Source organism: Exiguobacterium sp. SH1S1, assembly GCF_004337245.1.
Taxonomy (GTDB): domain Bacteria; phylum Bacillota; class Bacilli; order Exiguobacteriales; family Exiguobacteriaceae; genus Exiguobacterium; species Exiguobacterium aurantiacum_A.
This window is the reverse complement of sequence record NZ_SJUZ01000001.1, coordinates 975,001-1,031,680: the sequence shown is the minus strand read 5'-3', so window position 1 is coordinate 1,031,680 and position 56,680 is coordinate 975,001. Positions and strand designations below refer to the sequence as shown.

Below are 56,680 nucleotides of genomic sequence, written 5' to 3'. Positions count from 1 at the left end.
CGCGTCGAGTGAGAAGTCGAGCGACCGATAGAACAGAACCGTCTGCAAACGGTCGACGTCATGTTTTGCATAGCGGCGATATCCATTGTCGTCGCGCAGCGGTACAAGCAGACCGATCGCGTCATAATGCCTTAGTGTCCGTTGCGTCGTCCCGGCGAGCTTCGCGAGCTGCTGAATCGAATACATAAGCCTCACCTCCTTGAATTCAGCGTAAAGCGTGACGTCACGTCAAGGTCAAGCTTGTTTTTCAAATAAGGAAAAACCGTCGCGTTCGCCGACGTAGCTGAAGCCGAAGCGAAGATAATAGTCGTTCAAAAATCCGTTCGTCGCGACACAGTCGAGCCGGATCCGTTTTGCCCCGGCCATTGCCTGACGCATCAATTGAGTACCGATTTGTTTTCCTTTATGGCGCGAGTCGACGACGAGGCGATGCACGTAGACGGCTGTGTCGGCGTCGTTCCATAAGTTCTCGTCCCACGACGTCGGCGGGATCAGACTGACCGCCCCGATGATGGTGTCGTTCTCTTCATATACGTACACCGTCCCGTTCGTGACGTCATACGTCACAGTATCGGTCCGACTCGGCTTTAAATATTTTTGCCATTGCGTTTTTCCGGCTGCTTTAAACTCCATCGCTTTCGTTAGAATAAGCGTATCGATGGGAGATACATCGGCCACGGTGGCCAAACGAATCATATGAGTCGCCTCGCTTTCAATTGGTTTTCAAATCGTGTAGGGTACACGGTGAGCAAGCTATTTAAAACTTCTTTGTGTCGGCGAATGATTTTTGGTAAGATAAACTTACTGTAATCGTGCAAACGATTGCGCTAGCCGTAAGAAGAAAAAATAGCACTGATATTAGGATAAGTATATAGGATGCGCAGTAAGTTTAGAGACAAGGGAGTCTTATTGAGATATGCAACTTTTACAACGTGACCAACAGACAAAAACTTTAAAACGAAATTGGTGGAAAGAAGCCGTCGCCTATCAAATCTATCCGCGCAGTTTTTACGACGCGAACGGTGACGGGATCGGTGACATTCAAGGCATCATCGACAAACTCGATTATTTGAAAGACCTCGGCGTCGACGTCATCTGGATTTGCCCGATGTACAAGTCGCCGAACGACGACAACGGTTATGACATTAGTGACTATGAGGACATCATGGACGAGTTCGGGACGATGGCAGACTTTGACCGTCTCTTGGAAGAAGTCCATGCGCGCGGCATGAAGCTGCTCTTGGACCTCGTCGTCAACCACACGTCAGACGAGCATCCGTGGTTCATCGAATCGAAGAGCTCGAAAGACAATCCGAAGCGTGACTGGTACATTTGGCGCGACGGGAAGCCCGACGGTTCGAAGCCGAACAACTGGGAGTCGATCTTTGGCGGCTCGGCTTGGGAGTTCGACGAGACGACCGAACAGTATTTCTTGCACGTCTTCTCGAAGAAACAGCCGGACCTCAACTGGGAGAACGCTGAGATGCGCCAGACGATATACAACATGATCAACTGGTGGCTCGAGAAAGGCATCGACGGTTTCCGCGTCGACGCCATCAGCCATATCCGTAAACACCCGTCGTTCGGCGATCTTCCGAACCCGGAAGGCCTCGACTTCGTGCCGTCGTTCGAGATGCACATGAACGTCGACGGTATTCACGGCTACCTGGAAGAACTCCGTGACGAGACGTTCAACAAACACGACATCATGACGGTCGGTGAAGCGAACGGCGTCTCGCCTGACGACGCCCACCTTTGGGTCGGTGAGAAGGACGGCAAGATGAACATGGTGTTCCAATTCGAGCATATGGGTCTTTGGCGTGAAGACGCCGAGTCGAAACTCGACGTCGTCCATTTGAAGAACGTCTTGACGAAATGGCAAAAAGGCCTCGAGGCAGACGGCTGGAACGCCTTGTATGTCGAGAACCACGACCAGACACGGACCGTGTCGTCATGGGGCGACGATGAGCGTTACTGGAAAGAGAGCGCCAAGTCGATCGCGATGATGTATTTCCTCATGCAAGGGACACCGTTCATCTATCAAGGCCAAGAGATCGGGATGACGAACGTGAAGTTCGATTCGATCGACCAGTACGACGACATCGCGACACGTAACCGTTACTATATCGGACGTGAGCACGGCAAGAGCCATGAAGAGATGATGGAGATCACGTGGAACTCGTCACGTGACAACACACGGACGCCAATGCAATGGAGCGACGCCGCGAATGCCGGCTTCACGTTCGCCGAGAAACCGTGGTTCGGCATCAACCCGAACTATCCGGACATCAACGTCGACGCGCAGCTCGAGGACGAGGATTCGATCCTCAACTTCTATAAAGAGATGATCCGTCTCCGGAAAGACGACGAGACGTTCGTCTACGGCAAGTACGATATCGTCTTGCCGGAACATCCGGAGATTTACGCCTACACACGGACGCTCGGTGACACGCAATACCTCGTCATGTCGAACTTGACGGGCAAAGAAGCGATCTTCGCGACGGATATCATGCTTCGTTCAGACGACGTCGTCTTGAAGAACATGCCGCTCGACGCGCATGATGAGACGATGCTCCTCCACTTGAAGCCGTTCGAAGGACGCGTCTACAAGTTGAGCTGACTCAAAGACAGGGGAAACCCTGTCTTTTTTGTGGTGTGAGGCGCGCGCGAACCGGGAAAGAAAAAGTTAGCGATTCCGGACCGTTTAGGAGATATGGTACGATGAGACAGCGGAAAGGGGAATCACCATGGCAATTGAACCACGACGGGTCCGTGTCCGGCAGACGACGAAAGTCAGTGAGGTCGATGAACCGATCGAGCTCCATGCCGACGGTCTCTACTATGAATTAAAGACCGGCTTCATCTTGACGTTCGACCAAGAGCGTGAGGACGGCATCGTACCGACGACGTTGAAATATACGACTGGGCGGCTCGCCCTCATCTGTAAAGGACCGATCGAGATGAACCATTCCTTCATTGAAGGACGGCTGACACAAAGCCTATACAAAAATCCATATATGTCGATGACGATGGCGACGACAACGGTGCGGCTCGATGTCCGGGACGGCCGCTGCCGTTTCCATTACGAGTTGGCAATGAACGACGACTTGGCGGGCGACTATGAAGTCGACGTCGCTTGGACGTTTGAAGGAGGAGAAACGACATGAATTTTACAGAACGTGTGAAAAAAATTGAAGAGATGTTGAACGAGGATTGGTTCGAGATGCTCGAGACGAACGAGGAAGAGTATGAGGAATGGCGAGGCCGCCTCGAAGACCATGCCGAACAAGTCATCGGTCATTATGACAATGAGACCGGCGTCGATATGGACGCGGTCGACAAGTTGCTCCAATTGAACGACGAGTTCCCGCTCCTGTACGGAGAAGACACGGTCCGGCTCTATATCGCGTTGATCGAGGCGCGATCGGAAGATAAATCGGTGTACGACCGCTATATCGACTACTTGGCGGCAATCGGTGACGCTGAGCATGAGGAATTCTTGCGGTTCCACACACTCGTCGAAGCCGGTCGCTTAGACGAAGCGAAACAACTCGCACCCGTGATGCCAAAACGATTAGGACTCGAAGACTAAGGCCGCATTGCGGTCTTTTCTATACATATAATTAGGGGGGAAATGCTATGTTACGGCTCGTGAAGACGTCAGTCGAACAGCAAGACCAAGTTCTTGCCCTGTTAAGCGAATGGAAAGAGGACGGAAGCAACATCGTCCCGACGACGATTAATAAAGATACAAGCGATTTTGACGCCTACGTCAAACGACTACTTGACGCAGAAGACCGTGAAAAGATTGAGGACGGTTGGGTGCCGAGCACGACGTATTGGTTGACGGACGGGGACGAGTTGCTCGGGGCGGCGAATATTCGCCATGAGTTAAACGCCCACCTGTTGAACTTCGGGGGACATATCGGCTACGGCATCAAGCCGAGTGCGCGCGGACGCGGTTTGGCGACAGAACAGCTACGTCTCGCGCTCGAGAAAGCGAAGGAACTCGGGATTGAGCGGGCGCTCATCACGTGTGACCGAGAGAACGTCGCCTCTCGCCAAGTCATTTTGAACAACGGGGGTGTCGCCGACACACCGTATACCGAAGAAGATGGAACCGTCGTCGAGCGATTTTGGATTGAACTGAAAGGGTGACATGGGATGGCGAACTGGATTGTCGTGTATTTAGTGCTCATCAATTTCTTTGGGATTTATTTGTTTCCACGCGACCGGGTACCGTCTAAAAAATGGTTCTCATTTTCGAGCGGGATCGCCATCACGTATTTTTTCATGTATTTATTGCCATCGCTCAACAAGCGCCAAGATACGCTTCAAGTCAACTGGCTCGACCTTGCCTTGCCGTCAGAGATTTACGTCGTCAGTCTGCTCGGTTTCACCGTCTTCTACGGGACGATGCGGTTCGTGCGGACACCGTACTTTCAAGACGAGACGATTGACCGAAACGTGTCGTATTGGCTTCAAGTGACGCTTCTGACGGCATACATGTCGTTCTCGGCTTACGTCGTCACGGCGACATCGGTCACGTTTGTGGCACGTAGTTTTTATGCGACCGCGCTCGGTGTCCATTTCCTCGCTGTCGGTCACGACTTGTACCGTCACTACGGGGAACGTTATTTGACGCAAGGCCGTTATTTTTTAAGCGGCGGGATTCTCGTTGGCGGCTTGTTCGCTCGTTTCATCGATCTCGCGACGCACGTCGAGGCGCTCCTGTTCGCGTTCGTCGCCGGGGCGATGATCCTCAATATCGTCAAGTTCGAGCTGCCGGCCGACCGCAACCTCCACTTCCGGACGTTCGTGCTCGCCGTTTTCGGCTACGGCGGCATCTTGTTGTTCTTGAAACATGTGCTCGACTTTTGATTCCAACAAGAAAATGAATGACTGTTCATTCACTTTTTGTTATACTGAACTCAAGATTGAATCCGTTTTCATAAGGGGGAGTTTTGGGGATGTCGACATTTTTAATCGTCAACTGGATTCTATTCTTGCTCGTTCTTGGCTATGGACTGTATTTGTTCGCGACGCTCGTCTATCAGCGTTATACGTTCATCAAGCTTGGGAAGAAGGCAGAATGGAGCCAAACGAATAAGGAACGGCTCGAACAAGTCATGATCAACGTGTTCGGTCAAAAGAAACTACTGAAGGATAAGAAGAGCGGGATCATCCACGTCATGATGTTCTATGGGTTCATCCTCGTCCAATTCGGGGCCATCGACTTCATCTGGAAAGGGCTCGCCGTCGGAACCCGTTTCCCGCACGTGCCGCTCGGTCCGCTCTATCCGATTTTCACATTCATGCAAGAAATCGTCATGCTCATGATTCTCGTCGCGGTCGTTTGGGGATTCTACCGCCGTTACGTCGAGAAACTTGTGCGCTTGAAGCGGAACTTTATGGCCGGCCTCGCCCTCATCTTCATCGGCGGGCTCATGGTATCGGTCTTGTTCGGCAACGGGTTCTATCTCGTCTATAAAGAAGAGCTGCCGATGTGGGGCGAACCGGTCGCGACACTGATCGGTTCAGCGTTCGCTTGGGTACCTGGGGGCGTCGCTTTCGCCTTGTTCGTCGTCTTCTGGTGGCTACACCTCATGTTCTTGCTCAGCTTCATGATTTACATCCCGCAAGGCAAGCACGCCCACTTGATCGCCGGCACGTTAAACGTCTGGCTCGGCCGGACGCACAAAGTCGGCCGTCTCGCGCCGGTCGATTTCTCGGCGATGGAAGACGCGGAAGAGTCGGACGAAGAAGTCGTCTTCGGTGTCAACAAAATCGAGGACTTCAACCAGAAGCAACTCGTCGACTTGTACGCTTGTGTCGAGTGTGGGCGCTGTACGAACGTCTGTCCGGCGACCGGTACCGGCAAGATGCTGTCGCCGATGGATCTCATCGTCAAGCTGCGTGACCATATGAACATGAAAGGGGCGGCCATCACGCGGAAATCACCGTGGGCACCGGCCCTCATGTTCCAAAACACGCAAGGTGCGGAGATCGCGGCCGCGGCCCAAAACGGGCACATGCTCGTCGCCGATGAGTTGATCGGCAACGTCATCACGGAAGAAGAGATTTGGGCGTGCACGACATGCCGAAACTGTGAAGACCAATGTCCGGTCATGAACGAGCACGTCGATAAAATCATCGACCTTCGCCGTTACCTCGTCATGATGGAAGGGAAGATGGACCCTGAGGCGCAACGTACGGTCGCGAACATCGAGCGCCAAGGCAACCCGTGGGGCATGAACCGGAAAGAGCGCGAAAACTGGCGCAAAGACCGGGAAGAGCTCGTCATCCCGACTGCCAAAGAGAAAAAGAAAGCGGGAGAAGAGTTCGAATTTCTCTTCTGGGTCGGGGCGATGGGCTCTTACGACAGCCGTAGCCAAAAAGTCGCCCAAAGCTTCGCGAGTGTCTTAAACAAGGCCGGTGTCTCGTTCGCCATCCTCGGAAACGAGGAGAAGAACTCAGGGGACACACCGCGCCGAATCGGGAACGAACTATTGTTCCAAGAACTCGCCGAAGCGAACATCAAACTGTTCGAGAAATACGGCGTCACGAAAATCGTCACAGTCGACCCGCACGCGTACAACACGTTCAAAAACGAGTATCCGGACTTCGGGCTGACTGGTGTGAAAGTGTACCATCATACCGAGCTGCTCGCCGAACTGCTCGATACGGGACGGGTCAAGCCGGACTTCGCCGTGAACGAACGCGTCGTCTACCATGACTCGTGCTATCTCGGCCGCTATAACAACGTCTATGACGCACCGCGTTTCGTCCTCGAACGAATTCCAGGTGTCGAGCTCGTCGAGGCGGCACGTAACCGCGAGAACGGCATGTGTTGTGGAGCCGGTGGCGGACTCATGTGGCAAGAAGAGAAAGTCGGGACGCGTGTCAACGTCGCTCGGACCGAGCAGTTGCTCGAGACGAAGCCGACGGTCATCGGTTCGGCATGTCCGTACTGCTTGACGATGCTCTCGGACGGTACGAAAGCGAAAGAAGTCGATGAGACGGTCGGAACGTTCGACGTCGTCGAGCTGCTCGATCGCTCACTGAAGCCGATCGAAGTACCAGAACCAATCTTACAATGAAACAAATCCGGGCTTGGTCAGCGACCAGGCCCGGATTTCGTTTACTTACATTTCGGATTTTGTGAGCAGTGAAGACGTGAGGTGAGACAGTCCTTGCGTCGTCTCGTTGATGGCTGAGATCGTCTCGACCATCTGTCCGAGGTCTTGCTTGTTGCGTTCGAATGAGAGAACGTAGTTGCCCATCTCGTCTTTCACGGTCGAGAAGCCGACTTTGACCGCGCTCAACTGGCGCATCGCCTCGTCGTTCGTCCGATGCATTTGTCCCATCTGGTCGAGCAGGGCGGCGATGTTCGTCTCGTTCTCGTGGATGAGTACGTTAATCTGACTGCTCAGTTGTTTGGCGTTCTCGGCGAGCGTCCGGACTTCGGTCGCGACGACGGCGAAGCCTTTGCCGTGCTCACCGGCCCGGGCCGCTTCGATTGAGGCGTTCAACGCGAGCAAGTTCGTTTGGTTGGCGATCTGTTCGATGCTGCGGGTCATGCTGACGATCTCTTGCGAGCCGTCTTTGAGTGCTGTGATGCGCTCGAGCGAGGCGTCGACGTATGTCGCCGATTGCGTGAACTCCGTCTCCATCTGCTCGATCTGTTTGCCGTTCGTTTGCGTCAGTTCCATCAAGTGACGGCTCATCTTCTCCGTCTGTTCGGTTTCAGACAACACTTGGTGGGCCCGGTCACTCGTCTCGGACATGGCGGCGCCGGTCCGTTCCATCGTCGTCGCGACTTCCGTGCTGACACGACCGATATCGGTCAACAAATCGGTCCGGGCCGCGTTTGCCGATTCGATTTCACCGAGTCTGGCGTCGACGTACTGCTCGGTCACGATTTGAGCGTCTAAATTCATCGCGTGAGACAACGCGAGCAACGACTCGGTCATCGCCGCCGGGTCGTGTTGATAGTGCTCGACGATTTTCGGGACGAGCAACGTGTTGAAGGCAGAATACGTCGCGAGGAACCAGACGACCGGTACCGAGAAATTATGGTGTGTCTGTCCCATGCGTTTACGCATGGCGAGAAACTTCTCATCGATCCGACCCGTCAACAAGCTGCGGAAGTAGTCGGCGAATACTTTTTTCAAACGCTCGCGCGTCGATGAAGCGTTGGCGATCTTGACCATGTCAGGCTGCAACATCAAATGGTCGAGTACGCTTTCTAACACGTCATCAAGCACGGATTCGACGAGTGGGGCCATCGCTTGAAGTCGTTCGACTTGAGTCGACGTATAGCCCATATAATGCGCGCGTCCGCTCAGGCGTTTGTCTGATGGTTGTGCGATGGTCGTTGCGTCAGGGAAAGCGATTGATGCGGTATAATCAGGTTTTTTCGGTTTACGGAAGAGTGTCATTCAAAAATCTCCTTTTTCATCATATGTAGAATAGAGGTGTCTCCTTTATATCGGCTAAGTTGTGAAAAAAGTAAGGGGTGGATGTGTAATCGCTTTATTCTTAGCGACTAAGCGAACTGGATAATTTTGAGTCATTGTTATTCAGTCGCGAAACCGGGGAAAAGATTCAAAGAAGCATTTGTGTAAGTGTTCGCTAAGAAAGAAGGGGACGCACATGAAAAACGTTATTGTTTTGTTGACCATCGTGAGTGCGCTCAGCAGCCAAATCCTCCCGCAAATTTTGTATTTGTCAGTCATGGCATTAGAAGAAGGCGCCGGGGGTTTAATCCCATTCATGATTTTTTATGTCGCGAGTATGTCGGGTCTATTGTTGTGGGTTTATGTCATCGGTCGTCTCGGGTCGAAACAGACGTTTTTGATTGCTTTATGGGTACTGGTCGGCGGACTGATCTGCTTTTTGTTGCCGTTTGAATGGGCCGTTGAGTTGAGTGCATTTTTAGTCGGCGTCGGCTCAATTGGCGTCGGGTCGATCATGACGACGATTTTGTCCCAACTGAGTGAACTGTCTGTACCAAAAGAACCGACGGAGGACAAAGGGAGTTCATTGCCGCTCGTATTGGCACTCGTTGCGTGGATCGCCGCATTCTCATACACGCTCACCCAATCTTACAACGGGGCCGTCATCTTATTCCTTGTCAGCCTCGTCCTGCCATGGTTATTCGTGAGAAAATTGCCACTCCAAAAAACGGCAACTTGGACATTGACGACGGTAAAGTTTGTGGGCGCCTTCATCGCCGTCACATTATTTACGTTAGTGAGCCGTCTTCTTAGTTTGTTAGAAGGAACGAGAGGCTACATTGAAATATTTTTGTTGATGGTCATTTTACTAGGATATGTGGGCTGGGTTCTGTTCCAAGAACGGACGAGAACATACGTCAGCGCGACTAGGACGCGACAAGTCCAATTGCTTGCGTTCGTCGTCGGCTTGTTCGGGGGATGGACATTGATCGGTGCCGTATTCGTCAGTCTCGCCCTATATTCGTTTCAAGTACTCCTCTTCTATGTATTTGTCCCATTTTTGGCAGGGGTTATCGGTTGGGTATTGATTAGTCGCGTTTTCGAGTTGGCTCGCCGTCCTTATCTCGTCCTGTTCGTCTCATCTCTGGTGTTTTTCTTAGGTTTCATCGAACCGCTCGTGTTCATTCCCGTCCTGTTCGTGAGCGGTTACGTTCAAACGATGTACTCAAGTGCCGGGCACGTCTACTTATATGAATACTATGGAGACAACAAAGAGTTTGCTTCGTTACTGCTTCAACTATGGAAACGATTTGGCATGGTCGTCGCCTATTCCGCTTTGATGGTCGGAATATTAAGCTATGGTCTCTACGTTGGACAGACAGTCAATGCCGAGCTGTCGTTTCAAATTCCTCGCGGCTGGATGATGGGGGTACTCGATCTGACTTGGTTGTTTAACGTTGGATTGATTACAATCTATTGGCAACGCGTCAATAAAAATCAAGCGTAACCGAAATAATTTCCTCTAGCTTTTTTATATCGGTTTTGTTTATAATGAGGAGTGATGTTTAACTAGTGACGGAAAAGGAGTGTCCTTTAATGAATAAATCGTTGATCGATTTTGTTTACGAAATTCTTCAAAAGACTGGGGAGCAACCAGTTTCATTTGATGAAATCCGCGAGCAGATCAGACAAAACTATACGTTCACAAGTGAAGAGGAAGAGCTCGAGAAAATCGCGCAACTCTACACGGACATGAACATCGACGGACTATTCGTCAACTTGGGAGCTAACCGTTGGGCGCTTCGTGTTTGGTATCCGTTCGATAAGTCAGACGAAGATCTCGTCATCGAGGCACGCCAACGCGGCGAGCTCGACGAGTTTGAGGAAGATCTCGATGAGACGGACGAAGGCATCGTCGACATCGAAGACGACCTTGACGTCTTTGCTAAAGGTGAAGATTTCGATGCATCTGAATTTGATGCGGATGATGAAACTGAAAAAGTACCAGACCTTGACGAGTTCAAGGACGACGACTTAGACGACGACCTCGACCTTGAAGACGAGGACGACTTATAAGAGACCGCAAAAAGCCGGGCATTTGTCCCGGCTAGGCGTGTCTCTTTTTCTTTTTTGGCACACGTAACCAAGAAAAAAATAATAACTTGACGACTGCATCGTCTCTGACGTAAATTAGTCATGGGCTAGTTTAGCACGTACGATGCAGCAAAAGTGTCCCCCATGTCAGTGGGGGCACTTTTGCTTTTTTTGTTTTTCGTTTCCCGATGTGGGCATTCAAGAGAGGAGAATGATGATGACAAAGTATATTTTCGTAACAGGTGGGGTAGTATCTTCACTCGGTAAAGGGATCACAGCCGCTTCACTCGCACGTCTGCTTAAAAACCGAGGTTTGAACGTAACGATTCAAAAGTTTGACCCATATATCAATATCGACCCAGGGACGATGAGCCCATACCAGCACGGTGAGGTGTTCGTCACGGACGACGGCGCCGAGACCGATCTTGACCTCGGACATTACGAGCGTTTCATCGACATCAACTTGTCGCAAAACGCGAACGTGACGTCGGGGCGCATCTACTCGACGGTATTGAAAAAAGAACGTCGCGGTGACTATAACGGGGGGACGGTCCAAGTCATCCCGCATATCACGAACGAGATTAAAGACCGCGTCTTCCGTGCCGGCCGCGAGACGAACGCGGACGTCGTCATCACAGAGATTGGTGGAACAGTCGGGGACATCGAGTCGCTTCCGTTCATTGAGGCCATTCGACAAGTGAAGAACGACATCGGCAAAGAAAACGTCATGTATGTTCACTGTACGCTCGTCCCATACCTTCGCGCAGCTGGCGAGATGAAGACGAAACCGACACAACACAGCGTCAAAGAGCTCCGCAGTTACGGAATCCAGCCGGACATCATCGTGCTCCGTACCGAGTATGATATCCCGGAAGAGATGCGTGAAAAGATCGCCCTCTTCTGCGACACACGCAAAGAAGCGGTCATCGAGGCACAAGACGCGTCGACGTTGTATGAAGTGCCGCTCAACCTTCAAAAACAAGGCATGGACCAGCTCGTCAACGACTACTTCGGCTTCAACACGCCACCGGCTGACATGACGGCTTGGAAAAACCTTGTCCATACGGTCACGCACCTCGAGAAGAAAGTGAAGATCGCGCTCGTCGGAAAATACGTCGAACTCCGCGACGCCTATATCTCGGTCGCCGAATCGCTCAAACATGCCGGTTACGCGTTCAACGCCGACATCGACATCGACTGGGTCAACGCAGAAGAGGTGACGGCTGAAAACGTCGATGCGCTTCTCGGCGACGCCGACGGTATTCTCGTCCCGGGCGGCTTCGGCGAGCGTGGGATTGAAGGGAAGATTGAAGCGACGCGTTATGCGCGTGAGAACAACGTCCCGTTCTTCGGGATCTGTCTCGGGATGCAACTCGCGACGGTTGAGTTTGCCCGTAACGTCTTGAAGTTAGACGGCGCCCACTCGGCGGAGATCGATCCGACGACGAACTACCCGATCATCGACCTTCTTCCTGAGCAAAAAGATATCGAAGATCTCGGTGGTACGCTCCGCCTCGGCCTTTACCCTTGTAAGCTTGAGCCGGGCACGAAAGCGCACGCCGCTTACAACCAAGAGCTCGTCTATGAGCGTCATCGCCATCGCTACGAGTTCAACAACGAGTACCGTGAAGCGTTCGAAGCGGAAGGATTCAAGTTCTCGGGGACGAGCCCGGACGGCCGTCTCGTCGAGATCATCGAGATTCCAGAACACAAGTGGTTCGTCGCGTCACAGTTCCACCCAGAATTGATTTCGCGTCCTGAGCGCCCGCAGCGCTTGTTCCACGATTTCATCCAAGCAGCACTCGCAGAGTGAGGGAGAGGTCACGACCGTTTTCGGTCGTGGCCTTTTTTCTCGGGCAAAAGACTGACCGCTTCAACAGCTTAGGATGGATACATGTTCACCTAAATCCGGGTAAACTAAGAGTAGAACGGGGAGAGGGCGATGTCACATGGGGGAACGAAACATGATTTACTGGGGGTATGGGGTCGCATTAGTCGCGTTGAGCATATTGCCGTTCGTCGTCTTGCCGACACTCTTATTGCCGTATCAACTCGGATGGACCGGGGTTGTCCTGTTGGCTCTATCGATCGGTCTGTTGCGGTCGATCCGTGAAGGGTCGAGCGTCTATTTGAAGCAGATGTTGAAAGTGACATTCACGTTGTTTTTATTATTTGTCTTGATCTATTACGTCTCATTCGGTCTCATCTTATACGATACGTATGGGCTCGATCGTCTGCTCGAACGTTATGAGGCTCATGCGGTCTGGGTGTTCGCCGCCTTCAGTTTCCTGCAGCCGATCGCGTTGCCGGTCCCGGAAGCGATCAGCGTCCCGATCGGCAGTGTCGCCCTCGGTCCGTTGCGCGCGGCCATGATCGGCAGTGTCGCGACGACGCTCGGCATCCTCGTCATGTACGGGCTCGCGCGGTTCGGACGGGAGCGGGTCATGCACTTGATCGATGCGGATAAGCTCGCGACGTATGACCGTTATGTCGGCAAGTACGGTCTCGGTGTCTTGCTCGTTTTGTTCATCATCCCGATCTTACCGGACGAAGTCATTTGTTTGGCGGCCGGATTCAGCCGCGTACCGTTCGGACGTTTCGTGATGATCGCAGCCGGAGCGAAGCTCGTCACGTCGTTCGGATTAGCTTATTCGGTCACGCTCGGTGAATTGTTCGTGACCGGTACGAGCCCGTTCGCGGTCGTCTCGGTGACGGCGAGCTTGATCCTCGTCATCTTGGCGCTCGTCTGGCGCAAACGTAGAAAAGGGAATTCGAACTGACGTCTCGAATGAGTGAAGAGCATATACGGAGAGGAAGAGATTATGTATCGAGATGAGAACCTGATCATTCGACCGATCGAGGCGCGCGACTTGGGACGGTTATGGGAATTGATTTACAAAGAAGCGGCGCCCGAATGGAAACGGTGGGACGCACCGTATTTTGAACATCGCGCGCAAAGTTATGATGCGTATCAGGAGGAGGCGGACCGCCACGTCGGACGTGACGACATGTGGGTCGTCGAAGTCGATGGGACGGTATTCGGTACGGTGTCCTACTATTATGAGGACGCCGGGAAGGAATGGCTCGAAGTCGGGATCATCCTTCATCAGTCAGACCGCTGGAATCAAGGTGTCGGGACGAGGGCGCTCAAACTTTGGATCGACCATCTGTTTAACACGCTCTCGACGGTCCGGGTCGGATTGACGACGTGGTCAGGGAACGAGCGCATGGTGCGCGTCGCTGAAAAAATCGGCATGCAGCTCGAAGGTCGGATGCGGCGCGTCCGCGTCGTCCGTGGTGAGCGTTACGATTCGATTCGGATGGGCATGCTTCGGGAAGAATGGGAAGACGAACAAAAGCGCGACGTCTCAAGTTGAGGCGTCGCGCTTTTTAGACGTGAGAAACAATTGGCGGTATTGGAGCGGGGTCATCTGCTTGTACGTCTTGAACGTGGTAATATACGCCGTGCAAGAGGTAAAACAGTATTTTTCGCCGATGGCACAAATCGGCAGATTCGTACCGAGCAGGTCGGCGATCGACGCATCGATCCGTCGCCTGCGAATCCGTTCTGGCACACTTTCCCCGACTTCTTGTTTGAACAGGGCCGACAGATAGTTGTTCGACATACCGATTCGTTGGGCGATCCAAGGGAGCGATAACGCCGGTTCTTGCAGATGGTCCTCGATCAAGTGGATGATCGTCGTCACGTTCGGATTGGTCGATACGGGTGGAGACAAGAAAGCCATCATCTTCGTCAAGGAATCGACGATGACCGGGACGGCATAGATGAAGTCGAGCGTCGTCGTCAGTTCGTCGATCAAGATGAGGAGCGCACTCGTATAAGTGAGCGCGGTCTGGACGTTCGGGTTGTCGACCGGGATCATGCGGATGACGTGATAGACGAGTCCGCGATAGTAGAAGCGGACACTCCTATATTCATCCGTGACCGGAAGTTTCAAAAGGTCGAACGTCAACGTTTCAAGCAATTGCTCGGCCCGGACCGGATGGGCGCTCCGGAGCGCACTCACAATCTGTTGGTCGAGCGCATAAAAGTTATCGAGCAGCTGAAAGTCAGCAAATAAGTTTTTGTCGCGCTGCAAGTGGTTCATAAATTGGCGTTCGATTTTGTTTTCCACCGGTCAAGTCACTTCTTTCATCGTACCATCGGGAATCGTTCATTTGTCTCGTTGAGCGTTTCGCATCGTCGCCTGCTTCAGCTCGGCGATTTCTTTGGCGAGTGCTTCTTCTCGGGAACGTGTGGATGATTCGAGGTGGTGTTCGAGTTCTTTGCTTTTGTTGCGATACGTTTCAGCCGCTTGTTTTGTGCGCTGGTGATGTTGATTAAGCTGTTTGTTGTGTACATCGAGATCAAACGGCTTTTTTGTCATATATATGCCCCTTTCAAAACAAGGTCAAACAGACAGACGGAACGAATGATTGGTCTCGAGCCGCGGTCTCAATGAGGAAACGCTTCCTGTCCTTAGCTTACGAATGGGGCGAATGCTTGGAAAGTTAGGTCAACACGAAAGGAGTGGTGAAAAAGATGATAAATGTGACGGAATTGTGTCTGAAGAGACTTATTTGTGTCACATTCCGGTCTCGTCTCCGAACGCAATAAAAAATCCGCAGACTTATGTCTGCGGACAGCTTGCTTATTTGACTGCTTCGTCTTTGATTGGGAACCAGCCGGCACGTGTCGTGATGGCGTTCCAAAGTGGGGCCGGGACAGCGAGTTCGGCTTGCTTGTTCAAGTCAAGCGCCGTTTCGATTTCATCTTCACGATCCGTTTGCACTTTTTCAAGCCAGTCAGGGTCGATGATGAGTTCACGGCCGAGCGCGGCCAGGTCGATGACGTTCAAAGCGTCTTCGACTTGACCAGGGCGCTGAAGTTGTCCGACTCCGATGAGCGGGACGGCACCGTTGATGCGTTTCGCGATCCGGTCGATCGAGCGCTCCATCACGTTCTCGTTGCGCATCGAACCGATATTGAAGTTCCAAAGCGAGGCGTGGAGGTAGTCGAGTCCTTCCTCGAGCAACATGTCGATCAATACGTCCGTGTCGTCGAGCGTGATACCTGGCTCTTCGACTTCTTCTGGTGAGAAGCGATAGCCGATCAAGAAATCGTCAGCGTCTTTCGCCGCGGCTTTCACAGAACGGATGACTTCACGCGGGAACGTGAGACGCGCCTGTACGTCGCCTCCGAAGCGGTCGTCTCGGCGGTTTGAGTGCGGTGAGAAGAACTGCTGGATCAAGTACGTGTTCGCTCCGTGAATCTCGACGCCGTCAAATCCGGCTTCGATGGCACGGCGTGTCGCTTCACCGAATGCTTCGATGATTGCCTCGACTTCTTCTGTCTCGAGGGCACGCGGTGTGGCGGCACCTTCACGGACGGGTGCGACCGCACTTGCGCTCACGGGTTGTTCGTTCGGGACGAGCTCTGGAGGAGACATGCGCCCAGCGTGGAAGATTTGCAGAATGGCTTTGGCACCTTCCGCCTTCAAACTTTCAGCGAGTTGACGGAGACCGGTGATGAAGTGATCGTCGCTCGCGCCAAACGCGTTCGGGAATCCTTTACCGTCTTCTGTCACATAGGCACACGCCGTGATGGCGAGACCGACATTTTTCGCTCGCTTCCGATAGTAGGCGAGTTCGTGCTCCGAAACCTCACCTGTCGGCTCGGACGAATAATGGGTCATCGGCGCAAGGACGAGCCGGTTATGAAGCTCGACGCCGTTTTTAAATTGAAAAGATTGTAACATGCGTTTCATGAAAACTCCTCCTTCGTAGTGATACTTTGAAGTCTAGTCTTCTGAATTTCAAATTGCGAGCGTGACGCTTTCGGTCGGGCAGGTTGCGTGTCTAGTGAGCCGGTCGATGGTTGAAGAATGGAGAATAGGGTATAATACAGGAGAAAAGTTGATAACCGGTTGGAGATTACAGAGAGACCACGACATAGAGGGCGAAGCCTTGTTTTGTTGTGGTCTCTTTGTTTATACGAACCGGATTCATTATAGGAGGGAATAAGATGGAAATCAGAAACTTCTCAGCAAAAGAACGTGCCAAGCGATACGAACAATTGACGAGTGAGCGTCATGACATCCTCGTCGTCGGTGGGGGCATCACCGGTGCCGGGATTGCCCTCGACGCCGCTTCAAGGGGAATGAAGACGGCGGTTCTTGAAATGCAAGACTTCGCGGCTGGAACATCGAGCCGCTCGACGAAACTTGTCCATGGTGGCTTGCGCTATTTGAAACAGTTCGAAGTCGCACTCGTCGCCGAGGTCGGGAAAGAACGCGCCATCGTCTATGAGAACGGACCGCACGTCACGACGCCAGAGCGCATGCTTCTACCGATGCACAAAGGCGGCACGTTCGGACCGCTCTCGACAGCGCTCGGGCTGATGGTGTATGACTTGTTGGCCGGCGTCAAACGAGCGGAGCGCCGTTTGATGTTGACGCCGGAAGAGGTGATCGAGAAGTCACCGCTCGTCAAAAAAGACGGGCTCGTCGGTGGCGGTTATTACGTCGAGTATCGGACGGACGATGCGCGCATGACGATCGAAGTCGCGAAAGAAGCGGCGAACCATGGCGCACTCCTCTTAAACTACTCGAAAGTGACCGGTCTCATTTACGAGCAAGGCAAAGTCGTCGGCGTGAACGTCGAAGATCAAATCGACGGGGAGACGTATGAAATTTATGCGAAAAAAGTCATCAACGCGACCGGCCCATGGGTCGACGTGCTCCGTGAGCAGGACGGCTCGAATAAAGGCAAGATGCTTCGTCTGACGAAAGGTATTCATCTCGTCATCGATCAATCGAAGTTCCCGCTCAAACAAGCGACTTACTTCGATACACCAGATGGCCGAATGGTGTTCGCCATCCCGCGTGACGGCAAAGCGTACGTCGGGACGACCGACACGTTCTTCGATAAGGATAAGGCGCATCCGCGCATGACGACAGAAGACCGCGACTATATCTTGGGCGCGATCCACTATATGTTCCCGGATGTGTCGTTGACGGAAGATGACGTCGAGTCAAGCTGGGCCGGCATCCGTCCGCTCATCTATGAGGAAGGCAAAGACCCGTCCGAGATCTCACGGAAAGATGAGATTTGGCAATCGGAAAGCGGCCTGATCACAATCGCCGGTGGTAAGTTGACAGGCTACCGGAAGATGTCTGAGACGGTCGTCGATCTCGTCGCGAAGCTACTCAAACAAGAAGAGGGTATCGTCTTCCTCGCTTCACGGACGAAACATATGCCGATGTCGGGTGGACATGTGGGCGGTTCGAACGGCTTTGACGACTTCTTGACGAAGAAGAAAGACGAGCTGAAAAACCTTGGTTTCGATGACGTGAAAGCGGAGCAGTTAGTCCGTCTCTACGGATCGAACATCGATCGCGTCGTCGAGCGGATGGATACGAACGCTTATGACCTGCCCGAGATCGTCTACGCGCAGTTGATGTACGGCATCGAAGAAGAGTCGGTCGTCCGTGCCATCGACTTCCTCGTCCGTCGGACAGGGGCGATGTTCTTCGACATCGACTTCGTCAGAGACTATAAAGACGGTGTCTTGCGCTGTATGGCCGATGTCTTCAAATGGTCGGATGCACGTCTCGCCGAGGAGCGGGAAGAAGTCGAGAAAGAGATCGACCTCGCCGTCGTCCCGGTCACGATCGACTAAACGTAAACCAAAAGGAACTTCGCTCAAGCGAGCGAAGTTCCTTTTCATATGCCTAATTCTTCATAGTACGCTGTGATCCGATCATCGATTGCGAAGACCATCTCCTCGTCGCCCGAAAAATAGAAGACAATATACGTTCCGTCCTCGCGATACACTTCCGCTTCGACGATGAGCGTTGTCGGCTGTCCGTCATACGTGACTTCAAGTTCACCGAGCGGATGCACGGTCGCCTCGTCTAAATCTGGATTGGAGACGAGTAGATGCATGCGCTCGACGTCTTCTGCTGAAATCGGTTCGTCGAAAACCTCGGAGATGAGTTTGAACGTCTCGGGCACGTCTTCAAATTCCGCATCTATTGAAGTAGCGAGCGGTATATCGTCTTCATAAACATCTTCATACGCGTCGGCGGACGGCTCTTCTCCGAACGTCCCAGCCGTGATGGCGACACCTCCGGCAAGCGTCACTAAAAAAAGTAAAAATCCGAATAAATGCTTCATGTCGTGTCTCCCATCATGTCTTGTACGTCGAGTATAACAAGAAGCGTTGCGTTTAGGAATCGTTCATATATGGTATTGGAAGATAGCGATCAATAGAAGTGAGGGATGCACATGCAACGGAACCGAGTACTCATCGTCACAGTCTGTCTCGCGGTCTTTGCCGGATGGTTGGTCATCGATTTGGACCGTCTGTTCGCGGATACATATTATGTGAAAATCCCGAAGGTGGAGACGGCGGAGCGAGATGGGACGGACTATGTGTATACGACAATCGGCTATGATGAGGAACGAAAAAAGCGTTCGCTCACATTCACGTCTGACTCACGGCTCGCAGAAGGTGATTTTTTGCAATTGTACGTGAAGGATGAAGGGACGGTGACGTCGTATGAAATCGCCGACGAACGAGACGTTCCCTTTGAATTGAAAATGGAGCAAGCGGGGGAGGCGGGGACGTGAGCCTCGTTTCCTTCTTTTAGAAAATGACGCGTCGCCAAACGAAAACGATTTTGGTATGGTTATATTATCGCACAAAGCTATAGAAGCTACGGAAAGAAGGTAACTAGATGTCACGCATGCTAATCGCAGACGACCAAGATGGAATTCGCTTGATGCTCGCCCAAGTGTTTAAAAATCTGGGTATCGAGGTCGACACGGCCCAGGACGGCTTGAGCGCTTGGGAACAGCTAGAACAAAGTACTTACGATTTGGTGCTGCTCGATATGAACATGCCGCGCATGTTCGGGCATGAAGTGTTACGGAACATGCGGAACAACGACATCGACACACCGGTCATGATCATGACCGCATTTGGGGAAAAATCGACAATCGAAGAAGTGCGCCGCCTTGGGATCACGGCTCAGTTCGAGAAGCCGTTCGATATTTACGGCATGATCGAGAAAGTGAAAGAAGTGCTCGGCATTCAGTGAATCGTCACGAAGATGACATATGTAAACGCTTGCGCGGGGCCATTTCTATATGCGAATAGCATAGGCACAAGTTTTGACGTGTGTTATAATGGGAACGAATTGCACAGGGTCACTTTTCCCACAGTGCACAACAGCGAACAGAGGAGGACATCATTATGCCATTAGTATCAATGACAGAAATGCTTAACAAAGCATTCGAAGGCAAGTATGCAGTCGGCCAATTCAACATCAACAACCTCGAGTGGACGCAAGCGATTCTTCGCGCTGCGGAAGACGAGAAATCACCAGTTATCCTCGGTGTATCAGAAGGTGCAGCAAAATACATGGGGGGCTTCACAACAGTTGTTAAAATGACTGAAGGTCTCATGCACGACTACAACATCACTGTTCCAGTTGCAATCCACCTCGACCACGGTTCTTCATTCGACAAGTGTAAAGCAGCGATCGACGCTGGTTTCACGTCTGTTATGATCGACGGTTCACACCACCCGATCGAAGAAAACATCGAAATGACGAAACAAGTCGTTGAATACGCACACGCTAAAGGCGCTTCAGTTGAAGCGGAAGTTGGCACAGTCGGCGGCGAAGAAGACGGCGTCGTTGGCGGCGTACAATACGCTGACCTCGACGAGTGTGTCCGTGTTGTTAAAGAAGCGAAAGTTGACGCTCTTGCAGCGGCACTCGGTTCTGTACACGGAGAATACGCAGGCGAGCCAAACCTCGGCTTCAAAGAGATGGAAGAAATCGCAGCAGCGACGAAAACGCCACTCGTTCTTCACGGCGGTTCAGGAATCCCTGAGCACCAAATCAAAAAAGCAATCGAGCTCGGTCACAGCAAAATCAACGTCAACACAGAGTGCCAACAAGAATGGACTCGTGCGGTACGTGAGAAGCTTAACACTGACTCGAAAGTATATGACCCACGTAAAGTCATCGGACCTGGTATCGAAGCGATCTACAACGTCGTTTCTGGTAAAATGCGTGAGTTTGGTTCAAGCAACCAAGCGTAATCTTGTCACATCAGTCGGTTCTCCTCGTGAGAACTGGCTTTTTTGTTGAAAAAAATTATAGGAAGTCATGGGCCGTCGGGACGCTCGCCGGGATGATCTTGCTTGCCGCTTCGATGCTCGGCATCGCCGCGCTGACGTAAAGGGTATAGCAATTCCGTGTCGATTTCCTCATAATAAGAGAGTAAGCGATTACAATCCGATTCGAGGAGGACATGTACATGCGTTTTTTCATTGACACGGCAAATGTGGAAGACATCAAGAAAGCCCACCAAATGGGCGTCATCGGGGGCGTGACGACGAATCCGTCGCTCGTCGCGAAAGAAGGCGTCGATTTCCATACGCGGCTCCGTGAGATTTGTGAGGTCGTCGGGGACCTTTCAGTCAGTGCGGAAGTTATTGCACTCGACGCAGAGGGTATGGTCAAAGAAGGAAAGGAACTCGCGGCGATCGCGCCGAATATTACAGTTAAGGTACCAATGACAGCAGCCGGTATGATTGCTGTCAATGAGCTTTCGAAGCTCGGCATTAAGACGAACGTGACGCTCATCTTTAACGCCAACCAAGCGCTCTTAGCAGCTCGGGCGGGTGCGTCATACGTCTCGCCGTTCATCGGTCGCCTTGATGATATCGGCCACGACGGTCTCGACCTCGTCGAGACGATTGCGAATATCTTTGCCATCCATGGCATCGATACGGAAATCATCGCCGCGTCCGTTCGCCATCCGGTCCACGTGACGAAAGCAGCTCTACTTGGTGCTAATATCGCCACGGTACCGTACAAAGTCATCGAACAGATGATGAATCATCCGCTCACTGACAAAGGGATTGAGCAGTTCTTAGCGGATTGGAATAACGCTCAATCCAAATAAGTTCGTCGTAGAAAGGTTTGATCATCGTGGAAATTCTCCATATCGTTGGACAGCAGAAACTTGAAGGAACAGTTGACATTAGTGGCGCCAAACAGAGTGCCTTGCCTTGTCTCGTCGCAGCACTTCTTACCGAAGAACCGGTGACAATCGAGAACGTCCCCGTCATCGAAGATGTCGAAGTGATGCTCAGCCTATTACAAGAACTCGGGGTGACAATCGAGCGGGACGGGGAGCGGATGACGCTTCATGCAAAAGATGCCGTCGCCATGCCGCTGCTCGGCTCAGAAACTCGGAAAGTCCGGGCCGCTGTCTACTTACTTGGTGTGTTCGCAGCTCGTTTTGGGAAAGGGGCCGTTGGATTACCAGGGGGATATGCGATTGGTCCACGACCGATCGATTTACATTTAAAAGCGCTAGAACGTCTCGGCATCAAAGTCGAGAACGAGTCGGGTCTCTATCACGTCAACGCCGACAAGTTGGCCGGCAATCGGATCTACCTCGACCTTCGCTCATTCGGGGCGACGGTGAGCGCGATGCTCGCCGCGGTCCTTGCCGAAGGGACGACCGTCATTGAAAATGCCGCGACTGATCCGGAAGTCGTCGACGTCGCGACGATGCTGACATCGATGGGTGCATACGTCATCGGTGCCGGGACCGATGAGATTCGAATTAAAGGGGTCGAACGCTTGCACGGCTGTACACATACGCTGATCCCAGACCGCCTTGAAGCCGGAACGTTTATGATTTACGGTGCGGTTGCAGGGGAAGTGACGGTTCGAAACGTTATTCCGACCCATTTAGAAGGGGTCATCCAAAAATTAGTTGATTACGGTGCTGAAGTCGAGGTCGGGGAAGAAGCGATCACGGTTCGGGCGAAAGCTTTTGAGCCGATTGATATTCGCGTCTTCCACTACTCGGGTTATCCGACCGATTTGCAACCGATCATGTCAGCCGCTTTGTTGAAAGCGAACGGGACGAGCGTCGTGACGGATAAGCTATACGTCCAACGTTTCCGTCATATCGCCGAAATGCGGCGGATGAACGCGCAAATCACGCTTGAAGATTCGTCGGCCGTCATTCGTGGCGGGACGACGCTTGCGAACGCTGAGATGGAGTCTGCCGATGCGCGGAGCGCCGCGGCACTCGTCTTGGCCGGTTTGCAGGCAACGGGAGAGTCGACGGTTCTCTATGCGGAACGTCTGAACGACTCGTACGTCGACTTCGTCGGCAAACTAAAACAACTCGGCGCCCTCGTCTGGGTCGATGAGATGTCCGAGTAACAAAGGGGAGAATTCGGGTGGAACGTAGTTTATCAATGGAATTGGTCCGGGTCACAGAAGCGGCAGCGCTGTCTTCGGCCCGCTGGATGGGGAAAGGCTTGAAAGAACAAGCGGACGACGCAGCCACAACAGCGATGCGCGAAGTGTTCGATACGATTCCGATGAAAGGGATCGTCGTCATCGGGGAAGGTGAGATGGACGAGGCACCGATGCTCTACATCGGCGAGAAAGTCGGGAACGGTTACGGCTCACGCCTCGACGTTGCCGTCGATCCGCTCGAAGGGACGAGCATCGTCGCGACGGGAACATGGGGCGCACTCGCGGTGCTCGCGGTCGCGGACGCAGGTGATCTCCTTCACGCGCCAGACATGTATATGGATAAGATTGCGGTCGGTCCAGAAGCGGCGGGACTGATCAGCCTCGACAACTCGATCGAAGAAAACATCGCGATCGTCGCCAAGGCGAAGGGCAAGAACGTCGAAGACGTCGTCGTCACGATTTTGCACCGTGACCGTCATGAAGAGATGATTCAACGAGTCCGGGCAACGGGAGCTCGTATCAAGTTGATTCCGGACGGCGATGTCGCGGCGGCCATCAACACGGCGTTCCCGAAAACCGGTGTCGATCTCTTGCTAGGCTCGGGCGGGGCGCCGGAAGGCGTCATCGCAGCCGTCGCCATGAAGTGCCTCGGTGGTGACTTCCAGGGACGGTTGTTGCCGGAAGACGCGGCCCAGGAAAAACGATGCCAAGATATGGGCATCGCTGACACGGGACGCATCCTGCTTCTTGACGATCTCGTCAAAGGCGAGGATTGTATCTTCGCGGCGACGGGTGTGACAGACGGTGAACTGCTCCGTGGTGTCCAATTCACGGGTCAGGGCGGTCAGACACACTCGGTCGTCATGCGCGCCAAATCGGGTACGGTCCGTTTCGTCGAAGGGATTCATTCATTGAAGAAAAAACCGAAAATGGTCATGAAACCTTAATTCTCTCGAGCTGCAGATTCTCTCTGCAGCTTTTTTGATGCGTTCTTTCATATTTAAAATATGAATAGAACGGGAATGAGTAAGGCAGGAGGTGGGGTCGATGATCGAAGTAGAGTCACTCGTCAAGACGTTCGGGGATGTTCCGGCCGTCGACGGAATATCGTTTTCAGTAAAACAAGGAGAAATCTTTGCGTTCCTTGGTCCGAACGGGGCCGGGAAATCGACGGCTATACAGATGTTGACGACACTCATTCGACCGACGAGCGGGTCGGCGCGCGTGAACGGGTTTGATGTCGTCAAGCGGGAGAAGGACGTCCGGTTATCCATCGGTGTCGCCCTCCAGGAGACGGGCATCGATAAAGTGTTGACCGGCCGGGAATTGCTCGTCCTTCAAGGTCGGCTGTTCAAAATGACGAAACGTGAAGCAGAAGCACGGGCCGAGGAACTGCTGTCGGTCGTCTCACTCGCGGATGCGGCTGACCGAAAGAGTGGCACGTATTCCGGCGGGATGCGGCGTCGGCTTGATTTGGCGCTCACGCTCGTCCATCGTCCGATCGTACTGTTTTTAGATGAACCGACGACCGGGCTCGACCCGGCGAGTCGAATCGAGATTTGGAAAGAGGTACGGCGTCTCAATCAAGAGTTCGGGACGACCATCTTTTTGACGACCCAATATTTAGAGGAGGCGGACGAGCTGGCCGATCGCATCGCCATCATCCATCACGGTAAGATTGTCGTCGAAGGGACAGCAGAAGAATTGAAGCAGACCGTCGGAGGCGAGTCGATTTCTCTAGTGTTTCATACCGATGCAGAAGCACGAGCCGCCGCTGAGCTGTTCGGACAAGCCGCGACCGGACCGAGCCTCGTCTTCGAACTTCGCGACTACACGTTGACCGACGTCGTCCGGAAACTCGATGAGCAGGCGTTACAGCCGGAGCGGCTCACGGTGAAACAGCCGTCACTTGACGACGTATTCTTGAAAGTGACGGGCGAATCGTACGAAGGAGGTGTGCCGAGTGTGGACTGAAACGTGGTTGTTTACAAAGCGGAGTCTAATGACGACGATCCGCAACCCATTTTCATTTATCCCGAACTTGATGATTTCTGTCTTTTTCTTGCTCGTCTATACGAGCGGGCTGTCGAGTGTGGCCGCATTGCCGCAGTTCGGCGGCGGCGACTACTTGAATTTCATCTTGCCGGTATCGATCGTCTCAGGTGCTGTCGGCGGGGCCGGGGGTGCCGGCCAAGCGTTAGTGCGTGACATCGAGAGCGGCTATTTCGCCCGGTTGCTGCTCACACCTTCGACGCGGACTGCCATCGTGCTCGGACCGATGATTGCCGGGATGTTGCAACTGTTCGTTCAAACGTTGCTTATCTTTGCCGTCGCGTTCTTACTCGGGTTATCGATTCCGGTCGGTGTGGTCGGCTTCTTGTTCACGGTTTTGCTCGCTCTCGGATTCGGACTCGCTTTTGCCGGATATTCGGTCGGGGTCGCCTTGAAGACACGGAACGCCCAAGCCGCACAGGCCGGGACACTTCTCTTCTTCCCGCTCATCTTCTTGTCGACGACGTTCGTCCCGAAAGAGTTGATCGAGGCGGAATGGCTCAAAGTGGCGGCGACGTTCAATCCGACGACGTATATCTTTGAAGGGATGCGGGCCGTGTTGACCCAACCGACGATTGACTGGGGCGCTTTGTCGGCCGGCCTTGCCGTGGCTGGAGGGATGAGTGTCATCATGGTCGTCTTCGCGGCGACAAACGCGCGGGGTGCCTTGAAACAAAAATGATGAACGACGAGTACGCTTTCGAAGTGATTGTTCAAAAACAGAAAAGGGGGGAGACGATGGATCAACTCAAAACGATGGTGCAAATCATCTTGACAGGGATCGGGGCTTACTTCTCGATCATTTTCATATTACGTGTATCAGGAAAACGGACGCTCTCGAAAATGAACGCATTCGATTTTATCGTGACCGTTGCGCTCGGTTCGATCTTAGCGACGACGCTCACGAGCCGACAGACACCGCTACTGAATGGGCTCGTCGCTTTTGCCACGCTCGTCGCGTTGCAATACGTCATGGCGAAGCTGGCCAATCGGTCAAAACGAGTGAACGAGCTGATCAAATCGACACCGACGATGCTATATTATCGGGGGAGTTACTTAGAAGCGGAGATGCGTAAAGAACGCGTGCTCGAGATCGAAGTGCTCCAAGCCATCCGCTCGAGCGGGACCGCTCACGATAAAGTCGAGGCGGTCGTCCTTGAGACAGACGGGACGTTCTCGGTGTTGACGAGCACGGAAGCCGTTTTGCAAAATGTTCGTAAATAAAAAACGACTCGGTTCCGCTGAACCGAGTCGTTTGAGGTTTTATTGAATTAGAGGTACGTTCCAGCACCGACGTAACGTGGTGCCCAGTAACCTGATGTGAAGCTCGCGTATTTAACGCCGCCTGTTTCTGAGTTGATCATTTGTGTCTTGCTGATTGCCATACCGACGTGTTGGATCGTGCCGCCGTTATGTGAGAAGAATACGAGGTCGCCTGCTTGAATCGCTGACTTCGACAATTTTTTCGAGCTTGAGTATTGTGAGCGTGAATCACGTGGGATTGACTTGTTGATCGCTTTCTTGTAAACATGTCCTGTGTAACCAGAGCAGTCAAATCCAGCTGTTGTCGTTCCGCCGTAACGGTACGGTGTGCCAAGGTATTTCTTCGACTCGGCGACAAGTTTCGTACGAGCGCTTGAAGAAGAAGTCGTTGTCACTTTAGTAGCCGTTGCTGTGTTTGCTTTCAAGTACGTGTAAGTCGATGACGCTGAGATGTAACGGTGAGTCCCTTTGTAGTTGATCTTGTAGAACGAGCCAACTTTACCGAGGTATGTATAGCGTTGACCTTTATTCATCTTCGTAACGACTGACGAGCTGAGTGATGCTGATGTCCGAATGTTCAAGCCGTTGACTTTCGAGTAAGCGAATGTTCCAGTAGCTGCTTCTGCTTGTTCACCTGTTGTGAATGCAAGACCCGAGAAAGCGATAGTGGCGGCGACGATGATAGATGCGAAACGCTTTAACATAGTATAATTCCCTCCGTTTTTTAAAATAAAACCCTGTGAGTGTATATGATCGATGTGTGTTTACGATAGTTGAGCAAAAGTCGAGTTTGTTACCCGGTTTCCTCTGCAAATAAACTATATCATGCGTAAGACCGATGGCATTTTTCAATCACAAGTCAAAAATAGTTTTCTTGTAACATATTTGAAACAATATGGAGGCATAGAGACCTTTTTGTTACATAAGGAAGAGTACCGGACGTTAACTTTTAAAAATCAAGGGAATAGACTGATATGTAGCCGTTTATATAAAGTGACGGCATGATTGAATTGTGATTAGATGAATAAGAACTTTACAATTACTTTTCAAATATAGAATCACAAGAAAGACAGGTGACGTTTATGACGCAAAGTACAGAACCAGCTAAAAACTATACGCTTCGTGAACTCGAGACGAAGACGTTGAAAGAATTGTATGAAATCGCAAAAGAAGTGAATGTGCCTCAATATCGGGAAGCACGGAAACGTGAACTCATGTTCCGAATCTTAAAATCGCAAGCCGAATCGAAGGACCTTTATTTCCTCGAAGGTGTCCTTGAGATCATCCCTCCGAACCCGCAGTCACAAAATGAAGGTGGCTTCGGTTTCCTCCGACCAATCAACTACTCCCAATCGTCCGAAGACATCTATATCGCCGCTTCACAGATCCGCCGCTTTAGTTTGCGGAACGGGGATCTCGTCACCGGGAAAGTCCGGAAACCGAAAGAAAATGAACGTTTCCAAGGGCTCTTGAGCGTCGAGGCGGTCAACGGGGAAACGACCGATTCGACCCGGAACCGCGACTATTTCCCTGCGCTCACGCCGATCTATCCGGAAAAGCAAATGGTGCTCGAGACGGAGCCGAACCATCTATCGGTCCGTGTCATGGATATGATCGCACCGGTCGGCTTCGGGCAACGTGGTTTGATCGTCGCCCCACCGAAAGCCGGGAAGACATCTCTATTGAAAGAAGTCGCCAATTCCATCACGACGAACCATCCGAACGTTGAACTGATCATCCTATTGATCGACGAACGTCCGGAAGAAGTGACGGACATCCAACGTTCGGTGCCGGGTGCAGACGTCGCCTATTCGACGTTTGACGAGACACCGGAGAATCACACTCGCATCTCGGAGCTCGTGCTAGAGCGGGCGATGCGCCTCGTCGAACATAAGAAAGACGTCGTCATCTTGCTCGACTCGATCACTCGGTTGACGCGTGCCTATAACCTGTCCGTCCCACCGAGCGGTCGTACGCTCTCGGGCGGGATCGACCCGGCAGCGTTCCACAAACCGAAGAAATTCTTCGGGGCGGCCCGGAACATCGAGGACGGCGGCAGTTTGACGATTCTCGGGACAGCGCTCATCGATACCGGTTCGCGGATGGATGACGTCATCTATGAAGAGTTCAAAGGGACGGGCAACATGGAGCTCCATCTCGACCGGAAGCTCGCGGAACGCCGTATCTTCCCGGCCATCGATATCCGTCGTTCGGGTACGCGGAAAGAAGAACTCCTCCTCGGCAAGGACGAGCTCGACTCGCTTTGGACGATTCGTCGCACGATGAACGAGTCGCCGGACTTCGTCGATCAGTTCTTGCGTCGTGTGCGTGAGACGCAAACAAATCTCGACTTTTTTGCGGCGCTCGAGGCCGATAAGAAAAAGAGTCGCCGCCCGGTGAAAAAAACGAAAACGGACTTGTAAATCCGTGAACCGGGTGCTATTATATTCTAGTGAACTTTCTCTAGGTTGAAAGAATACTTAGGGCAGAAGGAGTTGAAAAGCAATGAAACAAGGAATCCACCCAGAATACCGTAAAGTCGTATTCATGGACTCAACGACTGAGTTTAAATTCATCAGTGGTTCGACTCGTTACTCTAACGAAACGATCACGATGGAAGATGGTAACGAATACCCACTCATCCGTGTCGATGTATCTTCTGATTCGCACCCGTTCTACACAGGTCGCCAGAAATTCGCATCTGCGGACGGTCGTATCGAGCGCTTCAACAAGAAGTACCAACGTTAATCGTCAAGTTGTATGCACACCGCCTAGGGATTGCCCTTGGCGGTTTTTTGTTGTCCAAGCGAGGGTAAAGAGACGGAAGACTGACATGAGGGGGCTTCCATGGAGTATATATTGATTAGCATCAGCTTGTTGGTTGGCGTCGGGATCGTCTCGCAATGGTTGGCGTGGCGCTACCAAATTCCGGCGATTATCATCATGACGGTTGCCGGCGTGTTGGCCGGTCCGATCTTTGGTTTGTTTGAACCGCGAGAGTTGCTCGGTAATTTGTACAGCCCGATCATCTCGTTTGCGGTCGCGATCATATTATTTGAAGGTAGTTTAGGGCTTCATTTAAGCGAGATCAACCAATTCCGGCGTTCGATCGTCCGCATCGTGACAGCGGGTGTGACGTTGTCGTTCGTTGGGGCTTCGCTGTTGATTCAATACGTCGGCGGTCTCCATTGGGTCGTCGCTTGGACGATGGGAGCGCTATTCGTCGTCACCGGCCCGACGGTCGTCATCCCGTTGCTCAGGCAAGCCCATCTGAAAGATCGGGTCGGTGCCATCTTAAAGTGGGAAGGGATCATTGTCGACCCGGTCGGTGCGTTGCTCGGCCTGTTCGTGATTCGAATCGGCTACATCGTCTATGAAGGCATGGACTTGTGGGTACAATTGCTCTTTGCGGGAGCTTGTCTCGTCGGTATCGGTCTCGGTTACGTGTTCGGTCACGTCTTGATGGGCTGGTTCGTAGGTGAGAAGATTCCGCGGTACTTACGCGCTTCGGTGACGCTTACGGCCGTCTTGATCTTATTCTCTTTGAGCGAGTTTATGATGCATGAAGTCGGTCTCCTTGCCGTGACGGCGATGGGGATGACGATGGCGAACACGAAACTTCGCGATGAACAGATCATCGAGGAACTGCAGTCGTTCAAGGAAGACATCTCGATTTTGCTGATCTCATCCGTATTCATCTTGCTGACGGCGTCGCTGTCGCGTGAAGAACTATTGAATATCTTCCAGTGGCCATTGCTGTTGACGATTGCCGGCATCTTGTTTCTCGTTCGACCACTGGCAATCTATGTATCGACGCTTGGTGTGGGGCTTCCGCTCAAGGAGCGTGGGTTCATCGGCTGGATCGCGCCACGCGGCATCGTCGCGATGACGGTCGCAGGTTTTTTCGCGGAGGAAGTGGCTGGTCTCGGGATTGAGGATGCGTCACAGATGCTACCGCTCACGATCGGACTCGTCTTTACCTCGGTGACGTTGCACGGGCTGACGATTCGACCGCTCGCGCGCAAATTGAACTTGATCGATTATAAAAAAGAAGAAGAAGAAGCGGAAGAGTGAAGAGAAATCGGGACGGGATGATGCCGTGCCGATTTTTGTTAGAAGTCAACCCTTTTCCTATGACTGAAAGATGGTTATAATCGGAAAGCGATTAACGATGGAGAGGGCGAAGTAGAATGATGCATGTGACGAACCGTTACGGTTGGATAGAAGTGATTTGTGGCAGTATGTTTTCTGGGAAGTCGGAGGAATTGATCCGCCGTGTCCGTCGGGCGCACTACGGTAAGATCCCGGTCCAAGTGTTCAAGCCGGCCATCGATGACCGCTACCACGAAGAGAACGTCGTCTCCCATAGCGGCAACTCGGTCGTGGCCGTCCCGACTCGAACGAGTCAAGATGTATACGATGCGGTGCGCGAAGAGACGCAAGTCATCGCCATCGACGAGGTGCAGTTCTTTGACGAGGGGATCGTCGACGTCATCGAGCAGTTGGCGTCAGAAGACAAACGTGTCATCTGCGCCGGACTCGATATGGACTTCCGTGGCGAACCGTTCACGATGATGCCGGAGCTCTTGTCGCGTGCCGAGTTCGTCACGAAGCTGCAGGCGATCTGTCTGTCGTGCGGCGCCCCGGCGTCTCGGACGCAGCGCTTGATCAACGGAGAACCGGCTCGCTTTGAGGACCCGGTCATCTTAGTCGGTGCCGCTGAGTCGTACGAACCGCGTTGCCGCCATTGTCATGACGTCCCGAACAAACCACGCCCGATCCGTCATACAGTAGCGGATTGAGGATTTTGTCGGTTCGCTCTAAGTATTCAATTTGTCGACGAACCGAGCTAGCTCGGTTCGTTTTTTGGTATAATGAAGAGAACGATTTGGTGAACAGAAAGGACGGATCATGATGTTTGACCGTTTAAGCGTTTTAGAAGAACGATATATGCAATTGAATGAGATGCTCGCTGACCCGGAAGTGCTCAGCGACTCGAATAAACTGCGTCAATATTCAAAAGAACAGTCTCAACTCGAGGAGACGGTACAAGCGTATCGACGCTATAAAGAGACGAGTACGGCCTACAAAGAAGCAAAAGCGATGTTAGAAGACCGAACGCTCGAATCCGATATGCGCGAACTCGCGAAAGAAGAGATGGCGCTGCTCGAACCAGTTGTGAAAGCGCTCGAAGCGAAGCTGCGCGTCCTGCTCATCCCAAAAGACCCGAACGACGACAAGAACGTCATCGTCGAGATTCGCGGGGCGGCCGGTGGTGACGAGGCGGCACTGTTTGCGGTCGACTTGTATAAGATGTACACCCGATTCGCCGAGCGTCAAAACTGGAAAGCCGAGCTGATCGACGCCAACTATACGGAACTCGGCGGCTTTAAAGAAGTGACGTTTTTGATCAACGGTGCCGGTGCCTACTCGAAACTGAAATTCGAGAATGGGGCACACCGTGTGCAACGCGTCCCGTCGACGGAGTCGGGTGGACGGATACACACGTCGACAGCCACCGTCGCGGTCTTGCCGGAAGCCGAAGACGTCGAAGTGCACATCGACATGAAAGACGTCCGCGTCGACACGTTCACGTCGTCAGGGCCGGGTGGTCAATCGGTCAACACGACCCAGTCGGCCGTGCGGTTGACACACATCCCGTCAGGACTCGTCGTGTCATGCCAAGACGAGAAATCACAGCATAAAAATAAAGATCGGGCGATGAAAGTCTTGCGGGCCCGCCTGTACGACAAGATGCAGCGCGAACACCTCGAAGAACTGTCGGCGCAGCGGAAGTCGGCCGTCGGGACGGGCGACCGTTCGGAGCGGATCCGGACGTATAACTTCCCGCAAAGCCGCGTGACCGACCACCGTATCGGCCTCACGCTTCAAAAACTCGACCGGGTGCTCGCCGGGGAGCTTGAAGACATCATTGATGCGCTCGTCATGGAAGATCAGGCCGGCTTGATGGAGGGTATGGAGTGATGCGGATTGCCGCAAGGTTGAAACAAGCGGAACGCATGCTCGTTGACGCGGGTCGTGACCCGTCGACTGCCGAATGGTGGCTCATGCACGTGCTCGGCGTCGACCGGACGGGTCTGATCGTTCGGTTATCCGAAGAACTCTCGGACGACGAAACAACTGCGTTCGAGTCCGGGCTCGAGCGACTGCTTGCCGGTGAGCCGGTCCAACATTTGATTGGTCAGGCCCCGTTCTACGGTCGGTCATTCGCTGTGAACCGGGATGTACTTATCCCGCGACCGGAGACCGAAGAGTTGATCGAATGGGTCGTTGAGCACGTCGGACCGATTGAAGACGACGCGATCGTCGACGTCGGCACGGGCAGTGGCGCCATCGCCATCACGCTCAGTCTCGAGCTCGGTGTCCGCGTCCAAACGGTCGATATTTCCCGGGAAGCGATTGCGGTGGCAAAACGTAACGCGGAAGTGCTTCGTGCCGATGTGACGTTTCATGAAGGGGATTGCCTCGGTCCGGTCGCGGACGACTCGATTCGGGTGCTCGTCTCAAATCCGCCTTACATCGAAGCTGATGAACTGCTCGATGAGACGGTCGCAGGGTACGAACCGCATCTCGCATTATTCGGGGGGGCGGACGGTCTCGAGTTCTACCGGAAAATCATCGCGGACTCAACACGCGTGCTACGTGCCGATTGGCAATTGATTGCGTTTGAAATCGGGTATAATCAAGGACAAGTTGTGAAATCGTACCTGTCCGAACGTTATCCTGAAGCAGAAACGGGTATTTTAAAAGATATAAACGGTAAAGACCGAATTGTCTACGCCGTGAGGGAAGGGATTGCGCATGGAAACGAAATGGATCAAGCCAACAGAAGTTGAGGAAGGGGTTCGTCTCTTGAAGATGGGCGAGGTGATCGCGATTCCGACAGAGACGGTGTACGGCCTCGCCGGGGATGCGACGAACGATATCGCCATCCGTAAGATTTTCGAGGCGAAAGGAAGACCATCGGACAACCCGCTCATCGTCCACGTGGCTACGGTCGAACAGGCCGAACATTTCGCGCAAACCATCCCGCCGGTAGCCAAACGCTTGATGGAAGCGTTTTGGCCCGGTGCCTTGACGATCATCTTACCGTCGAACGGTCGAGCGTCGTCACTCGTGACGGCCGGGCTCGACTCGATCGGCCTCCGCATGCCGGACCATCCGGCCGCACTCGAACTCATCCGCACGTCCGGTCTCGGTCTCGCGGCGCCGAGTGCGAACCGTTCAGGACGACCGTCACCGACATCGGCACAGCACGTAGCCGATGATTTGACCGGTCGGATCGCGGGTATTATGGATGGGGGACCGACAGGCATCGGCGTCGAGTCGACTGTGATCGACTGTACGACGGAACCGGTGACGATTTTGCGTCCCGGTGGCGTGACGAAAGAAGCGATCGAGGCCGTCATCGGGCCAGTTGCGCTCGATGCGAATTTGAGCGATGAAGCGGCCGCGCCCAGATCACCAGGAATGAAGTACACCCACTATGCCCCGACTGCACCTTTGTATTTAGTCGATGGCGGACGCGATGATCTCGTCCGTGCCATCACGATGCGGCAGGCGGCGGGCAAACGGATCGGCGCGCTCGTATTTGATGAAGCAACGACCCCGGCTGACGTCACGCTTTCTCTCGGTGACACGATGGAGATAGCGGCCCAGCGACTTTACGAGGCGTTGCGCAAATTCGATGAGACAGATGTAGAAGAGATTTACGTGAATCGGATTGAACCGACGGGAGTCGCTCTTGCCGTATATAATCGCTTGTATAAAGCGGCAGGCGGGAAGATCATCCGTCTAGAGGAAGAGGCTTAAGGACATGAGGAGGATCACGCGATGTCAATGAAACGCGTATTATTCATATGTAGTGGGAACACATGCCGAAGCCCGATGGCGATGGCCCTGCTCCGCTCGAAAGTGACAGGCGACGAATTTGATATTCGTTCGGCTGGAGTTCGGACGATGCAAGGGTTTGATGCCTCAGAAAACGCTCTTCAAGTATTACGTGAACGAGGGATTGAACTCGAACACGTGACGCAGACGTTCGACGACGTACTCGGACGTTGGGCAGACATCATTTTGACGATGACGCGGGCACACCGCGAACAGATTCGGGATACGTATCCGGATTTGGCCGATCGTACGTTCACATTATATGAGTTCGTGACCGGGCTCGAACGTGACATTAACGACCCGTTCGGAGGCTCGATGAACGTCTATCGCCAAGTCCGAAACGAACTCGAACCACTCGTCAATCGACTTGTGCTAAAATTGACGAATGACGGGTCAAAGGTGACGAAACCACCGAGACGCCTACCAAAGAAGACGGGGGAATGAACACATGAAAATTGCAATCGGCGCCGACCACGGCGGATTCAACTTAAAAAAAGACATCATTGGATTACTAGAAGAGCTTGGCCACGAGTATAAAGATTTCGGGACACACTCGGCCGAGTCGATCGATTATCCAGACGTAGCCATCCCGGTCGCTGAGGCTGTCGCTGCCGGCGAGTTCGACCGCGGCATCTTGATTTGCGGCACAGGGATCGGTATCGGCATTGCGGCGAACAAAGTTAAAGGGATCCGCGCAGCACTCGTTCACGACTCGTTCAGCGCCAAGGCGACACGTCAACACAACGACTCGAACATCATGACGATGGGCGAGCGTGTCGTCGGACCGGGGCTCGCGATTGACTTGGTGGCGACGTGGCTCGATACAGATTTCGAGGGCGGACGTCACTCGAACCGTGTCGACAAAATGAGCGCTTACGAAACGAAGTGACCGTGATGAAAGCTGAACTTTCGAACCTGCTGTTGGAGCTGCACGAACGCTTTCCGCTCGATGAGGACAAGATCCTCATCATCGGCTGTTCGACGAGCGAAGTCATCGGCAAGACGATTGGGAAAGCCGGATCGATCGATGTGGCGTCGGAATTCATCGAAGCGTTTCTCGCGTTTCGTGACAAGACGGGCGTCCATCTGGCGTTTCAAGGGTGCGAGCACATTAACCGTGCCCTCACCGTCGAGCGTCGGACGCAGAAGCAGTTCGGTCTGACCGAAGTGACCGTCGTCCCGGTCCGCTCAGCGGGTGGGGCGATGGCGGAGAAAGCGTATGAGCGCCTCAACGCGCCGTGCGTCGTCGAATCGATTCAAGCGGACGCTGGGATCGACATCGGATCGACGTTGATCGGCATGCACTTGAAGCCGGTCGCGATCCCGGTCCGGTTATCGGCGAAACAGCTCGGCGAGGCGTACGTCACGTTCGCCGTCACAAGACCGAAACTAATCGGTGGCCCTCGGGCGCACTATCCAGCGAAATAACAAAGACAGCCGGTCATAGCGACCGGCTGTCTTTTGCGTTATACGTCTTCACTGAACAGATACGATACGACCATCGGGAAACGTTCGCGCCAGGCGAGTTCGTTGTGCACACCTTCTTCGATGACTTCGAAACGCAAGTGATCGACTTTGTCGCGTAGTAAGGCGTAGACGCGCTCGCTCGACTCGAGATACATCTCGTTCGTCGGCCCATCCTCTGACGGCTGTTCGACTTCTTTACGGCCGACGTCCATATATAGTCGCTCGATACCTTTCAAATCACTCGACTCGATCAACTGCTCGAGTTCGGTCTGGTTGAACCAGAACGCTGACGACAAGGAAGCGACGCGTTTGAAGATGTCCGGATAGACGGAGGCGGCATACACCGAGATGAGGCCGCCCATCGAACTGCCAATCATCCCGGTCTCGTCTGGTTTCGTCCGATACGCGTCGTCAATCATCGGCTTCAGCTCTTGGGCGATATATTCGATGTAGGCCGAGCCTTGGCCGCCTAGTGTCAATTCTCGACCATAGAGCGCTTCCCCGACGAACGGATTTTCCCAAGGGCCGTATTCGTCGAGGCGCATTTCACCCGGTGCGCTATCGATGGCGACGACGATCAAGTCGCGCTTTGAGGCGTCCAAATACTCTCCGACGCGCCAGCTCATATTGTAGCTCGCGTCCGCGTCGTCGAACGCGTTCTGTCCGTCGTGCATGTAGAGCACCGGGTAGCGCTTGTCCGTCAGCTCGTAGTCGTTAGGTGTATAAATCCGGACCGTCCGCTCGCGCTCGAACGGGGTAATCGTCACTTGTCTCGTCTCAATCATAATTATCCTCCTCTAATGTTCTTCTTCAATACCATACCCAACTTTGAGCCCGATTATGACGATACCCAAAAAAACGAGCATATGGTACGATGGGGTTGTTGATTTTTAGACATTCAGAGGGGGTTTCAACATGGTAAACACGACGAAGTTGAAAGTGCAGGATGCGGAATTGTTTGAAGCGATGCAACACGAGCTCGCCCGTCAACGGGAGAACATCGAACTAATCGCCTCGGAGAACTTTGTCTCAGAAGCGGTCATGGAAGCGCAAGGCGGGGTTCTCACGAACAAATACGCCGAAGGTTACCCAGGTCGCCGTTACTACGGTGGTTGTGAGTTCGTCGACGTGGCCGAAAACTTGGCACGCGACCGGGCGAAGGAACTGTTCGGTGCAGAACACGCCAACGTCCAGCCGCATTCGGGTGCGCAAGCGAACATGGCCGTCTACTTCACGGTGCTTGAAGCGGGCGACACGGTGCTCGGCATGAACTTGTCGCACGGTGGCCATTTGACGCACGGAAGTCCGGTCAACTTCTCGGGCGTCCAGTACAACTTCGTCGAGTACGGTGTGGACAAAGACACAGAACACATCGACTATGACGTCGTCGCAGCCCTCGCGAAAGAACATAAACCAAAACTGATCGTCGCCGGAGCGTCAGCATACCCGAGGACGATCGATTTCGCCAAGTTCCGTGAAATCGCCGACAGCGTCGACGCCTATCTCATGGTCGATATGGCCCACATCGCCGGACTCGTCGCGGCCGGACTCCATCCGAACCCAGTCGAGCACGCGCACTTCGTGACGACGACGACGCACAAGACGCTTCGCGGCCCGCGCGGCGGGATGATCCTTTGTAAAGAAGAGTTCGCCAAAGCAATCGATAAGTCAATTTTCCCTGGTATTCAAGGCGGCCCGCTCATGCACGTCATCGCCGCGAAAGCGGTGGCGTTCGGAGAGGCGCTCCAACCGGAGTTTAAAGACTATCAGGCGCAAGTCATCAAAAACGCGCAAGTGCTCGCGCAAGGTTTAGAAGAAGAAGGGCTCCGCATCGTATCGGGCGGTACGGACAACCATCTCCTCCTCGTCGACCTCCGTGGCATCGACATTACCGGTAAAGCGGCCGAGCATGCGCTCGATGCGGCCGGTATCACGGTCAACAAGAACACGATCCCGTTCGACCCGGCATCACCGTTCGTCACGAGCGGAATCCGTCTCGGGACGGCAGCGATGACGACACGCGGTTTGAAAGAAGACGACATGCGTGAAGTCGCTCGTCTGATCGGTCGTGTCCTGACAAACCATGAAGATGAAGCAGTGCTCGCCGAGGCACACGAAGACGTACGTGCCTTGACGGCGAAATTCTCGCTCTATCCTGAACGAGGCTGACGAATGGACGCACGGACACTAGCAGAACGGGAACTTGCAGAACTGCCGCTCATCGATATGACGGAATGGCTCATCCGAAAAGGAGAGCATGACCCGACGTTCCGTCTCGTTGCGAACGAGTTTGGCGTCGTGATGACCCTCCTTGACCACGGCTATTACGTCGAGGCGAGCGAACGGATTGTGCCGCTTCTCGGGATGAAAGTGCCGGCGGCGTTCCATCGGCTCGGACTCGCGCTCGAAATGAAAGCGAACGGCAAGAAGGCGGCCAAGCGCCGCTTTCGTTCGTTGTCGCCAGCCGTCATGCAGCATGCGGACCTCTCGCCATGGCGTACCGCCTTTAAATGGGACAAGAAGTGGCTCGGACTACCGGCTGTCGTCGCGTTGGCGCTTGTCGCCCTCGCATTTTGGCCTGAAGCGACTCCACCCGCCGTACCGGTGACTGAAGACGCGCCACGGGTCGAGACGGTGACCGAGGACGAGGCGCTCGCCAAACGGCTAGAAGAGCTCGAGCAAGAAGTCGCCCGTCTCGAGGAAGCGAACGAGGCGTTGCAGACGGAAGAAGCGCCGGTCGAAGAGGAAGCGCCGGCGACACCGGCACAACAAGTCATTCCGCTTGCGGATGTCGAGACGCTCGTCCAAGACAAACGTTATAAAGAGGCGGACGCCCTCCTCGAAGGCACGCCGAAAGCCGGGCAAGAACAGGCCGTCGGCTTCTATCGCCTCCTCGTCGACAACAAGCTCGGAGAAGCAGAAGTGTCAGACTATGCGGCGTACGTCGAAACGTACCCGGAATCGGGCTACAAGACAGACGTCCTGTGGATGAAGGGCATCGCTGAGAAGAAGGCCGGGGACGAAGCGTACCGGACGACGCTCGCCGAAGTCGCCGCGATGGAAGGCACATATTGGGCACCGATTGCGAAATCGGTACTAGAAGACGAATGAGGTTGCGGCCATGCCGCAACCTTTTTCTCATCAAATTCTAATCTGTTTCACCAACGTTTCTCAACCCGCTCCCGTACAGTAAAGAAAAAGAAGTAGGGGGAGAGGCACATGCAACGCAGTACAACAGGTAAAGTCGCCCGATTCATGAAAGGCGCAATCATCGGGGCGCTCGCGCTCACATTGATGGCAGCAGGAGTGGCAGGATTTTTAATTTTCACGCTGACCGGGAACGCCTGGCTCGATCAAATCGTTCAATTCGGGACTGACGTGTCGTTCCAAGCGGAGGGAATCGAATCCTCGTTTGAACGCTTCAGCGACTCGATCGAGCTTCGCGTCGAACAAGCGATTCCAGAAGCGGTTCGTCCGTTTTTCGACTGATGAATCCGGGAACAGAATAAGGATGCGTCGGGCGGACTGCTCGGCGCTTTTTTTCAAGAAAGGATGAACTATATGCCGACAATCCTCGTCGTAGAAGACGATGCTAAAATTGCCAGACTGCTTGAACTTGAACTGATGCACGCCGGCTATCAAGTCGAGGTCACCCACGACGGACGCAGCGGGCTTGAACGAGCGCTCGCCGGGGGGATCGACTTGATGCTTTTAGACGTGATGCTTCCGCAAATGAGCGGGCTCGAGGTCGTCCGTCGGGTGAAGGAAGAACAACCGTTGCTCCCGGTCTTGATGGTGACGGCGCGGGGCGACCGGTACGATAAAGTGAGCGGGCTCGACCTTGGGGCGGATGATTACATCACAAAGCCGTTCGAGATGGAGGAACTGCTTGCCCGGATCCGTGCATTTTTGCGGATGCGCCAGCACGTCCATGTCGATGCGACTGAACGTGTTTTGTCCTATGAGGGACTCACGGTCGACGTTAACCGGCATGAGGTGACGTGCGAGGGACAGAAAGTCGAGTTGACTCGTCGTGAATTCGATTTGATCGTCTATTTGCTCGAGCATCCGGAACGCGTGCTCACGCGCGACCAACTCGTCGAGCACGTCTGGGGTTTCGACTATTATGGGGACACGAACGTCGTCGACGTATACGTGCGTTACTTACGGAAGAAACTCGGAGGTTCTTGGATTCAGACTGTACGAGGCGTCGGCTACATGCTGAAGCGTGGTGAGTGAGTATGAAATTACGGACGAAAATCGCCCTCGGGATGGCCGGGTTCATGCTGTTTTTACTCATCACGTCGTTCGGGGTCGCCTGGGTCGTCTCGCGTCAGCAAATCGTCGACGCCCGCTATGACGTGCTCCGTCAAGCGCTCAGTCTGCTCGAAGAGGATGAGCGGAACCGTCAGGCCGTGCTGTCGCTGCATGAGGACAGTGTCGTTCTCGAGCGACAGAGCAATGGCGATTGGGGCATCACCGGCGGGCAGGCGGCAGACGGTTTGAGTTTTCCCATCAATTTTGGGGAGCCGGCACTGATTGATGACTGGTTCGTCATCGCCACGTCGAACGGTCTCGGTTTCGCCTTTCAAGACGCGGCGGTAAGTGAGACGCTACAGACGCTCGCGACGATCTTCCTCGTCATTTTCTTGATTGCGGTGGCGATGACGTTCGTCGGAAGTTTATGGATTGTGCGCCAAGGACTCGATCCGCTCCGGCGGCTCGAGTCGACGATGGGCCGGATCACGGAATCAGGGACCCTCGAGACGATTGACGTCGGTCCGAATCAAGATGAGGTGTCGACGCTCGCGACAGGGTTCAATCAGATGATTGCCCGTGTCGAAGGGTCGATGGAGCAACAACGCCGTTTCGTCGCGGATGTTTCACATGAACTCAAAACCCCGCTCACCGTTATTGAAGGGTACGCCAAGTTGCTCAGACGTTGGGGTCAACATGACCCCGTCGTACGCGACGAGGCGATTGATCATATTTTGACCGAGTCGAGACAGATGCGGGAGGACTTGATTGAACCGATGCTTGAACTGAGTCGCTTCGCCGCTTTAGAGGACATCGAAGTCGAACAGATCGATTTGAGCGATCTCGCGCTCCAACTTGAAGAACGGTTCGAACGGTCGCACGGAAAACACGTCCCGATCGACGCGGCAGGGAGTTGGGCTGGACATCGTGACTCGTTGCAGCGATTGATTGTCATCTTCATCGATAACAGCTTGAAGTACGCGACCGACACGAGCGTAACGATGACATCAAATCGGATTGAGGTGCGTGACCATGGGACAACTCTGACCGAGGAGGCGCGTGCGCGGTTGTTCGACCGGTTCTATCGGCTTGATGAGGCGCGCGACCGGAGCGGCAGCGGTCTCGGGCTTGCCATCGCCAAAGAAGTCGCCGACTTGAACGGTTGGAAGGTTGGGAGTTACGCGAACGCGCCGGACGGGAGCATATTCTTCGTCACCAAATGAGGAAAGTTTCTCAGGCACTCATCATTTTCTAATGAAATCCTCGTGGTGCTCTAACGTCAACGTTCTATGATGAAGGTGTAGAGAAGGAACAGCACATGGAACGAGGAGGAAACATCATGAAATTACTTGGGTGGATTTTAGGGGTCGGCCTGGCCGTACTCGCTGTCGCAGGGATCGGATTGTATGTCGCGAACGACAAGACGGATACGGTCATCATCCCACGCGCCATCGATAGTGCCAATAGTGGAACCGACGACGCGAAAGACGACGCTGCGAAGGAAGCTGCCGCTACTTCCGAATCGAACGCATCTTCAAGTGACGTGCCCGTCCGTTCGGTCGACGATGACGACTATGAACTATACGGGACGCTCGTCAGCTTGTCAGATCAGGACGTGACGATCAGCTTTAGCGGAAAAGAATCGACGTACCCACTTGCTTCCCGCCACGAGATCGATGACGACACCCCGAAAGCCGGTGACCGTGTCAAACTCGAGTTCAATCAAAACAATGAAGTGAAAGAAGTCGACCGGGAGAGCGACGACTTCGACATTTACGGTAGTTTCGTCAGCCTCTCGGATCGAGACGTCGTCATTGAGCGTGACGGGAAGCAAGTGACGTACCCACTCGCCGCTCGCTATGAAATCGATGATGAGATGCCAACAGCCGGTGATCGCGTCAAACTTGAATTGAACATGCAAGAGCAAGTCAAAGAGATCGAACGTGATGATGACCGTAGCAGCGCAGATGATCGCGATGACGCTAGCGATGATAGTGATGACGGTCGGGATGACAATCAAGATGATCAAGATGACGACCAAGATGATGACAATTGATGAACGAACGGGTGCCCGCTGGAGGCACCCGTTTTTGATTCGTAATATTTCTGCAAACATAATCGATTCGTATCTTATGATATGATGGAGAGGGAATTTATGCCAACATAACATAATACATATAACGACGATGTAGGGAGAGGGGAGACGAGTGATGAGACTGAGTTGGACTGCCCTGCTCGCCCTCTGTTGCCTCAGCGGTTGTGGTTCGAAAGAAGAGATTAACGCCCTCGCGTTACGCCCGCTCGAAGCGTACGTGACGAATCAGGATGAGCAGGAACACATTTTACCGGAAACAGAGAAGCGACTGCTCGCTTATTGTCGACAACAAACGACGGAACGGCTCCCGTCACGCCGGGGCGAGGTGGCTGAAGTGACGTTTCGCCATCCGCTGTATGCAGAGCTCGGCAGTCAGACGATTAAGTATTGGGTGAGCGGTGACGACCGTTATTTGTCTTGTGCGAACAGCCACGAACAAATCGAGCGGACGTTCCGGATTGACCCCGTCAACGAATTCGAGTCGCTCATCTCGAGTGAACTAGTCGAGACCGACGTCGGAGAGGCGGTCTCGTTTTATCCGGAACCCGATGTCGCAAAAATCGTCAACTTGTTCCGGGTGAATCAAGCGCATGAAACAATCGTCCCGGGATCGACATTCCGCTACCAGACGCCGGACAGCGGTTCGTTGTACGTGACGTATGAGGTGATGCGGAACGGCCGGACGCTCGACCGGACGATTGAACCGGGGCTGTTCGTATTCAAGAGCGGAAAGAATGACGGATACGCCTTCCTCACGAAGTTAGCGGATGGCAGGGTCGCGCTACAGATGGGTACGGAATCGTCATGGGAACGCACCGTTCTTCCAAGCGCCTTCACCGGAAAGTATGTATATACCGATTCGACAACTGATGTGTTCACGCTCGATCATTCAAAACGCCAACTGTTGAAACGAGTCGTACTTGCTGAACAGCCGATTGGAGACGTAAGCGACGCCACCTCGCTCACATTGTCTAAACAATATGATGCGGTCATCGAAGTTTGGGGCAGTGTCAGACGGCCGATGACCACGAAGCTGATGAGTTCGTCCGCTCGTTCGGTGAAGACGAAGCTCGCCACGTACGAGACGAAGGGGAAGACGTCATATCTAGATGGACCGAATACGCAAGAGCTGTTCGAACTCCTGACGCATGTGACAGGCGGAGACAAGTCAGAAGTAGCCGTCCAACACGGGATACTCTCCTTGTACGAACACTTACAAGAGCAACATTTCGAGGTTTGGGTCGAACCTGGGGATCAACGGGTCTACCTCATCGACCTGACGACGAAACAAACGTACGCAATCGACCTGATGCGGCTCGAGGAATTGTTGAATCGATCGATTCGATATAATAGCTGAACTAGATATATTACCCGCTTTATGACAAGACTATGTCATGAAGCGGTTTTTTTGTCGTTAAATTGACACTATATTTTGCTGGAAAACTATCCTATAATTTTTTTTGCGAAGGTTCAACATTACATACATGAATCCGATACATCTATAAAACACACAGCACTAACCTTCTCGTCATCAATTTTATGAAGAAAAGGGGGAACGGAGAGACACATCTCAATTCAACCATCATTGTCCGTCACCAAGTTTTGTCAGTCATCAGGAGAGGAATAGGTATTGAAATTGAAAAAGATTATTATGTCTCTAACGGTAGTGTTGTTAATTGTTAGTCTGAACATGTCAAAAACGGGAGCGCAAACGATGAACCCACTCGACGGTGTGAAGAACTATCAAGTGTATTATGGTCATCCGACCGAAACGATCATCAAAGATATGCAAAACTATGATCTCGTCATCATCGAGCCGCTTCATTATACAAAAGCTCAAGTTGAACAGATCAAGTCACGCGGTACGAAAGTACTCGGTTATATTAGTGTTATGGAAGTCGCGACGTGGAACACCGGTCTCATGTCAAAACTTCAGTCAGGTGATTTCTTCACGCGCAACGGACAACGTGTCCACTACCCGGAATGGGATTCTTACTTGACGAACATCGCTTCACCGCACTTCCAAGGGCTCTTGCTCACGGAAATCCAAAACCAAGTCATCGCTAAAGGGATCGATGGCGTGTTCATGGATACGGTCGGCGATATCGACAACGAACATTTGAACAACCCGACCGTGCTCAAGCAGCAACGTGACGGTCTCGTCAACTTCTTGAAAGAAGCGCGTGCCCGTTACGGCAACATCGCTATGGTCCAAAACTGGGGCTTTGACACACTCGAAACGTCGACAGCACCTTACGTTGATGGCATCATGTGGGAGAGCTTTAACGCCGACACGATCAAAAGCGACGCCTGGTCACAAAACATGATCAAAAAACTTCAAGCAGTCGATACGAAACATTCGGTCAAAACGCTCACGATCTCGACGCGTCAAAGTGCGGAGAGCCACAAACTTGCCGCTGACTCGAAGTTTATCCACTTCCACGAAGCAGACGCTTATGTGAACTGGAACGCAGGTCTTGTGACACGGACGAAAGATACGGCACCGACTCCGGCACCTGTCGTGGTAGCACCAACGACAGAGACGTCAACAGCAACAAAACCGGAAGCGACGAAGCCAGCGACGGAAACATCGACTGCACCAAAACCGGTAGCAACGAAACCAGCGACGGAAACATCGACTGCACCAAAGCCGGTAGCAACGAAACCAGCGACGGAAACATCGACTGCGCCAAAGCCGGAAGCGACGAAACCAGCGACGGAAACATCGACTGCGCCAAAACCGGTAGCAACAAAACCGGCGACAGAGACGTCGACTGCGTCAAAACCGGTAGCAACAAAACCGGCGACAGAGACGTCGACTGCGTCAAAACCGACAACAGCGCCGACGAAGCCTACTGCATCGACGAGCACGACAACGAAGCCAGTCGAGCAAAAAGATTCGAAGCAAGCTGAGCCGAAGCAGAAAACAGAAAAAGAACTGAAAAAAGACAAAAAGAAAGCGAAGAAGCACGCGAAAAAACATGCTGCTAAGCATGCCAAGTTCGTGGAGCACGAAAAAGCCAAAGGCAACATGTGTGCAAAAGCCAAGCACAAGACAGCCGGCTTTTTAAACTTCTTCAAATTCTAATCTAGAAGGTAGATCAACCCCAAGGTGTCAAACTGGCCCTTGGGGTTTCGTCTGACCTCTTCAAAAACGGAAGTTGACCCTACCTTTCTAAGAGAAGTTGGGGTACAATGCTCGAGAGAGATTTAGAGAGGAGTGAAGCAAAATGGGAAAAGTACACGTTTATGATCACCCATTGATTCAGCACAAGATGACGATTATGCGCAAAGTAGAGACGGGGACGAAGCAGTTCCGCGAACTCGTAGAAGAGGTTTCTTCACTCATGGCATATGAAATTACACGCGACCTTCCGCTTACTGATGTGGAGATTGAGACACCGGTCTCGGTATCGACACAAAAGATGATTGCCGGCAAGAAATTGGGAATCGTCCCAATTTTACGGGCAGGCCTCGGCATGGTGGATGGCTTCCTCAAAATGATGCCGAACGTCAAAGTCGGTCACATCGGTCTTTACCGTGACCCGGAGACGCTCGAGCCGCACGAATACTATCTCAAGTTGCCGACAGATATTACCGAGCGTGACTTCATCGTCGTCGACCCGATGCTTGCGACCGGCGGATCTGCAGCTGATGCGATTGCAGCCCTTAAAAAACACGGCGCGAAGTCGATCAAGCTTGCTTGTCTCTGCGCAGCGCCAGAAGGCGTCGAACGCGTTCAAGCCGAGCACCCAGACGTTGAAATCTATCTCGCCGCACTCGACGAGAAGTTGAACGAACATGGCTACATCGTGCCAGGACTCGGTGACGCAGGTGACCGTTTGTTCGGAACAAAATAAGCAAAACGAAAGGAGGCTCCAGTCGGATCCTCCTTTTTTGTGCACTCAATCTGTCAAAACCAATCCATAATAGTTGAGAAAACCGAAGCAACAACCGATAGTGAAGACAGAAGCGAATGTCATCTGTTGAAATGAGGAAGAGAACGACCATGAGGCCAAAACTGTCACTTTTGCAAGCCTATCTGTTGATTGCGTTATTAGCGCTGTTTTTGACGAGTCTATGGAGCTACAGCGCCTTCCAAAACATCGAACGGCAGAACGAGCGTATCGTCGAAGAGGCGATTCCGATCGCGAACGCGGCGTCTGAACTGTTCGCGCTCCTGCTCGATCAAGAGTTATCGGTCCGTGGCTATACATATAATCAAGATATGTTGTCGCTCCGACAATATAATGAGACGAAGTATGCTCTTGCTGAGACGATTCAAGTCATCCACGAGCTTGACCATCGCCATCCGATAATGCAGGAAATCATTCAAGGAGAGGCGCTTCCGCTCATCAATGAGATGGAGATGTTTTATGAGTCACAGCTTGCCCTCGTCGATGCGGGCAAAATTGTGGAAGCGAATGCGCGGCGCTATAGTGGGATTGATTACATCAATCAATTTCGAGACGTTGACGCCGACATCCGGGAGGACATCGACAAAATCATTCAAGAGGCGTCACAGCGAAGTGTCAGTGCCTCGAATTCGGCGACGTGGGTGATCGTCATCGTCGTCGCGATCGCCATCCTCTTGTTGCTCGCATTCGTGCACACGTTCCGGCTCGAGCGCAGCAAGCAGGCGCTGATCCATCGGTCGCTTCATGACGCTTTGACCGGCGTTTGGAATCGTCGTGCCTTCGATGAAAAGCTCGAGCGACTTTGGGATGAGACGGAAGAATCAAGTACGGATGTCGCGCTCCTCCTGCTCGACATCGATGCGTTCAAACTGTATAACGATACGTACGGTCATTTGGCGGGGGACGCCTGTCTCGAACGGGTCGCAAAAGCCGTGGATAAAGCAGTCGGGGAAGATGGCATGGTCGCCCGCTACGGCGGCGAGGAGTTCGCGGTATTACTTCGGCCGCACCATGCCCGTCAGTCAAAAGAAGTCGCTGAACGGATTCGCCAAGCGGTTCTTAAGCTGAACATTTTGCATGAAGCGTATCAGCCGCTCCGCAAAGTGAGCGTCAGCATCGGTGTCGCAGAACACATCCCCGGACTAGACGTCGAGAAGTCTGATTTGATCGAAGCGGCTGACCGAGCGCTCTATCAGGCGAAGCAAAGCGGACGTAACCGCGTTTCGATGGGGAAAGCGATGTAGGTCGTTCGATTCGAGGCGCCGAAAACGACCAACGTGGTCAACAAACGGACAGACAAAATCCCGCCCTTTTCAAGGGGCGGGATTTCTGTCTTTATTCTTCGATTAAACCTTCAGAGACGAGGAAGTCGTGAGCCACTTTCTCGGGACGTTGTTTTTCGACGTCGGCGAGGTAGTTCAACTCTTGCATGATTTCGTCCGTGATTTTGCCGTTGAGCAAGTTCAACACGTCTGCGAGCTCGGGATGCTCGGTGAGCGTCTCTTCATTGACGATCGGGACGGCGTAGTAAGGCGGGAAGAACTGTTGATCGTCTTCGAGGACGACGAGTTCGAACCGCTTCAATAGGCCATCGGTTGAGAAACCATCGATTGCCTGGCTCTCGCCGTTCATGAGCGCCGTGTAACGAAGGCCGCCATCGACCGGTTTCACGTCTGCGAAGTTGAACGGATACACTTCTTTCAAGCCGAGATAGCCGTCTTCCCGGTTCGAGAATTCGATTGTCGGGCCGAAGACGAGCTCGTCACTCACCGCGGCAAGGTCAGAGACGGTCTTCAAGTTATACTTGTCGGCGTCTTCTTGTTTGACGGCGATAGCGAACGTATTGTTAAATCCAATCGGATCGAGTGTCCGGATATCGAACCGCTCTTGCATTTGCGACCGGACTTGTTCGTAGACAGCGTCCGGGTCGTTATCGACTTCTTGCTTCAAGACGTCGACGAAGAGTGTGCCTGTGTACTCGACATAGGCATCGATTTCACCGGTCCGGAGTGCGCTGAACGCGACTTGCGTACCGCCGAGGTTAAGTTGACGCTTCACCTCGAGATCGGTCTTGTCTTCGATCAAATCGGCAACCATGTTCCCGAGGATCGCTTGCTCCGTATAGTTTTTCGAACCGATGACGATCGTATCGTCTTCACGGGTGAAGGCGTAGATCGAACCGGCGAGGAGCAAGGCGAACGCTGTCGCGATCACGATGAGCGGTTTCGCCACTTTTCTAGCGGGACGGTGTTTTTTCTTCTTCATCCGTCCGTCGGCGAGGACAATCCCGTTCGGAGCGACTTTATACTCGATACGGCTGACGATGAAGTCGATCAAGAGTGCGAGTAGACCGGCCGGAATCGCACCTGCTAAAATCTGGTTGTTGTCGACTGTCTGGATACCGGCGAAGACGAGGTAACCGAGACCACCTGCTCCGACGAACGCTGAAATCGTCATGAGACCGACAGCTGTTACGGCTGAGATTCGAATCCCGGCCATGATGATCGGCAAGGCGAGCGGCAATTGGATCTTGCTTAAAATTTGGCGATCGGTGAGGCCGATCCCTTTAGCGGATTCAAGCGTGTCACCTGGAATGCTCGACAGACCCGTGTACGTGTTCTTCACGATCGGAAGCAGTGAATACAGGACGACCATGATGATGGCCGGTGTCGAACCGATCCCGATGAACGGGATGAGGAAACCGAGCAAGGCAAGACTTGGCACAGCCTGAACGACGCTCGTCAGACCGAGGATCGGTTTGGCGAGGCGTGGCATCCGGAGAATCAAAATACCGAGCGGGACACCGATCAGTACTGCGAGCGAGACGGCGAAGACGGTCAGTTGCAAGTGTTCAAGCAAGAGCGTACCGATTTGGTCGGTGTTGCCCGCGACGTAATTGAAAAAAGATTGAATCGTATTCATATTGTTTCCTCCTCTTGCATGAATTGCTCACTGAGGACGGAAAGCAAACTGCTGCGTGTGATGAGTCCGTTAAGGATAGGTCCGGTCACGACCGGCAGATAGCCTTGGTCGCTCGTGTTCATGACGTCTAAAATATCGAGGAGCGAGTCCTCGCTCGAGACGAAAGCGTAGTTCACGTTCATGACTTCCTCGAGTCGTCTCGTCTTATCTTGGATCCCGTGGACGTCTTTCAATTTGATGAGTCCTTGAAGAACGCGATCGCGGTCCGTGATCAGGAGACTGTCGACTTTGCGTGAACGCATGATTTCAATCGCTTGCAACACCGTGCGTTTGCCGCTGATCGAGACAGGGTCCGTGATCATGATATCTTTCGCTTTAATGTATTCAGGGCTGTTCCAAATTCGATTTTTACCGATGAACGCTTCGACATACTCGTCTTTCGGGTTACGGAGAATCTGTTCCGGTGTATCGAACTGAACGATTTCCCCGTCACGCATGATACAAATACGATCAGCCAGCTTGATCGCCTCATCCATATCGTGGGTGACGAATACAATCGTTTTCTTGACTTCCTCTTGCAGGTTGAACAGTTCTTCTTGGAGGTCGTTCCGTGTCACAGGATCAAGGGCGCTGAACGGCTCGTCCATCAAGATGACTTCCGGGTCGTTCATGAGGGCGCGGGCGAAGCCGATGCGCTGCTGTTGACCGCCGCTCAGTTCACTCGGATAGCGATCGATGAATTGATCCGGATCGAGGCCGACCATGCGGAGCAAGTGCTCGGTCCGGGCGTCCATATCCTGTTCGGCGTGTCCTTCGAGACCGGCGATCAATTGGATATTCTCGCGGATCGTCATATGAGGGAAGAGGCCAGTCTGTTGAATGACGTAACCCATTTGGCGTCTCAGTTCGATTGGATCCATCTTACGTGTGTCTTGACCGTTGACGATGATCGTCCCGGACGTCGGTTCGATCAAACGGTTGATCATTTTAAGCGACGTCGTCTTACCGCAGCCGGACGGGCCGATAAAGACGACGAGTTCGCCTTTGTTAATCGTCAAGTTCATTTCCTTCAGTACAGTCGTACTTTTGAAGGTCTTCTCTACATTTTTAAACTCAATCATTGACTCAACTCTTTTCAAAAATTATTTTCACATAACCTTATTTGCCCGTTGTCGAAGGATTGTAAACATTATTTTCGAAAAAAGTGTTTAACAGGTTGTAAAAGGGGGGATTATTACTTGCTGTTTAAACAGTGCGAAGAGCCGCTCATGGCAAGAGAGACGCGATTATCAGTTTTGAAGTCACAAAATAGACACAAATATAGATGACGCTTACATCTTAATTGCAGACTTCCGACAAAGGTTGGCATCGGTTCCGGCTTGATGGCGTTGGGTTTTCAGCCGATTCATGCTTAGAAATGATGATGTGAGATTCGTCACTACAAATTTGTCAGAATCGCTCGACACGGCAAAAAGATAATCGGTATACTGATACAGGATAATGAAAACGATTTCAATGCGAAATCAGCGTCCGTTTTAAAACCTTTTGTGAACGTGGGGAGGTTTACGTTGTATTTTCCAATACGCGGATGTATAACTGAACTATTCCTCATCTGATTCGGTTTGTGAAATATTATAAAGTCAACATTTTTATTTCACCGTTTCTTCACACTTCTTTAAAATTTAGTGATTTTAATTTAGTTTGTGAAGTGCGTAAAAGCCTTGATACGACTTGGTTTAAAGCGCTTTTATAATTGTGAAATCAATTGACTTCTTATGCTATTTCCATTACTCTGAACTTGTGTGACTTTTGATGGTCACGCGAGTGTGAATCGAAGAAGATGAAGTGCTGGCTGCCAGTTAGAAAGGGGGACTAGGATGACGAAAAAAGACAATCGTTACCTATCCTACGCCTCGCTCGCCTCACAAATCTCGACCGCGCTCGCCGGACCGATCGTCATCGGTTATCTCGTCGGCCAATATGGGGCGAGACGTGAATTTTGGGGCACGTTTGGTTGGAATGTGTCGGTGTTTCTCGGAATGTTTATCGGGATCACCGCGCTCGTACTCACCCTTCGAAGTTTAATGACAGGAGAGGACGAATGAAGCTAGAACAAACGGAACTACAACAAGTGCAAGCAGACAGAAAAGCACAACAAGAGTTGATGAAACGCTATACGAAGTGGTTTGTCGGATGGTTCGCCATTCTCCTCGTCGGAGCGCTCATCGTCCCTGTGTACAAACCGGTATTTCTCGGCTTGTTCCTGGGTGGGGTCGCCAGTCTGATCATTCTACATATGCAGAATCGCAGCGTCATTCGGATGTTTGACGTGATCGAACATGGGCGACGCCCGAAATCGCACGGGACTGTTTCAAGAATGGCAGTCGGTGCGTTAGCCGTGATAGTCGGTCTCTTCTATGAGGATCGAGTATCGCTGATTGCGGTGGTAACTGGTCTAATCGCCGGCCACATCATACAATTTGGCGAGTTCACACTTGCCCAGCTCAGCAGGAAAAGAGGTGAATACTAATGGGTCATGAGTTTCCCACATATTCTCTACAACTTGGAGACTATACGTTATATGGGAGCTGGACGAACGTCATTACGGTGCTAATCGCATCACTGCTCGTCTTTGCGTTCGCCGTTTGGGGAACACGACGCTTGGCCATGAAGCCGACAGGTAAGCAGAACTTGATGGAATTCTTCGCGGAATTCGTACGCGGGATCATCTCGAGTGCGATGGATTGGAAGACAGGAGGCCGCTTTATCGGGTTTGGGATGACGTTGATTTTGTTCATTCTGATTTCGAACTTGATGGGTCTGCCGTTCAACGTCATTTCCGGTCACTATCTATGGTTCAACTCACCGACGGCCGATCCTTACGTCACATTGGCGTTGTCGACACTCGTCGTTGCAATGTCACACTATTACGGCGTGAAGCTACACGGTTTCAAGCACTATTCGGCGGAATTCGTGAAGCCGGTCTGGTTCTTATTGCCGATCAAGCTTATCGAGGAGTTCGCGAACACCTTGACGCTCGGTCTGCGTCTTTACGGTAACATCTTTGCCGGTGAAATCATGATTACCATCATCTTGGGACTCGCAATTACCGCACAAGGGGCACTTAACCCGCTTGGTGCTGTGTTCGCAATCCTGCCGATGATTTTATGGCAAGGTTTCTCAATCTTTATCGGGGTTATCCAATCCTACATTTTCCTGACGCTTGCAATGGTGTACATCGGGCATAAAGCTTCAGCCGAGCATTGATTCGGATAAGCTGGCCTCGCCAAAGCGTTGAACAAAAAAACTATTTACTTACTTTTAGGAGGAACATACACAATGGAACAAATGAATCTTCTCGCAACAGCAATCGTTATCGGTCTCGGAGCACTCGCGGCTGGTATCGGTAACGGTCTCATCGTATACGGAACAGTACAAGGACAAGCACGTCAGCCAGAACTTAAAAACGAACTTCGTCAAACGATGTTCATCGGTATCGGTTTGGTTGAGGCCCTCCCGATCATCGGTGTGGCTGTCGGTTTCCTTCTCCTCAACTCTTGATTACGAGTTAACGAGAACAACAAACGAGGGAGCAAGCCTCCCTCACTTATTTAGTCAAGAGGAGGGTATGCATGGATACGATGATGATTGCAGCTGGTGCCGGTGGCGAAGGCCTCCGCATCCTGGATATGATCTTTACACTTTTCACATTCCTCGTACTCTTGGCCCTGTTGAAGAAATTTGCTTGGGGACCACTCCTTGGAATGATGAGACAGCGTGAAGAGTATGTAGCGAACGAAATCGAGCTTGCTGAAAAGAGCCGCAAAGACGCGGAGACATATGTCGTCGAACAACGTGACGCATTAAGCGCCGCACGTACAGAATCAAAAGAGATGCTTGACTCAAGCCGTCGTCAAGCAGAAGCCGAACAAGCACGCTTGGTGGAGCAGGCGCGTTTGGAAGCCGAAAAAATCAAGATCGAGGCTGGAAAAGCGATCGAGCGTGAGCGCGAGCTCGCGAAACAGTCGCTTCAAACCGAAGTCGTCACACAGGCGCTCTCGGCAGCACGCCACGTCCTTCAGTCAGACCTTAAGGGCGACGAAGTGAAACAACGTGCCCTCGTCACAGACTTCCTGTCTAAAGCGAAAGGTGCTAACTGATGAACACATCGTTAGCAAAACGCTATGCCAAAGCGCTCTTCGACTTAGCGCGGGAACAAGGCACGCTCGACCAAGTCGAAGCGGAAGTGCGTCTGCTCGATGAAGTGCTCCACGCGACGCCTGAATTGATGGACATTTTAACGAATCCAGCAGTCAGCGACAGCGAGCTTGTACAGCTTTTAACACACAGCTTTGGTGATATGACAGATATCGTGCTTAACACACTTCTCGTCATGGTCGAGAACGACCGTGCGAGCGAAGTTCGCGGGCTGCCGCGTTATGTCTTAGATTACATCAACGACTTCCGCGGCATCGCTGAAGGGTTCGTCACAAGTGCTTACCCGTTGTCGGCAGCAGAGTTGAAAGAAGTCGAACTCGTCTTCGGTCAGAAGATGAACAAGACGCTTCAATTGAAGAACGTCGTCGATGAACAGGTTATCGGTGGACTTCGTGTCCAGATCGGTTACACGACGTATGATGACACAATCGAAACTAAACTAACACGCCTTGAGCGTGAATTGTTGAATGCGTAAGAAATAGGGGTGAATTCAATGACGATCAAAGCTGAAGAAATCAGCGCCCTGCTAAAAGAGCGAATCGCTTCGTACGGTTCTGAAATCGAAGTTAGTGAGACAGGTACAGTCATTCAAGTAGGTGACGGTATCGCTCGTGCATTCGGACTCGATAACGTTATGGCAGGAGAACTCGTAGAGTTCTCAAACGGCATAATGGGCTTGGCGCAAAACTTAGAAGAAGGCAACGTCGGGATTATCATCCTCGGCGACTACAAAGGTATCAAAGAAGGCGACTCGGTTAAACGTACGGGCCGCATCATGGAAGTACCAGTCGGTGATGCGCTCCTCGGACGCGTCGTCAACCCGCTCGGACAACCAATCGACGGTCTTGGACCGATCGTGACGGACACATACAACCCGATTGAACGTAAAGCTTACGGCGTTATGGCCCGTAAGTCAGTTCACGAACCGCTCCAAACTGGGATCAAGGCGATTGACGCCCTCGTACCAATCGGTCGCGGTCAGCGTGAGCTCATCATCGGTGACCGTCAAACTGGTAAGACATCGGTCGCAATCGATGCGATCATCAACCAAAAAGAAGAAAACATGGTTTGTATCTACGTCGCAATCGGTCAGAAAGAATCAACTGTCCGTGGCGTAGTTGAGACGCTCCGTAAAAATGGTGCCCTCGATTACACAATCATCGTTTCGGCTTCGGCTTCACAGCCTGCCCCGCTTCTTTACCTCGCGCCGTTTGCAGGGGTATCGATGGGTGAGTACTTCATGGACCGCGGACAACACGTCCTCGTCGTGTATGATGATCTCTCGAAACAAGCGGCAGCTTATCGTGAGCTCTCGCTTCTTCTCCGTCGTCCTCCAGGCCGCGAAGCCTACCCAGGTGACGTCTTCTACCTCCACTCACGCCTTCTTGAGCGTGCGGCGAAGTTGAACGACGAACTCGGTGGCGGCTCGCTGACAGCTCTTCCGTTCATCGAGACACAAGCGTCGGATATCTCGGCTTACATCCCGACGAACGTTATCTCGATCACAGACGGTCAAATCTTCCTTCAGTCAGACCTCTTCTTCTCAGGGGTACGTCCCGCGATCAACGCCGGTCTCTCGGTATCGCGTGTAGGTGGTGCGGCTCAAGTGAAAGCGATGAAGAAAGTTGCCGGTACGCTCCGTCTTGACCTCGCGTCATACCGTGAGCTCGAGGCGTTCGCCCAGTTCGGGTCAGACCTCGATAAAGCGACACAAGCGAAGTTGAACCGTGGACAACGGACGGTTGAAGTCTTGAAGCAAGAATTGAACGCACCGCTCTCGGTCGACAAGCAAGTGTTCATCATCTACGCTCTCACGAAAGGTCATCTCGATGACGTCCCAGTCGAAGACATCCGTCGTTTCGAAAAAGACATGAACGCATGGCTCGACCAAAACCGTGCGGACCTTTGCCGTGAAATCCGTCAAACAGGAAACCTTCCTGCTGACGAGGCGATGGTCGATGCAATTGCGGAATTCAAAAAGACATTCTCGCCATCGGTTTAATCCGGTGACGAGCGTCTATTAAGGTGGTGAATCGAAATGGCATCATTACGTGAGATCCAGATGCGGATCACCTCGACCCAAAGCACGAAGCAAATCACGAAAGCGATGAACATGGTGTCGGCCTCGAAGTTGAACCGCGCTCAAGGGAGCAACGCCAACTTCAAGCCGTACATGACCAAGTTGCAAGAAGTCATCTCGTCGATTGCCGGCGGTACTTCAGGCGCAACACACCCGATGCTTCAAGTCCGTCCCGTCAAACGGACCGGCTACATCGTCATCACGTCGGACCGCGGACTTGCTGGTGGATACAACGCCAGCGTCCTTCGCGACGTGTACCGCGAGTTGAAAGCCAAACACGATTCGACAGACGAGTACCGTCTGTACGTGATCGGGAAGGTCGGCGTTCAGTTCTTCAAGACACGTAACATTCCGGTGTACAGTGCGATGACAGGACTTAACGACCAGCCAACATTCGTTGAAGTCGCGGAGATCGTCAAACAGACGGTCGGCGCGTTCAGTGAAGGCGAGATCGATGAATTGAAGCTCTGCTTCAACTCGTTCATCTCTGTCATCAGCCAAGAAGTGAAGATGGATCGATTGCTTCCGCTTGGGAATATCGAACAGACCGCATCTAATGTGATGTATGAATACGAACCAGAAGAAGAAACGATCTTAGCAGCGCTCCTCCCGCGATACGCGGAAGGGCTCATCTATGGCGCGCTTCTCGATGCGAAAGTATCGGAGCACGCGGCTCGGATGACGGCGATGGCGAACGCGACAGACAATGCGGATGATCTCATCCGCGGACTCAAGCTCAAGTTCAACCGCGCGCGCCAAGCGGCGATCACACAAGAAATCACAGAGATTGTCGGAGGTGCGGCTGCGCTTGAATAAGCGCACGCCCTCTAGATTGTAGGAGGCTAACACGATGAACGAATACGGCATAAAAGGCCGCGTAGTCGCAGTCATGGGCCCAGTTATCGACGTTAAGTTCGAGAACCACTTACCGAACATCTATAACGCCCTCAAAGTCACGTACGTGGCAGAGACGGCGCAAGATGTCAGTGTCGACTTGACGCTCGAGGTGGCGATTCACCTTGGGGATGACACGGTCCGTACGATTGCGATGGACTCAACGGACGGCGTTCGCCGCGGCATGGAAGTACTTGACTTAGGTTCACCGATTTCAGTACCAGTCGGAGAAGAGACGCTCGGTCGTGTCTTCAACGTACTCGGTAACCCAATCGACGATAAAGAAGTTTCACCGACTGTACGTCGGGCACCGATTCACCGTCTCGCACCTACGTTTGATGAATTGTCGACAAATGTTGAGATCTTGGAAACAGGGATCAAAGTCGTCGACCTTCTCGCACCGTACATCAAAGGTGGTAAAATCGGCCTCTTCGGTGGTGCCGGTGTAGGTAAAACTGTTCTCATCCAGGAACTCATCAACAACATCGCGCAAGAGCACAGCGGGATTTCTGTATTCGCAGGAGTCGGCGAGCGTACGCGTGAAGGAAATGACTTGTTCCACGAGATGACGGAATCAGGCGTTATCAAGCAGACGGCGATGGTATTCGGTCAGATGAACGAGCCGCCGGGCGCGCGTCTACGCGTTGCCTTGACGGGTCTCACGATGGCAGAATACTTCCGCGATGAGCAAGGACAAGACGTTCTTCTCTTCGTCGATAACATCTTCCGTTTCACACAGGCAGGTTCTG

At 52.7% G+C, this 56,680-nt stretch carries 61 protein-coding genes (2 of these 61 running past the window's edge); 50 read left to right on the top strand and 11 right to left on the bottom strand.

Features of this window, described 5'->3' with window-relative positions; genetic code table 11:
- Positions 1-186: the beginning of a MerR family transcriptional regulator gene (locus EVJ23_RS05190; RefSeq protein ID WP_131464632.1), read on the bottom strand. 579 nt of this gene lie to the left of the window's left edge; 186 of the gene's 765 nt are visible here — the first part of the coding sequence; the start codon lies at positions 184-186; the stop codon falls past the left edge of the window.
- 48 nt (positions 187-234) lie between these two features.
- Positions 235-696, bottom strand: coding sequence for a GNAT family N-acetyltransferase (locus tag EVJ23_RS05185; protein WP_236633456.1), 462 nt, complete (start codon positions 694-696; stop codon positions 235-237).
- A gap of 220 nt (positions 697-916) precedes the next feature.
- On the opposite strand from EVJ23_RS05185, the gene EVJ23_RS05180 reads away from it, so the two are divergent.
- From EVJ23_RS05180 to EVJ23_RS05155, 6 genes are all read left to right on the top strand, one after another.
- On the top strand, positions 917-2,620 hold the full coding sequence (locus tag EVJ23_RS05180; protein ID WP_131464630.1) for a glycoside hydrolase family 13 protein: 1,704 nt from the start codon (positions 917-919) through the stop codon (positions 2,618-2,620).
- 127 nt (positions 2,621-2,747) lie between these two features.
- The gene (locus EVJ23_RS05175; RefSeq protein WP_070328227.1) at positions 2,748-3,167 is read left to right on the top strand and encodes a YwiB family protein; all 420 of its coding nucleotides are present in this window, start codon (positions 2,748-2,750) and stop codon (positions 3,165-3,167) included.
- Positions 3,164-3,592, top strand: a complete 429-nt coding sequence (locus tag EVJ23_RS05170) for a hypothetical protein (protein WP_131464628.1) — start codon at positions 3,164-3,166, stop codon at positions 3,590-3,592. Before EVJ23_RS05175 ends, EVJ23_RS05170 begins: the two co-directional genes overlap by 4 nt.
- A gap of 47 nt (positions 3,593-3,639) precedes the next feature.
- Positions 3,640-4,158: a GNAT family N-acetyltransferase gene (locus EVJ23_RS05165; protein WP_070328225.1), complete on the top strand. Its 519-nt coding sequence runs from the start codon at positions 3,640-3,642 to the stop codon at positions 4,156-4,158.
- Positions 4,159-4,164: 6 nt separating this feature from the next.
- The gene (locus EVJ23_RS05160) at positions 4,165-4,881 is read left to right on the top strand and encodes a hypothetical protein (protein WP_131464626.1); all 717 of its coding nucleotides are present in this window, start codon (positions 4,165-4,167) and stop codon (positions 4,879-4,881) included.
- A gap of 89 nt (positions 4,882-4,970) precedes the next feature.
- Positions 4,971-7,100: a (Fe-S)-binding protein gene (locus EVJ23_RS05155; protein WP_131464624.1), complete on the top strand. Its 2,130-nt coding sequence runs from the start codon at positions 4,971-4,973 to the stop codon at positions 7,098-7,100.
- A 45-nt stretch (positions 7,101-7,145) separates the two neighbouring features.
- Here EVJ23_RS05155 and EVJ23_RS05150 read toward each other — a convergent pair whose 3' ends face one another.
- Complete coding sequence (locus tag EVJ23_RS05150) at positions 7,146-8,441, bottom strand: protoglobin domain-containing protein (protein ID WP_131464622.1); 1,296 nt, start codon at positions 8,439-8,441, stop codon at positions 7,146-7,148.
- Positions 8,442-8,655: 214 nt separating this feature from the next.
- Between EVJ23_RS05150 and EVJ23_RS05145 the strand changes: the two genes are divergently transcribed.
- The 5 genes from EVJ23_RS05145 (at position 8,656) to EVJ23_RS05125 (ending at position 13,930) form a co-directional block, all read left to right on the top strand.
- Entirely contained in the window at positions 8,656-9,966 is a 1,311-nt protein-coding gene (locus tag EVJ23_RS05145; protein ID WP_131464620.1) for a hypothetical protein, read from the top strand.
- Between the two features lie 89 nt (positions 9,967-10,055).
- Positions 10,056-10,535 (top strand): DNA-directed RNA polymerase subunit delta, encoded by a 480-nt coding sequence (rpoE, locus tag EVJ23_RS05140; RefSeq protein WP_070328219.1) that lies wholly within the window; start codon positions 10,056-10,058, stop codon positions 10,533-10,535.
- 235 nt (positions 10,536-10,770) lie between these two features.
- Positions 10,771-12,366 (top strand): CTP synthase, encoded by a 1,596-nt coding sequence (locus EVJ23_RS05135; protein WP_070328303.1) that lies wholly within the window; start codon positions 10,771-10,773, stop codon positions 12,364-12,366.
- Positions 12,367-12,517: 151 nt separating this feature from the next.
- Positions 12,518-13,333, top strand: a complete 816-nt coding sequence (locus EVJ23_RS05130; protein WP_236633442.1) for a TVP38/TMEM64 family protein — start codon at positions 12,518-12,520, stop codon at positions 13,331-13,333.
- A 42-nt stretch (positions 13,334-13,375) separates the two neighbouring features.
- Entirely contained in the window at positions 13,376-13,930 is a 555-nt protein-coding gene (locus EVJ23_RS05125) for a GNAT family N-acetyltransferase (RefSeq protein ID WP_131464618.1), read from the top strand.
- Here the strand turns inward: EVJ23_RS05125 and EVJ23_RS05120 are convergent.
- The 3 genes from EVJ23_RS05120 to EVJ23_RS05110 all read right to left on the bottom strand — a co-directional run bounded on the left by EVJ23_RS05120 (position 13,922) and on the right by EVJ23_RS05110 (position 16,321).
- Complete coding sequence (locus EVJ23_RS05120; RefSeq protein WP_070328216.1) at positions 13,922-14,689, bottom strand: helix-turn-helix transcriptional regulator; 768 nt, start codon at positions 14,687-14,689, stop codon at positions 13,922-13,924. The two genes, EVJ23_RS05125 and EVJ23_RS05120, sit on opposite strands and share 9 nt — an antisense overlap.
- A 39-nt stretch (positions 14,690-14,728) precedes the next feature.
- The gene (locus EVJ23_RS05115) at positions 14,729-14,941 is read right to left on the bottom strand and encodes a hypothetical protein (RefSeq protein WP_070328215.1); all 213 of its coding nucleotides are present in this window, start codon (positions 14,939-14,941) and stop codon (positions 14,729-14,731) included.
- A gap of 264 nt (positions 14,942-15,205) precedes the next feature.
- Positions 15,206-16,321: an NADH-dependent flavin oxidoreductase gene (locus EVJ23_RS05110; RefSeq protein ID WP_070328214.1), complete on the bottom strand. Its 1,116-nt coding sequence runs from the start codon at positions 16,319-16,321 to the stop codon at positions 15,206-15,208.
- A gap of 257 nt (positions 16,322-16,578) precedes the next feature.
- Here EVJ23_RS05110 and EVJ23_RS05105 point away from each other — a divergent pair, with 257 nt between their 5' ends.
- On the top strand, positions 16,579-18,234 hold the full coding sequence (locus tag EVJ23_RS05105) for a glycerol-3-phosphate dehydrogenase/oxidase (protein WP_131464616.1): 1,656 nt from the start codon (positions 16,579-16,581) through the stop codon (positions 18,232-18,234).
- Between the two features lie 44 nt (positions 18,235-18,278).
- Here the strand turns inward: EVJ23_RS05105 and EVJ23_RS05100 are convergent, their stop codons facing one another.
- Positions 18,279-18,731: a hypothetical protein gene (locus EVJ23_RS05100; protein ID WP_131464614.1), complete on the bottom strand. Its 453-nt coding sequence runs from the start codon at positions 18,729-18,731 to the stop codon at positions 18,279-18,281.
- Positions 18,732-18,842: 111 nt separating this feature from the next.
- Here EVJ23_RS05100 and EVJ23_RS05095 point away from each other — a divergent pair, with 111 nt between their 5' ends.
- From EVJ23_RS05095 to EVJ23_RS05055, 9 genes are all read left to right on the top strand, one after another.
- Positions 18,843-19,187, top strand: coding sequence for a YxeA family protein (locus tag EVJ23_RS05095; RefSeq protein WP_161567013.1), 345 nt, complete (start codon positions 18,843-18,845; stop codon positions 19,185-19,187).
- Positions 19,188-19,294: 107 nt separating this feature from the next.
- Positions 19,295-19,657 carry a response regulator gene (locus EVJ23_RS05090; RefSeq protein WP_070328210.1) on the top strand — a complete coding sequence of 121 codons (363 nt, stop codon included), beginning with the start codon at positions 19,295-19,297 and terminating at the stop codon, positions 19,655-19,657.
- 155 nt (positions 19,658-19,812) lie between these two features.
- Positions 19,813-20,667 carry a class II fructose-1,6-bisphosphate aldolase gene (fba, locus tag EVJ23_RS05085; protein ID WP_131464610.1) on the top strand — a complete coding sequence of 285 codons (855 nt, stop codon included), beginning with the start codon at positions 19,813-19,815 and terminating at the stop codon, positions 20,665-20,667.
- A 218-nt stretch (positions 20,668-20,885) separates the two neighbouring features.
- Complete coding sequence (fsa, locus tag EVJ23_RS05080) at positions 20,886-21,536, top strand: fructose-6-phosphate aldolase (RefSeq protein ID WP_070328208.1); 651 nt, start codon at positions 20,886-20,888, stop codon at positions 21,534-21,536.
- A 26-nt stretch (positions 21,537-21,562) separates the two neighbouring features.
- Positions 21,563-22,816, top strand: coding sequence for a UDP-N-acetylglucosamine 1-carboxyvinyltransferase (murA, locus tag EVJ23_RS05075; RefSeq protein ID WP_070328207.1), 1,254 nt, complete (start codon positions 21,563-21,565; stop codon positions 22,814-22,816).
- Positions 22,817-22,833: 17 nt separating this feature from the next.
- Complete coding sequence (gene glpX / locus EVJ23_RS05070; protein WP_070328206.1) at positions 22,834-23,802, top strand: class II fructose-bisphosphatase; 969 nt, start codon at positions 22,834-22,836, stop codon at positions 23,800-23,802.
- A gap of 100 nt (positions 23,803-23,902) precedes the next feature.
- Positions 23,903-24,829, top strand: coding sequence for an ATP-binding cassette domain-containing protein (locus tag EVJ23_RS05065; RefSeq protein WP_070328205.1), 927 nt, complete (start codon positions 23,903-23,905; stop codon positions 24,827-24,829).
- Positions 24,819-25,589 carry an ABC transporter permease gene (locus EVJ23_RS05060; RefSeq protein WP_070328204.1) on the top strand — a complete coding sequence of 257 codons (771 nt, stop codon included), beginning with the start codon at positions 24,819-24,821 and terminating at the stop codon, positions 25,587-25,589. The genes EVJ23_RS05065 and EVJ23_RS05060 overlap by 11 nt, the downstream gene beginning before the upstream one ends.
- A gap of 56 nt (positions 25,590-25,645) precedes the next feature.
- Positions 25,646-26,131: a DUF421 domain-containing protein gene (locus EVJ23_RS05055; protein ID WP_070328203.1), complete on the top strand. Its 486-nt coding sequence runs from the start codon at positions 25,646-25,648 to the stop codon at positions 26,129-26,131.
- Between the two features lie 47 nt (positions 26,132-26,178).
- Here EVJ23_RS05055 and EVJ23_RS05050 read toward each other — a convergent pair whose 3' ends face one another.
- Positions 26,179-26,874 carry a C40 family peptidase gene (locus tag EVJ23_RS05050; RefSeq protein ID WP_070328202.1) on the bottom strand — a complete coding sequence of 232 codons (696 nt, stop codon included), beginning with the start codon at positions 26,872-26,874 and terminating at the stop codon, positions 26,179-26,181.
- 378 nt (positions 26,875-27,252) lie between these two features.
- On the opposite strand from EVJ23_RS05050, the gene rho reads away from it, so the two are divergent.
- From rho to EVJ23_RS05000, 10 genes are all read left to right on the top strand, one after another.
- Complete coding sequence (gene rho, locus EVJ23_RS05045) at positions 27,253-28,593, top strand: transcription termination factor Rho (RefSeq protein WP_070328201.1); 1,341 nt, start codon at positions 27,253-27,255, stop codon at positions 28,591-28,593.
- An 82-nt stretch (positions 28,594-28,675) separates the two neighbouring features.
- Positions 28,676-28,918 carry a type B 50S ribosomal protein L31 gene (locus EVJ23_RS05040; RefSeq protein WP_021066109.1) on the top strand — a complete coding sequence of 81 codons (243 nt, stop codon included), beginning with the start codon at positions 28,676-28,678 and terminating at the stop codon, positions 28,916-28,918.
- Between the two features lie 99 nt (positions 28,919-29,017).
- A complete protein-coding gene (locus EVJ23_RS05035) occupies positions 29,018-30,244 on the top strand; it encodes a cation:proton antiporter (protein WP_131464608.1) in 1,227 nt (408 codons plus the stop codon).
- Positions 30,245-30,360: 116 nt separating this feature from the next.
- A complete protein-coding gene (locus tag EVJ23_RS05030) occupies positions 30,361-30,972 on the top strand; it encodes a thymidine kinase (RefSeq protein ID WP_070328199.1) in 612 nt (203 codons plus the stop codon).
- A 112-nt stretch (positions 30,973-31,084) separates the two neighbouring features.
- Positions 31,085-32,155, top strand: coding sequence for a peptide chain release factor 1 (gene prfA, locus EVJ23_RS05025; protein ID WP_070328198.1), 1,071 nt, complete (start codon positions 31,085-31,087; stop codon positions 32,153-32,155).
- Positions 32,155-33,027: a peptide chain release factor N(5)-glutamine methyltransferase gene (gene prmC / locus EVJ23_RS05020; RefSeq protein WP_131464953.1), complete on the top strand. Its 873-nt coding sequence runs from the start codon at positions 32,155-32,157 to the stop codon at positions 33,025-33,027. The genes prfA and prmC overlap by 1 nt, the downstream gene beginning before the upstream one ends.
- On the top strand, positions 32,993-34,003 hold the full coding sequence (locus EVJ23_RS05015; protein ID WP_131464606.1) for an L-threonylcarbamoyladenylate synthase: 1,011 nt from the start codon (positions 32,993-32,995) through the stop codon (positions 34,001-34,003). Before prmC ends, EVJ23_RS05015 begins: the two co-directional genes overlap by 35 nt.
- 21 nt (positions 34,004-34,024) lie before the next feature.
- On the top strand, positions 34,025-34,525 hold the full coding sequence (locus tag EVJ23_RS05010) for a low molecular weight protein arginine phosphatase (RefSeq protein WP_083274052.1): 501 nt from the start codon (positions 34,025-34,027) through the stop codon (positions 34,523-34,525).
- Between the two features lie 4 nt (positions 34,526-34,529).
- Positions 34,530-34,970 (top strand): ribose 5-phosphate isomerase B, encoded by a 441-nt coding sequence (gene rpiB / locus EVJ23_RS05005; protein WP_070328195.1) that lies wholly within the window; start codon positions 34,530-34,532, stop codon positions 34,968-34,970.
- A complete protein-coding gene (locus tag EVJ23_RS05000; protein ID WP_370252014.1) occupies positions 34,967-35,509 on the top strand; it encodes a TIGR01440 family protein in 543 nt (180 codons plus the stop codon). The genes rpiB and EVJ23_RS05000 overlap by 4 nt, the downstream gene beginning before the upstream one ends.
- A gap of 38 nt (positions 35,510-35,547) precedes the next feature.
- Here the strand turns inward: EVJ23_RS05000 and EVJ23_RS04995 are convergent, their stop codons facing one another.
- Positions 35,548-36,333, bottom strand: coding sequence for an alpha/beta hydrolase (locus EVJ23_RS04995; protein ID WP_131464604.1), 786 nt, complete (start codon positions 36,331-36,333; stop codon positions 35,548-35,550).
- 130 nt (positions 36,334-36,463) lie between these two features.
- Here EVJ23_RS04995 and glyA point away from each other — a divergent pair, with 130 nt between their 5' ends.
- The 10 genes from glyA to EVJ23_RS04945 all read left to right on the top strand — a co-directional run bounded on the left by glyA (position 36,464) and on the right by EVJ23_RS04945 (position 47,061).
- Positions 36,464-37,717: a serine hydroxymethyltransferase gene (gene glyA, locus EVJ23_RS04990; RefSeq protein WP_070328192.1), complete on the top strand. Its 1,254-nt coding sequence runs from the start codon at positions 36,464-36,466 to the stop codon at positions 37,715-37,717.
- 3 nt (positions 37,718-37,720) lie between these two features.
- Positions 37,721-38,659 carry a hypothetical protein gene (locus EVJ23_RS04985; protein WP_131464602.1) on the top strand — a complete coding sequence of 313 codons (939 nt, stop codon included), beginning with the start codon at positions 37,721-37,723 and terminating at the stop codon, positions 38,657-38,659.
- Between the two features lie 108 nt (positions 38,660-38,767).
- Positions 38,768-39,037 (top strand): hypothetical protein, encoded by a 270-nt coding sequence (locus tag EVJ23_RS04980; protein ID WP_131464600.1) that lies wholly within the window; start codon positions 38,768-38,770, stop codon positions 39,035-39,037.
- Positions 39,038-39,109: 72 nt separating this feature from the next.
- A complete protein-coding gene (locus tag EVJ23_RS04975; RefSeq protein ID WP_070328189.1) occupies positions 39,110-39,787 on the top strand; it encodes a response regulator transcription factor in 678 nt (225 codons plus the stop codon).
- Positions 39,788-39,789: 2 nt separating this feature from the next.
- The gene (locus tag EVJ23_RS04970) at positions 39,790-41,028 is read left to right on the top strand and encodes a sensor histidine kinase (protein ID WP_131464598.1); all 1,239 of its coding nucleotides are present in this window, start codon (positions 39,790-39,792) and stop codon (positions 41,026-41,028) included.
- Between the two features lie 116 nt (positions 41,029-41,144).
- Positions 41,145-41,861: a hypothetical protein gene (locus EVJ23_RS04965; RefSeq protein WP_236633712.1), complete on the top strand. Its 717-nt coding sequence runs from the start codon at positions 41,145-41,147 to the stop codon at positions 41,859-41,861.
- 154 nt (positions 41,862-42,015) lie between these two features.
- Positions 42,016-43,257 carry a hypothetical protein gene (locus EVJ23_RS04960; RefSeq protein WP_131464594.1) on the top strand — a complete coding sequence of 414 codons (1,242 nt, stop codon included), beginning with the start codon at positions 42,016-42,018 and terminating at the stop codon, positions 43,255-43,257.
- Between the two features lie 333 nt (positions 43,258-43,590).
- Entirely contained in the window at positions 43,591-44,988 is a 1,398-nt protein-coding gene (locus EVJ23_RS04955; RefSeq protein ID WP_161568390.1) for a glycoside hydrolase family 191 protein, read from the top strand.
- Positions 44,989-45,130: 142 nt separating this feature from the next.
- The gene (gene upp / locus EVJ23_RS04950) at positions 45,131-45,760 is read left to right on the top strand and encodes a uracil phosphoribosyltransferase (protein WP_035386536.1); all 630 of its coding nucleotides are present in this window, start codon (positions 45,131-45,133) and stop codon (positions 45,758-45,760) included.
- A gap of 149 nt (positions 45,761-45,909) precedes the next feature.
- Entirely contained in the window at positions 45,910-47,061 is a 1,152-nt protein-coding gene (locus EVJ23_RS04945; RefSeq protein ID WP_236633711.1) for a diguanylate cyclase domain-containing protein, read from the top strand.
- A gap of 91 nt (positions 47,062-47,152) precedes the next feature.
- Here EVJ23_RS04945 and EVJ23_RS04940 read toward each other — a convergent pair whose 3' ends face one another.
- Positions 47,153-48,739, bottom strand: coding sequence for an ABC transporter permease/substrate-binding protein (locus EVJ23_RS04940; protein ID WP_131464590.1), 1,587 nt, complete (start codon positions 48,737-48,739; stop codon positions 47,153-47,155).
- Positions 48,736-49,860 (bottom strand): ABC transporter ATP-binding protein, encoded by a 1,125-nt coding sequence (locus tag EVJ23_RS04935; protein WP_131464588.1) that lies wholly within the window; start codon positions 49,858-49,860, stop codon positions 48,736-48,738. Before EVJ23_RS04935 ends, EVJ23_RS04940 begins: the two co-directional genes overlap by 4 nt.
- A 756-nt stretch (positions 49,861-50,616) precedes the next feature.
- On the opposite strand from EVJ23_RS04935, the gene EVJ23_RS04930 reads away from it, so the two are divergent.
- The 9 genes from EVJ23_RS04930 to atpD form a co-directional block, all read left to right on the top strand.
- Complete coding sequence (locus EVJ23_RS04930; protein WP_071398354.1) at positions 50,617-50,844, top strand: hypothetical protein; 228 nt, start codon at positions 50,617-50,619, stop codon at positions 50,842-50,844.
- On the top strand, positions 50,841-51,269 hold the full coding sequence (locus EVJ23_RS04925; protein ID WP_070328179.1) for an ATP synthase subunit I: 429 nt from the start codon (positions 50,841-50,843) through the stop codon (positions 51,267-51,269). Before EVJ23_RS04930 ends, EVJ23_RS04925 begins: the two co-directional genes overlap by 4 nt.
- A complete protein-coding gene (atpB, locus tag EVJ23_RS04920) occupies positions 51,269-52,006 on the top strand; it encodes a F0F1 ATP synthase subunit A (protein WP_016510243.1) in 738 nt (245 codons plus the stop codon). Before EVJ23_RS04925 ends, atpB begins: the two co-directional genes overlap by 1 nt.
- A gap of 81 nt (positions 52,007-52,087) precedes the next feature.
- On the top strand, positions 52,088-52,300 hold the full coding sequence (atpE, locus tag EVJ23_RS04915) for a F0F1 ATP synthase subunit C (protein WP_035386543.1): 213 nt from the start codon (positions 52,088-52,090) through the stop codon (positions 52,298-52,300).
- A 71-nt stretch (positions 52,301-52,371) separates the two neighbouring features.
- Positions 52,372-52,899, top strand: coding sequence for a F0F1 ATP synthase subunit B (atpF, locus tag EVJ23_RS04910; RefSeq protein ID WP_016510248.1), 528 nt, complete (start codon positions 52,372-52,374; stop codon positions 52,897-52,899).
- The gene (locus EVJ23_RS04905) at positions 52,899-53,432 is read left to right on the top strand and encodes a F0F1 ATP synthase subunit delta (RefSeq protein ID WP_131457707.1); all 534 of its coding nucleotides are present in this window, start codon (positions 52,899-52,901) and stop codon (positions 53,430-53,432) included. The genes atpF and EVJ23_RS04905 overlap by 1 nt, the downstream gene beginning before the upstream one ends.
- 18 nt (positions 53,433-53,450) lie before the next feature.
- Complete coding sequence (gene atpA, locus EVJ23_RS04900) at positions 53,451-54,959, top strand: F0F1 ATP synthase subunit alpha (protein WP_016510234.1); 1,509 nt, start codon at positions 53,451-53,453, stop codon at positions 54,957-54,959.
- Positions 54,960-54,995: 36 nt separating this feature from the next.
- On the top strand, positions 54,996-55,853 hold the full coding sequence (atpG, locus tag EVJ23_RS04895) for an ATP synthase F1 subunit gamma (protein ID WP_071398353.1): 858 nt from the start codon (positions 54,996-54,998) through the stop codon (positions 55,851-55,853).
- 34 nt (positions 55,854-55,887) lie between these two features.
- On the top strand, positions 55,888-56,680 hold the 5' portion of the coding sequence (atpD, locus tag EVJ23_RS04890; RefSeq protein WP_131464586.1) for a F0F1 ATP synthase subunit beta. Its footprint extends 626 nt past the window's final position; the window shows 793 of its 1,419 coding nt (coding positions 1-793); its start codon is at positions 55,888-55,890; the stop codon falls past the right edge of the window.

Excerpts from the sequence above, each read along its gene's own strand:
- EVJ23_RS05160 (WP_131464626.1), top strand. The coding sequence starts at position 4,165 with ATGGCGAACTGGATTGTCGTGTATTTAGTGCTCATCAATTTCTTTGGG.
- EVJ23_RS04930 (WP_071398354.1), top strand. The coding sequence starts at position 50,617 with ATGACGAAAAAAGACAATCGTTACCTATCCTACGCCTCGCTCGCCTCA.
- EVJ23_RS04905 (WP_131457707.1), top strand. The coding sequence starts at position 52,899 with ATGAACACATCGTTAGCAAAACGCTATGCCAAAGCGCTCTTCGACTTA.
- EVJ23_RS04970 (WP_131464598.1), top strand. The coding sequence starts at position 39,790 with ATGAAATTACGGACGAAAATCGCCCTCGGGATGGCCGGGTTCATGCTG.
- EVJ23_RS05185 (WP_236633456.1), bottom strand. The coding sequence starts at position 696 with ATGATTCGTTTGGCCACCGTGGCCGATGTATCTCCCATCGATACGCTT.
- EVJ23_RS04980 (WP_131464600.1), top strand. The coding sequence starts at position 38,768 with ATGCAACGCAGTACAACAGGTAAAGTCGCCCGATTCATGAAAGGCGCA.
- EVJ23_RS05055 (WP_070328203.1), top strand. The coding sequence starts at position 25,646 with ATGGATCAACTCAAAACGATGGTGCAAATCATCTTGACAGGGATCGGG.
- atpG (WP_071398353.1), top strand. The coding sequence starts at position 54,996 with ATGGCATCATTACGTGAGATCCAGATGCGGATCACCTCGACCCAAAGC.
- EVJ23_RS04940 (WP_131464590.1), bottom strand. The coding sequence starts at position 48,739 with ATGAATACGATTCAATCTTTTTTCAATTACGTCGCGGGCAACACCGAC.
- atpB (WP_016510243.1), top strand. The coding sequence starts at position 51,269 with ATGGGTCATGAGTTTCCCACATATTCTCTACAACTTGGAGACTATACG.
- EVJ23_RS05030 (WP_070328199.1), top strand. The coding sequence starts at position 30,361 with ATGATGCATGTGACGAACCGTTACGGTTGGATAGAAGTGATTTGTGGC.
- EVJ23_RS04945 (WP_236633711.1), top strand. The coding sequence starts at position 45,910 with ATGAGGCCAAAACTGTCACTTTTGCAAGCCTATCTGTTGATTGCGTTA.
- EVJ23_RS04965 (WP_236633712.1), top strand. The coding sequence starts at position 41,145 with ATGAAATTACTTGGGTGGATTTTAGGGGTCGGCCTGGCCGTACTCGCT.
- EVJ23_RS05130 (WP_236633442.1), top strand. The coding sequence starts at position 12,518 with ATGATTTACTGGGGGTATGGGGTCGCATTAGTCGCGTTGAGCATATTG.
- rpoE (WP_070328219.1), top strand. The coding sequence starts at position 10,056 with ATGAATAAATCGTTGATCGATTTTGTTTACGAAATTCTTCAAAAGACT.
- atpF (WP_016510248.1), top strand. The coding sequence starts at position 52,372 with ATGGATACGATGATGATTGCAGCTGGTGCCGGTGGCGAAGGCCTCCGC.
- EVJ23_RS05050 (WP_070328202.1), bottom strand. The coding sequence starts at position 26,874 with ATGTTAAAGCGTTTCGCATCTATCATCGTCGCCGCCACTATCGCTTTC.
- EVJ23_RS05100 (WP_131464614.1), bottom strand. The coding sequence starts at position 18,731 with ATGAAGCATTTATTCGGATTTTTACTTTTTTTAGTGACGCTTGCCGGA.
- fsa (WP_070328208.1), top strand. The coding sequence starts at position 20,886 with ATGCGTTTTTTCATTGACACGGCAAATGTGGAAGACATCAAGAAAGCC.
- EVJ23_RS04985 (WP_131464602.1), top strand. The coding sequence starts at position 37,721 with ATGGACGCACGGACACTAGCAGAACGGGAACTTGCAGAACTGCCGCTC.
- EVJ23_RS04935 (WP_131464588.1), bottom strand. The coding sequence starts at position 49,860 with ATGATTGAGTTTAAAAATGTAGAGAAGACCTTCAAAAGTACGACTGTA.
- EVJ23_RS05150 (WP_131464622.1), bottom strand. The coding sequence starts at position 8,441 with ATGACACTCTTCCGTAAACCGAAAAAACCTGATTATACCGCATCAATC.
- atpA (WP_016510234.1), top strand. The coding sequence starts at position 53,451 with ATGACGATCAAAGCTGAAGAAATCAGCGCCCTGCTAAAAGAGCGAATC.
- EVJ23_RS04925 (WP_070328179.1), top strand. The coding sequence starts at position 50,841 with ATGAAGCTAGAACAAACGGAACTACAACAAGTGCAAGCAGACAGAAAA.
- EVJ23_RS05065 (WP_070328205.1), top strand. The coding sequence starts at position 23,903 with ATGATCGAAGTAGAGTCACTCGTCAAGACGTTCGGGGATGTTCCGGCC.
- prfA (WP_070328198.1), top strand. The coding sequence starts at position 31,085 with ATGTTTGACCGTTTAAGCGTTTTAGAAGAACGATATATGCAATTGAAT.
- EVJ23_RS05015 (WP_131464606.1), top strand. The coding sequence starts at position 32,993 with ATGGAAACGAAATGGATCAAGCCAACAGAAGTTGAGGAAGGGGTTCGT.
- EVJ23_RS05110 (WP_070328214.1), bottom strand. The coding sequence starts at position 16,321 with ATGAAACGCATGTTACAATCTTTTCAATTTAAAAACGGCGTCGAGCTT.
- EVJ23_RS05145 (WP_131464620.1), top strand. The coding sequence starts at position 8,656 with ATGAAAAACGTTATTGTTTTGTTGACCATCGTGAGTGCGCTCAGCAGC.
- EVJ23_RS05170 (WP_131464628.1), top strand. The coding sequence starts at position 3,164 with ATGAATTTTACAGAACGTGTGAAAAAAATTGAAGAGATGTTGAACGAG.
- EVJ23_RS04955 (WP_161568390.1), top strand. The coding sequence starts at position 43,591 with ATGTCAAAAACGGGAGCGCAAACGATGAACCCACTCGACGGTGTGAAG.
- EVJ23_RS05165 (WP_070328225.1), top strand. The coding sequence starts at position 3,640 with ATGTTACGGCTCGTGAAGACGTCAGTCGAACAGCAAGACCAAGTTCTT.
- EVJ23_RS05175 (WP_070328227.1), top strand. The coding sequence starts at position 2,748 with ATGGCAATTGAACCACGACGGGTCCGTGTCCGGCAGACGACGAAAGTC.
- EVJ23_RS05135 (WP_070328303.1), top strand. The coding sequence starts at position 10,771 with ATGACAAAGTATATTTTCGTAACAGGTGGGGTAGTATCTTCACTCGGT.
- EVJ23_RS05115 (WP_070328215.1), bottom strand. The coding sequence starts at position 14,941 with ATGACAAAAAAGCCGTTTGATCTCGATGTACACAACAAACAGCTTAAT.
- EVJ23_RS05090 (WP_070328210.1), top strand. The coding sequence starts at position 19,295 with ATGTCACGCATGCTAATCGCAGACGACCAAGATGGAATTCGCTTGATG.
- EVJ23_RS05040 (WP_021066109.1), top strand. The coding sequence starts at position 28,676 with ATGAAACAAGGAATCCACCCAGAATACCGTAAAGTCGTATTCATGGAC.
- EVJ23_RS05125 (WP_131464618.1), top strand. The coding sequence starts at position 13,376 with ATGTATCGAGATGAGAACCTGATCATTCGACCGATCGAGGCGCGCGAC.
- glyA (WP_070328192.1), top strand. The coding sequence starts at position 36,464 with ATGGTAAACACGACGAAGTTGAAAGTGCAGGATGCGGAATTGTTTGAA.
- prmC (WP_131464953.1), top strand. The coding sequence starts at position 32,155 with ATGCGGATTGCCGCAAGGTTGAAACAAGCGGAACGCATGCTCGTTGAC.
- EVJ23_RS04960 (WP_131464594.1), top strand. The coding sequence starts at position 42,016 with ATGAGACTGAGTTGGACTGCCCTGCTCGCCCTCTGTTGCCTCAGCGGT.
- EVJ23_RS04975 (WP_070328189.1), top strand. The coding sequence starts at position 39,110 with ATGCCGACAATCCTCGTCGTAGAAGACGATGCTAAAATTGCCAGACTG.
- EVJ23_RS05180 (WP_131464630.1), top strand. The coding sequence starts at position 917 with ATGCAACTTTTACAACGTGACCAACAGACAAAAACTTTAAAACGAAAT.
- EVJ23_RS05035 (WP_131464608.1), top strand. The coding sequence starts at position 29,018 with ATGGAGTATATATTGATTAGCATCAGCTTGTTGGTTGGCGTCGGGATC.
- rho (WP_070328201.1), top strand. The coding sequence starts at position 27,253 with ATGACGCAAAGTACAGAACCAGCTAAAAACTATACGCTTCGTGAACTC.
- upp (WP_035386536.1), top strand. The coding sequence starts at position 45,131 with ATGGGAAAAGTACACGTTTATGATCACCCATTGATTCAGCACAAGATG.
- fba (WP_131464610.1), top strand. The coding sequence starts at position 19,813 with ATGCCATTAGTATCAATGACAGAAATGCTTAACAAAGCATTCGAAGGC.
- EVJ23_RS04995 (WP_131464604.1), bottom strand. The coding sequence starts at position 36,333 with ATGATTGAGACGAGACAAGTGACGATTACCCCGTTCGAGCGCGAGCGG.
- rpiB (WP_070328195.1), top strand. The coding sequence starts at position 34,530 with ATGAAAATTGCAATCGGCGCCGACCACGGCGGATTCAACTTAAAAAAA.
- EVJ23_RS05155 (WP_131464624.1), top strand. The coding sequence starts at position 4,971 with ATGTCGACATTTTTAATCGTCAACTGGATTCTATTCTTGCTCGTTCTT.
- EVJ23_RS05010 (WP_083274052.1), top strand. The coding sequence starts at position 34,025 with ATGTCAATGAAACGCGTATTATTCATATGTAGTGGGAACACATGCCGA.
- EVJ23_RS05095 (WP_161567013.1), top strand. The coding sequence starts at position 18,843 with ATGCAACGGAACCGAGTACTCATCGTCACAGTCTGTCTCGCGGTCTTT.
- EVJ23_RS05105 (WP_131464616.1), top strand. The coding sequence starts at position 16,579 with ATGGAAATCAGAAACTTCTCAGCAAAAGAACGTGCCAAGCGATACGAA.
- atpE (WP_035386543.1), top strand. The coding sequence starts at position 52,088 with ATGAATCTTCTCGCAACAGCAATCGTTATCGGTCTCGGAGCACTCGCG.